Source organism: Variovorax sp. (assembly GCF_965279555.1).
Taxonomy (GTDB): domain Bacteria; phylum Pseudomonadota; class Gammaproteobacteria; order Burkholderiales; family Burkholderiaceae_C; genus Variovorax.
The window spans coordinates 2,057,051-2,114,721 of record NZ_OZ257247.1; the positions used below are offsets into that span (position 1 = coordinate 2,057,051).

At 67.9% G+C, this 57,671-nt stretch carries 45 protein-coding genes (1 of these 45 cut by a window edge); 25 read left to right on the forward strand and 20 right to left on the reverse strand.

The window, feature by feature from the left end; genetic code table 11:
- Positions 1-82 precede the first annotated feature (82 nt).
- Complete coding sequence (locus tag ACQY8B_RS09990; RefSeq protein ID WP_422086553.1) at positions 83-1,441, forward strand: tryptophan 7-halogenase; 1,359 nt, start codon at positions 83-85, stop codon at positions 1,439-1,441.
- Here the strand turns inward: ACQY8B_RS09990 and ACQY8B_RS09995 are convergent.
- Positions 1,428-2,099 carry an Asp/Glu/hydantoin racemase gene (locus ACQY8B_RS09995; protein ID WP_422086554.1) on the reverse strand — a complete coding sequence of 224 codons (672 nt, stop codon included), beginning with the start codon at positions 2,097-2,099 and terminating at the stop codon, positions 1,428-1,430. The two genes, ACQY8B_RS09990 and ACQY8B_RS09995, sit on opposite strands and share 14 nt — an antisense overlap.
- A 4-nt stretch (positions 2,100-2,103) precedes the next feature.
- On the reverse strand, positions 2,104-3,036 hold the full coding sequence (panE, locus tag ACQY8B_RS10000; RefSeq protein WP_422086555.1) for a 2-dehydropantoate 2-reductase: 933 nt from the start codon (positions 3,034-3,036) through the stop codon (positions 2,104-2,106).
- A gap of 207 nt (positions 3,037-3,243) precedes the next feature.
- Here panE and ACQY8B_RS10005 point away from each other — a divergent pair, with 207 nt between their 5' ends.
- Entirely contained in the window at positions 3,244-3,798 is a 555-nt protein-coding gene (locus ACQY8B_RS10005; RefSeq protein ID WP_422086556.1) for an NADPH-dependent FMN reductase, read from the forward strand.
- A gap of 70 nt (positions 3,799-3,868) precedes the next feature.
- Here ACQY8B_RS10005 and ACQY8B_RS10010 read toward each other — a convergent pair whose 3' ends face one another.
- Positions 3,869-4,516, reverse strand: coding sequence for an FMN-dependent NADH-azoreductase (locus ACQY8B_RS10010; protein WP_422086557.1), 648 nt, complete (start codon positions 4,514-4,516; stop codon positions 3,869-3,871).
- A gap of 134 nt (positions 4,517-4,650) precedes the next feature.
- On the opposite strand from ACQY8B_RS10010, the gene ACQY8B_RS10015 reads away from it, so the two are divergent.
- From ACQY8B_RS10015 to ACQY8B_RS10065, 11 genes are all read left to right on the forward strand, one after another.
- A complete protein-coding gene (locus ACQY8B_RS10015; protein ID WP_422086558.1) occupies positions 4,651-5,565 on the forward strand; it encodes a LysR family transcriptional regulator in 915 nt (304 codons plus the stop codon).
- Positions 5,566-5,692: 127 nt separating this feature from the next.
- Entirely contained in the window at positions 5,693-6,334 is a 642-nt protein-coding gene (locus tag ACQY8B_RS10020) for a peroxiredoxin (protein WP_237674402.1), read from the forward strand.
- Between the two features lie 139 nt (positions 6,335-6,473).
- Complete coding sequence (locus tag ACQY8B_RS10025; RefSeq protein ID WP_422086559.1) at positions 6,474-7,049, forward strand: RBBP9/YdeN family alpha/beta hydrolase; 576 nt, start codon at positions 6,474-6,476, stop codon at positions 7,047-7,049.
- Positions 7,046-8,062, forward strand: coding sequence for a sulfate ABC transporter substrate-binding protein (locus ACQY8B_RS10030; protein ID WP_422086560.1), 1,017 nt, complete (start codon positions 7,046-7,048; stop codon positions 8,060-8,062). The genes ACQY8B_RS10025 and ACQY8B_RS10030 overlap by 4 nt, the downstream gene beginning before the upstream one ends.
- Positions 8,063-8,950: a sulfate ABC transporter permease subunit CysT gene (cysT, locus tag ACQY8B_RS10035; protein WP_422086561.1), complete on the forward strand. Its 888-nt coding sequence runs from the start codon at positions 8,063-8,065 to the stop codon at positions 8,948-8,950. It abuts the gene before it with no gap.
- Between the two features lies 1 nt (position 8,951).
- Positions 8,952-9,854 carry a sulfate ABC transporter permease subunit CysW gene (cysW, locus tag ACQY8B_RS10040; RefSeq protein ID WP_422086562.1) on the forward strand — a complete coding sequence of 301 codons (903 nt, stop codon included), beginning with the start codon at positions 8,952-8,954 and terminating at the stop codon, positions 9,852-9,854.
- A 19-nt stretch (positions 9,855-9,873) separates the two neighbouring features.
- The gene (locus tag ACQY8B_RS10045) at positions 9,874-10,971 is read left to right on the forward strand and encodes a sulfate/molybdate ABC transporter ATP-binding protein (protein WP_081269401.1); all 1,098 of its coding nucleotides are present in this window, start codon (positions 9,874-9,876) and stop codon (positions 10,969-10,971) included.
- Positions 10,968-11,471, forward strand: a complete 504-nt coding sequence (locus tag ACQY8B_RS10050) for a disulfide bond formation protein B (RefSeq protein WP_422086563.1) — start codon at positions 10,968-10,970, stop codon at positions 11,469-11,471. The genes ACQY8B_RS10045 and ACQY8B_RS10050 overlap by 4 nt, the downstream gene beginning before the upstream one ends.
- Positions 11,472-11,628: 157 nt before the next feature.
- Positions 11,629-12,783, forward strand: a complete 1,155-nt coding sequence (macA, locus tag ACQY8B_RS10055) for a macrolide transporter subunit MacA (RefSeq protein WP_422086564.1) — start codon at positions 11,629-11,631, stop codon at positions 12,781-12,783.
- Positions 12,780-14,780 carry a macrolide ABC transporter ATP-binding protein/permease MacB gene (macB, locus tag ACQY8B_RS10060; RefSeq protein WP_422086565.1) on the forward strand — a complete coding sequence of 667 codons (2,001 nt, stop codon included), beginning with the start codon at positions 12,780-12,782 and terminating at the stop codon, positions 14,778-14,780. The genes macA and macB overlap by 4 nt, the downstream gene beginning before the upstream one ends.
- Positions 14,773-16,179, forward strand: a complete 1,407-nt coding sequence (locus tag ACQY8B_RS10065; protein ID WP_422086566.1) for an efflux transporter outer membrane subunit — start codon at positions 14,773-14,775, stop codon at positions 16,177-16,179. Before macB ends, ACQY8B_RS10065 begins: the two co-directional genes overlap by 8 nt.
- A gap of 9 nt (positions 16,180-16,188) precedes the next feature.
- Here the strand turns inward: ACQY8B_RS10065 and ACQY8B_RS10070 are convergent, their stop codons facing one another.
- On the reverse strand, positions 16,189-16,881 hold the full coding sequence (locus tag ACQY8B_RS10070; protein WP_081269406.1) for a mobilization protein: 693 nt from the start codon (positions 16,879-16,881) through the stop codon (positions 16,189-16,191).
- An 84-nt stretch (positions 16,882-16,965) separates the two neighbouring features.
- Positions 16,966-17,724, reverse strand: coding sequence for a hypothetical protein (locus ACQY8B_RS10075; RefSeq protein WP_422086567.1), 759 nt, complete (start codon positions 17,722-17,724; stop codon positions 16,966-16,968).
- Positions 17,725-17,838: 114 nt separating this feature from the next.
- Here ACQY8B_RS10075 and smc point away from each other — a divergent pair, with 114 nt between their 5' ends.
- The 5 genes from smc (at position 17,839) to def (ending at position 25,697) form a co-directional block, all read left to right on the forward strand.
- Entirely contained in the window at positions 17,839-21,354 is a 3,516-nt protein-coding gene (smc, locus tag ACQY8B_RS10080) for a chromosome segregation protein SMC (RefSeq protein WP_422086568.1), read from the forward strand.
- Between the two features lie 16 nt (positions 21,355-21,370).
- Entirely contained in the window at positions 21,371-22,474 is a 1,104-nt protein-coding gene (locus ACQY8B_RS10085) for a cell division protein ZipA C-terminal FtsZ-binding domain-containing protein (RefSeq protein ID WP_422086569.1), read from the forward strand.
- Between the two features lie 22 nt (positions 22,475-22,496).
- Complete coding sequence (gene ligA, locus ACQY8B_RS10090) at positions 22,497-24,581, forward strand: NAD-dependent DNA ligase LigA (RefSeq protein WP_422086570.1); 2,085 nt, start codon at positions 22,497-22,499, stop codon at positions 24,579-24,581.
- A gap of 114 nt (positions 24,582-24,695) precedes the next feature.
- Complete coding sequence (locus tag ACQY8B_RS10095) at positions 24,696-25,112, forward strand: hypothetical protein (protein WP_422086571.1); 417 nt, start codon at positions 24,696-24,698, stop codon at positions 25,110-25,112.
- Between the two features lie 45 nt (positions 25,113-25,157).
- The gene (def, locus tag ACQY8B_RS10100) at positions 25,158-25,697 is read left to right on the forward strand and encodes a peptide deformylase (protein ID WP_422086572.1); all 540 of its coding nucleotides are present in this window, start codon (positions 25,158-25,160) and stop codon (positions 25,695-25,697) included.
- Between the two features lie 3 nt (positions 25,698-25,700).
- Here the strand turns inward: def and ACQY8B_RS10105 are convergent, their stop codons facing one another.
- Positions 25,701-26,096, reverse strand: coding sequence for a DoxX family protein (locus ACQY8B_RS10105; RefSeq protein WP_422086573.1), 396 nt, complete (start codon positions 26,094-26,096; stop codon positions 25,701-25,703).
- Positions 26,097-26,248: 152 nt separating this feature from the next.
- Here ACQY8B_RS10105 and ACQY8B_RS10110 point away from each other — a divergent pair, with 152 nt between their 5' ends.
- The 4 genes from ACQY8B_RS10110 to ACQY8B_RS10125 all read left to right on the forward strand — a co-directional run bounded on the left by ACQY8B_RS10110 (position 26,249) and on the right by ACQY8B_RS10125 (position 30,965).
- Positions 26,249-27,283 carry an amino acid ABC transporter substrate-binding protein gene (locus ACQY8B_RS10110; RefSeq protein ID WP_422086574.1) on the forward strand — a complete coding sequence of 345 codons (1,035 nt, stop codon included), beginning with the start codon at positions 26,249-26,251 and terminating at the stop codon, positions 27,281-27,283.
- Positions 27,280-28,278: an amino acid ABC transporter permease gene (locus tag ACQY8B_RS10115; RefSeq protein ID WP_422086575.1), complete on the forward strand. Its 999-nt coding sequence runs from the start codon at positions 27,280-27,282 to the stop codon at positions 28,276-28,278. The genes ACQY8B_RS10110 and ACQY8B_RS10115 overlap by 4 nt, the downstream gene beginning before the upstream one ends.
- A complete protein-coding gene (locus ACQY8B_RS10120) occupies positions 28,275-29,330 on the forward strand; it encodes an amino acid ABC transporter permease (RefSeq protein ID WP_422086576.1) in 1,056 nt (351 codons plus the stop codon). The genes ACQY8B_RS10115 and ACQY8B_RS10120 overlap by 4 nt, the downstream gene beginning before the upstream one ends.
- Before the next feature lie 270 nt (positions 29,331-29,600).
- Entirely contained in the window at positions 29,601-30,965 is a 1,365-nt protein-coding gene (locus ACQY8B_RS10125) for a homoserine dehydrogenase (protein ID WP_422086577.1), read from the forward strand.
- Between the two features lie 9 nt (positions 30,966-30,974).
- Here the strand turns inward: ACQY8B_RS10125 and ACQY8B_RS10130 are convergent, their stop codons facing one another.
- The 3 genes from ACQY8B_RS10130 to ACQY8B_RS10140 are packed head-to-tail and all read right to left on the reverse strand — an operon-like array spanning position 30,975 to position 33,707.
- Positions 30,975-31,373 (reverse strand): PPC domain-containing DNA-binding protein, encoded by a 399-nt coding sequence (locus ACQY8B_RS10130; protein WP_422086578.1) that lies wholly within the window; start codon positions 31,371-31,373, stop codon positions 30,975-30,977.
- A 4-nt stretch (positions 31,374-31,377) separates the two neighbouring features.
- Positions 31,378-33,033 (reverse strand): phosphoglucomutase (alpha-D-glucose-1,6-bisphosphate-dependent), encoded by a 1,656-nt coding sequence (pgm, locus tag ACQY8B_RS10135; RefSeq protein WP_422086579.1) that lies wholly within the window; start codon positions 33,031-33,033, stop codon positions 31,378-31,380.
- Entirely contained in the window at positions 33,030-33,707 is a 678-nt protein-coding gene (locus tag ACQY8B_RS10140; protein ID WP_422086580.1) for an HAD family hydrolase, read from the reverse strand. The genes pgm and ACQY8B_RS10140 overlap by 4 nt, the downstream gene beginning before the upstream one ends.
- A gap of 169 nt (positions 33,708-33,876) precedes the next feature.
- Here ACQY8B_RS10140 and ACQY8B_RS10145 point away from each other — a divergent pair, with 169 nt between their 5' ends.
- Positions 33,877-34,212: a hypothetical protein gene (locus ACQY8B_RS10145; RefSeq protein WP_422086581.1), complete on the forward strand. Its 336-nt coding sequence runs from the start codon at positions 33,877-33,879 to the stop codon at positions 34,210-34,212.
- Positions 34,213-34,347: 135 nt separating this feature from the next.
- The gene (locus ACQY8B_RS10150) at positions 34,348-35,727 is read left to right on the forward strand and encodes a putative bifunctional diguanylate cyclase/phosphodiesterase (RefSeq protein WP_422086582.1); all 1,380 of its coding nucleotides are present in this window, start codon (positions 34,348-34,350) and stop codon (positions 35,725-35,727) included.
- 19 nt (positions 35,728-35,746) lie between these two features.
- Here ACQY8B_RS10150 and ACQY8B_RS10155 read toward each other — a convergent pair whose 3' ends face one another.
- The 11 genes from ACQY8B_RS10155 to map form a co-directional block, all read right to left on the reverse strand.
- Positions 35,747-40,075 (reverse strand): cellulose synthase subunit BcsC-related outer membrane protein, encoded by a 4,329-nt coding sequence (locus ACQY8B_RS10155; protein ID WP_422086583.1) that lies wholly within the window; start codon positions 40,073-40,075, stop codon positions 35,747-35,749.
- Positions 40,051-41,322: a cellulose synthase complex periplasmic endoglucanase BcsZ gene (gene bcsZ / locus ACQY8B_RS10160; RefSeq protein WP_422086584.1), complete on the reverse strand. Its 1,272-nt coding sequence runs from the start codon at positions 41,320-41,322 to the stop codon at positions 40,051-40,053. The genes ACQY8B_RS10155 and bcsZ overlap by 25 nt, the downstream gene beginning before the upstream one ends.
- 6 nt (positions 41,323-41,328) lie before the next feature.
- Entirely contained in the window at positions 41,329-43,653 is a 2,325-nt protein-coding gene (gene bcsB / locus ACQY8B_RS10165; RefSeq protein WP_422086585.1) for a cellulose biosynthesis cyclic di-GMP-binding regulatory protein BcsB, read from the reverse strand.
- Positions 43,650-45,809: a UDP-forming cellulose synthase catalytic subunit gene (gene bcsA / locus ACQY8B_RS10170; protein ID WP_422086586.1), complete on the reverse strand. Its 2,160-nt coding sequence runs from the start codon at positions 45,807-45,809 to the stop codon at positions 43,650-43,652. The genes bcsB and bcsA overlap by 4 nt, the downstream gene beginning before the upstream one ends.
- On the reverse strand, positions 45,806-46,603 hold the full coding sequence (bcsQ, locus tag ACQY8B_RS10175; RefSeq protein WP_422086587.1) for a cellulose biosynthesis protein BcsQ: 798 nt from the start codon (positions 46,601-46,603) through the stop codon (positions 45,806-45,808). Before bcsQ ends, bcsA begins: the two co-directional genes overlap by 4 nt.
- Before the next feature lie 2 nt (positions 46,604-46,605).
- On the reverse strand, positions 46,606-47,097 hold the full coding sequence (gene bcsR, locus ACQY8B_RS10180; protein ID WP_422086588.1) for a BcsR/BcsP family cellulose biosynthesis protein: 492 nt from the start codon (positions 47,095-47,097) through the stop codon (positions 46,606-46,608).
- A complete protein-coding gene (gene bcsD, locus ACQY8B_RS10185) occupies positions 47,094-47,570 on the reverse strand; it encodes a cellulose biosynthesis protein BcsD (RefSeq protein WP_422086589.1) in 477 nt (158 codons plus the stop codon). The genes bcsR and bcsD overlap by 4 nt, the downstream gene beginning before the upstream one ends.
- A 180-nt stretch (positions 47,571-47,750) precedes the next feature.
- Positions 47,751-49,829 carry a diguanylate cyclase gene (locus tag ACQY8B_RS10190; RefSeq protein ID WP_422086590.1) on the reverse strand — a complete coding sequence of 693 codons (2,079 nt, stop codon included), beginning with the start codon at positions 49,827-49,829 and terminating at the stop codon, positions 47,751-47,753.
- Positions 49,830-50,867, reverse strand: coding sequence for a GGDEF domain-containing protein (locus tag ACQY8B_RS10195; RefSeq protein ID WP_422086591.1), 1,038 nt, complete (start codon positions 50,865-50,867; stop codon positions 49,830-49,832).
- Between the two features lie 93 nt (positions 50,868-50,960).
- Positions 50,961-53,567, reverse strand: a complete 2,607-nt coding sequence (locus ACQY8B_RS10200) for a [protein-PII] uridylyltransferase (protein WP_422086592.1) — start codon at positions 53,565-53,567, stop codon at positions 50,961-50,963.
- A 22-nt stretch (positions 53,568-53,589) separates the two neighbouring features.
- Entirely contained in the window at positions 53,590-54,414 is an 825-nt protein-coding gene (gene map / locus ACQY8B_RS10205; protein ID WP_422086593.1) for a type I methionyl aminopeptidase, read from the reverse strand.
- Between the two features lie 155 nt (positions 54,415-54,569).
- On the opposite strand from map, the gene purL reads away from it, so the two are divergent.
- Positions 54,570-57,671 carry the 5' portion of a phosphoribosylformylglycinamidine synthase gene (gene purL / locus ACQY8B_RS10210; protein WP_422086594.1) on the forward strand. 876 nt of this gene lie beyond the right edge of the window, so 3,102 of the gene's 3,978 nt are visible here — the first part of the coding sequence; its start codon is at positions 54,570-54,572; the stop codon falls past the right edge of the window.

Sequence of the window (57,671 nt, forward strand, 5' to 3'; positions counted from 1 at the left end):
AGCCGACTTTGCGCTCTTTGCCGGGTTAACGAATGGCGCGCTATGCTTGGAGATTGTTAACACTCGTGATGCTTGCCACCGCATGTCCCTGCCTCAAGCTTCTTCCCCCACGCCTTCGGCCGCCGACGAATCCTGTGACGTGATGGTTGTCGGCGGTGGCCCCGCCGGCTCGACCATTGCGGCATTGCTGGCCCAGCAGGGCCGCAAGGTGGTGTTGCTCGAGAAAGCGCATCACCCGCGCTTTCACATCGGCGAATCGCTGTTGCCCGGGAATGTCGAGCTGTTCGACAAGCTCGGCGTGCGCGACCAGGTCGAGAAGATCGGCATGCCGAAGTTCGGCATCGAGTTTGTCTCGCCGGAGCATGAGCACCGCAGCTACGTGGACTTTGCCGAGGGCTGGGACAAGTCGCTCGACTCCGCCTGGCAGGTGCGCCGGTCCGAGCTCGACGAGCTGCTGTTCCGCAACGCGGCAACGCGCGGTGCGCAGACGATCGAAGGCTGCAAGGTGCGCGACGTGGCGTTCGATGCAGACGGCGCCACGATCAAGGCGGAGATGGACGACGGCGCGAAGCGCAGCTGGCGAGCGCGCTTCGTGGTCGACGCCACCGGGCGCGACACCCTGCTGGCCAACAAATTCCGCTGCAAGGAAAAGAACCCCGACCACAACAGCACGGCCGTGTTCGGCCACTTCACCAACGCCGAGCGGCTCGAAGGCAAGAAGGAAGGCAACATCAGCATCTGCTGGTTCCCGCACGGCTGGTTCTGGTTCATTCCGCTGGCCGACGGCACCACCAGCGTGGGCGCGGTCTGCTGGCCGTATTACCTGAAGACGCGCGACAAGCCGCTGAAGGACTTCTTCTACGACACCATCGCGCTGTGCCCGGTGCTGCAAGAGCGGCTCAAGAACGCCACGCTGGTCGACGACGCGGTGCATGCCACGGGCAATTTCTCTTACACCAGCACGCACGCCACCGGCGACCGCTACCTGATGCTGGGAGACGCCTTCACCTTCATCGACCCGATGTTCTCGTCGGGCGTCTACCTTGCCATGCACAGCGCCTTCGACGGCGCGAAGCTGGTGGCGACCGCGCTCGACCAGCCGGCCGGGCTGGCGGCGGCGCGCCAGGGCTTCGAGGCCATGATGCGCAAGGGGCCGCGCGAGTATTCGTGGTTCATCTACCGCGTGACCAACCCGACCATCCGCGACATGTTCATGCATCCCGGCAACCCGTTCCGGGTGAAGGAGGCGCTGATGTCGCTGCTGGCCGGCGACATCTACAACGGCACGCCGATGTGGAACGCGCTGCGCATGTTCAAGGTGCTTTATTACGGCATTTCGATTGCGAACTTCCGCCGCACCTGGGCAGGCTGGAAGCGCCACCGCTTCAACACCCGCGACATGGGCATGTTGAAGGGCGAGACCATTCTCAAGTCGGACTAGCTGCTGCGGCAGCTACCGCAGCGACGTGCGCCACGCCCAGCGCAGGGCTGCTGAGCACGTCGATGCCAAGGTCCGCGAGCAGCGCGGTGGCGGGCGCCATCGAGGCCTGGGCCAGCACCACCACGTCGGCCGAGGCGGCTGCCTTGCGAATGGCGACTGCCAGCGTTTCGGCATAGCGGGCGATGTCGCCGGCTTCGAAATGCGGCCATGCGCCGGCGATGAGCAATTGCCCGGGCTCGACAAGCACACCCGCGTTCGAGGCTGCCGATAGCACCAGGTCCACGGTCGGCGCGAGCGTGCTCTGAAGCGCGGCGGCCACCAGCACGCGCGGGCCGGTGCGCACTGCGCGGTCGGCCATGGCGCGGTCGATGCGCAGGGCCTTGAATCGGCCTTCCGTCGGCGTGTGTTCGGCGATGCCGCCGATGGTCGAGCAGGTGCAGGCCACGACCTTGGCACCGCCTGAAGCCGCCTCTTGCATGGCGGCGTGAACGCGAGCCACCAGCGCCGCGTCGGAAACACCGACGACGCGTGCATCGGCGAGCAGGTCGTCGCGCACCACATGGCGTGCCGGCAGGCCCGGCGCGGCTTCGCCGAGCAGCCGCTCGAAGGTTGGCACATGGGCCTGCGCCGTGTGCAGGAAGGCGATGGCGTGTTGCACCGCGTCAGCCCGCGGTGCGGGCGCGCTGGGCTTCGTAGGCCTTGAGGTGGACGTAGGCCGTGCGCAGCACCGAAGGCGTCGTCGCATGGCCCGGCGCCGTGCGGCTCAGCAGGTCGCCGACGATATGGTCGGCCTCTACCGGCGCGCCGCGCACGATGTCCTTGTACATCGATGCCGTCATCGGCGAGCCGGCTGCGGTCATGATGGCCCGGCCGCGCTGCACGGCCGCCGGGCGCGGCGCGAAGCCGTTGTGTGCGGCGATGGCGCAGCATTCGCCGAAGATCGACAGCGCCACGTCTTCGCCGCCGGCCGCCATGATGTCGCCGATGGACGCGCGCATCAGGCTGGTGAGGCCCGCCGCCGATGCGATGAACACCCACTTCTCCCACATGTCCTGCGAGATGGTCTCGCTGGCGTTGCCGTCGAACTTTGCGCCGGCGAACTGCGCCGCGATGGCGTCGACGCGGGCCGAGCGACCACCGGCGCGCTCGCCGTAGCTCAGGCCGTGCGTGTCGTTGAGGTGCAGCACGCGGCCTTCGTCATCCAGAGTGGCGGAGATCATGCACAGGCCACCCAGCACCTTGTCTTCGCCGAAGCGCGTGACGAGGCTGTCGATGTGCTTCATGCCGTTGAGCAGCGGAAGAATCACAGTGTTCGGCCCCACCGCTGGAGCGAACGAGTCCATCGTCGATTCGAGGTCGTAGGCCTTGCTGCCGGCGATGACCACGTCGTAGTGCCCGTCGATGCCATCCGCCAGTACATGCCTGGGCGCTGGAAGCTGCAGGTTGCCGAACGTGCTCTGCACCACCAGCCCGGTCTTCGCGAGCTGCGCCGCGCGGCGCGGTCGCAGCAGGAAGGTGACGTCGCGTCCAGCTTCCAGCAGACGACCGCCGAAATAACCACCGAGTGCGCCGGCACCCACCACCAGAAATCTCATCGCGTGTCGCTCCTGAATCAGTCGAACCAAAAAGATCGACGGCGATGATGCCCGGGATTGCGGCGGGCTGCTTCAGGCCGGTGATTTCTCCGGCAGTCTTCAGGAGTCGGCGCGGCGCGATGGGCTTTTTAAGATAGGGTCATGGAGGGTTCGCATAATCGCGTCGGTCATTCCGACTCTGACTCTTCCATTCAAGGAGTTCCATTCATGGCACAGATCCGCATCGCCGTTCTCGTCGGCAGCCTTCGCAAGGATTCGTACAACCAGAAGCTGGCCCTAGCGCTGGCCCATCTCGCCCCGGCCGATGTCACCTTCGAGCATCTGCGCATCGACGACCTGCCGGCCTATAACCAGGACGACGACGGCAATCAGGCCGCCCCGGTGAAGCGCCTGAAGACCGAGATTGCAGCGGCCCAGGGCCTGCTGTTCGTCACACCCGAATACAACCGCTCGATTCCCGGCGTGCTGAAGAACGCCATCGACCATGCGTCGCGCCCCTATGGCCAGAGCGCCTGGGCCGGCAAGCCCGCGGGCGTGGTGGGTGTGTCGGTCGGCGCCATCGGCACCGCGCTGGCGCAGCAGCATCTGCGCAACATCCTGGCCTACCTCGACGTGCCGACGCTGGGTGCGCCCGAAGTGTTCCTGCAGGCCAAGGAAGACCTGTTCGACGACAAGGGCCACATCGGCAACGAAGGCACGAAGAAGTTCCTGCAGGGCTGGATGGACAAGTACGTGGCCTGGGTCAAGACCCACTCGGCCTGAGCGCAGCGCGCGCCAACGAAAAAGCCGCCCGTGAAAGCGGCTTTTTTTCATGGCGCGGGGCCAGTCAGGGTCAGGCGACTTGCGCCACGTCCTTCTGGTTGGCGGCTTCGCCGGTTGCCACCAGCATGTCGGCGCGGGCCGAAGCCAGCGCGGTGGCCCTGGCGTCGTCGCCCATGGCCACGCCTTCGGCGCGCACGATGCGCACGTCCGTGATGCCGAAGAAGCCGAAGACCGCCTTCAGGTAGCTTTCCTGGTGTTCCATAGCCTGGCCGCCTTCGCTGGTCGAATAGACGCCGCCGCGCGAAGAGGCCACGATGACGGTCTTGCCGCCTGCCAGGCCGACGGGGCCCTTCTCGGTGTACTTGAAGGTGCGGCCGACTTGCCCCAGGCGGTCGATCCAGGCCTTGAGTTGCGTCGGGATGGAGAAGTTGTAGAACGGCGTGCCGATGACGACCACGTCCGCGGCCAGGAACTGGCTCACGAGCTTTTCCGACAGCTCGTTTTCACGCTTTTGCGCTTCGGTCGGCTGGGCCTGCACGCCGGTCTTGATGCCGAGCGAGTCGGCGCTGAAATGCGCGGGAGCGTCGATGGCCAGGTCGAGGTATTCGACGGTGGTGTCGGGGTGGGCGGCGCGCCAGGCGGCCACGGTCTCGGCCGAGAGCAGGCGCGAGGTGGAGTTGGCGGCGAGGATGCTGGAGTCGATGTGGAGCAGCTTCATGATCAGTCAATCACTTTCTTGGGGCTGTCGGCACTCAAGTTGGCCGGCAATATGAGAATTCTATTTTTGGATGCAGTGGCCGATAAGTAGCCAAAATTGGCCTAGTTTGTTCTGTTTGCAGGACAATGAGCGGCATGCAGGACCTCAACGACATGGTTTTCTTCGCCGAAGTGGCCGAGCGGGGCGGCTTTGCCGCCGCCAGCCGGGCCCTGGGCATTCCCAAGTCGCGCCTGTCGCGCCGCGTGGCCGACCTGGAAGAGCGGCTGGGCGTACAGCTGATGCAGCGCAGCACGCGGCGGCTTTCGCTCACGCCGGCCGGCGAGATCTACCTGCGCCACGCCTCCGCCATGCGCGACGCGGCGCAGGCCGCTGCCGAGGCGGTTGCGCAGGTGCAGACCGAGCCCAGCGGACTGGTGCGGCTGAGTTGCCCCGTGACCATCGCGCACAGCGGGCTCGCACGGCTGATGCCGGTCTTCATGGCGCTCTATCCGGCGGTGCGCATCGATATGCGCGTGATCAACCGGCCGGTCGACCTTATAGAGGAGGGCATCGACATCGCGCTGCGCGTGCGCCCCGTCATCGAGAACAGCACCGTGCTGGTGGCCAAGACCTTCGGCTACAGCCGGGGCGTGCTGATCGCCAGCCCTGAGCTGCTGGCGCGCCACGGGCCGGTGAACACGCCGGCCGACCTGGCGAGGCTGCCGACCGCGGCCATGTCGGTCAACGGGGACGGGCGCAGCGACTGGCGGCTGGAAGGCCCGAACGGCCAGAGCTGGGTGCATTCGCACATTCCGCGCTATGTGGCGGACGACCTGGCGACGCTGCAGGTAGGCGCGCTGGGCGGTGTGGGCGCCATCATGCTGCCCGACTACATGTGCCGGGCCGATGTCGACGCCGGCAGGCTGGTGCGGGTGCTGCCGGACTGGGGGCCGTCGCCGGTGGTGGCGCACATGGTGTTTCCGGCGCGGCGGGCGCTTGTGCCGGCGGTGCGGCGGCTGATCGACTTCCTGACGGAGCACCTGCAGAGCGTCGATATGCGGATGTTCTGAGCCCAAACCAAAGGGCAAAGGGGCGGTCGTTATGCGAAAAACGTCATATCCAAACAAGCAGATATTCGTTTGGCATTGAAGCGATGGTTCGCACAATCCGAGGCTTCCATCCAATCCAGGAGCGATCATGGCAACTTTGCGACTCGGCGACACCGCCCCCAATTTCACCCAGGACTCCAGCGAAGGCCCCATCGACTTCTACCAGTGGGCCGGCGATTCCTGGGTCGTGTTCTTCTCGCACCCTGCCGACTTCACGCCCGTGTGCACCACCGAACTCGGCAAGACGGCGGCGCTGTCGGGCGAGTTCGCCAAGCGCGGCGTCAAGCCCATCGCACTGAGCGTCGACCCTGCAACCAAGCACAAGGAATGGATCGGCGACATCAACGAGACGCAGAACACCACGGTCAACTTTCCCATCATCGCGGACGCCGACCGCAAGGTGGCCGACCTGTACGACCTGATCCACCCGAATGCCTCGACAACGGCCACGGTGCGCAGCGTCTACATCATCGATCCGAAGAAGATCATCCGCACGACCATCACCTACCCGGCGTCGACCGGCCGCAATTTCGACGAGATCCTGCGTGTGATCGACTCCCTGCAGCTCACGGACAGCCACAAGGTGGCCACGCCCGTGAACTGGAAGGACGGCGACGACGTGGTCATCGTGCCGAGCATCCAGGACCCGGCCGAACTCGCCGAGCGCTTTCCCAAGGGCTTCAAGGCCGTCAAGCCTTACCTGCGCATCACGCCGCAACCCAACAAGTAAGCAAGCGAGAGCCGCCAGTGAAAGCTTCGACCCTCCTCCCAGGAACACCGCGGAACCGGCTTTGCCGGGCCGCTGGTGTTGCCCCCGGCGAGGGGCGTGGAGAAGCGACACGAAGTGCGCGAAGCCTGGGGGAGTGCTCATGAATACTCGCGTTGTCATCGTGCCCGGCTGGCGCGACTCCGGGCCCGGCCACTGGCAGAGCCTGTGGGAAGAGCGCATTCCGGGCGCGGCGCGGGTGGTGCAGGACGACTGGGCATCGCCCAAGCGCGACGCCTGGGTGCCGGCGCTCGCCAAGCTGGTGCTCGAGCAGCCCGGCCCGGTGGTGATCGCCGCGCACAGCCTCGGCTGCATCGCCACGGCGCACCTGCCGCCAGAGGCGGCGGCCCGCATCCAGGGTGCGCTGCTGGTGGCTCCGGCCGACCCCGAGCGCCGCGCCGTGCTCTCCGACTTCGCGCCCGTGCCGTATGCGGCGCTGCCGTACCGCAGCATCGTGGTGGCCAGCAGCAATGACCCTTTTTGCCCGATCCGCCTGGCTGGTGCATATTCGCGCGCCTGGGGAAGCGAGTTCGTCCGCATGCAGAATGCGGGCCACATCAACATCGACTCGGGACACGGGGACTGGCCGCTGGGCCTCGCCTTGCTCCAGTCCTTGACCGACGAGCCCGCCGCCTGGTCGGCGGGCCGTGAATTTTCAGAAACTTTGGCAATCACATGACTTCCAGAATAAAGACCTTCATCGCCGTGCTCGCGCTTGCGTCCTCCGCACTCGCCGGCGGCAACGCCTTCGCCCAGGGCACGTCGCTGCTGAACGCCTCGTACGACGTGGCCCGCGAGTTCTACAAGGACTACAACGCGGCCTTCGTGGCGCACTACAAGAAGGCCACCGGCAAGGACGTCAAGATCGACCAGTCGCACGGCGGCTCCAGCGCGCAGGCCCGCGCGGTGGCCGACGGCCTCGATGCCGACGTGGTGACCATGAACACCTCGACCGACATCGACTTCCTGGCCAACGCCGGCGTGGTCGCCAAGGACTGGACCAGGAAATTCCCCGAGAACGCATCGCCGACCACGTCGACCATGCTGTTCCTGGTGCGCAACGGCAACCCCAAGGGCATCAAGGACTGGGACGACCTGGTCAAGCCGGGTGTGCAGGTCGTGATCGTCAACCCCAAGACTGGCGGCAACGGCCGCTACGCCTACCTGGCAGCCTGGGGATACATCAAGAAGAAGGGCGGCACCGACGCCCAGGCCGCCGAGTTCGTCGGCAAGCTGTTCAAGAACGTGCCGGTGCTGGCGCGCGGCGGCCGCGATGCCACCACCGCCTTCCTGCAACGCAACATCGGCGACGCGCTGATCACCTTCGAATCGGAAGTGGTGTCGATCGACCGCGAGTTCGGTACCGGCAAGGTCGATTCGGTCTACCCGTCGATCAGCATCGTGGCCGAGAACCCGGTGGCCGTGGTCGAGCGCACCGTCAACAAGAAGGGCACCGGCGAGCTCGCCAAGGCCTACCTCGACTGGCTCTACTCAGAAGAAGCACAGGAAATCGCCGCCAAGCATGCGCTGCGTCCGCGCTCGCAAACCGTGCTCAAGAAGTACGCCTCGACCTTCAAGCCGCTGCAGCTGTTCACGGTGCAGGAACTGTTCGGCAGCCTCGGCGAAGCGCAGAAGGTGCACTTCAACGACGGCGGCCAGTTCGACAAGCTGTATACCCCTGGCGCGAAGTAAATGAGCGGCGCTGTTCCTTCGGCGCTCCCGTCCGCGGGAGCGCCTTTTTCGCGTGCCAACCGGGCAGGGGGCGCCAAGCGCGTGCTGCCGGGTTTCCACATCACGCTCGGCTTCTCGATCCTGTATCTGAGCCTGATCGTGCTGATCCCGTTGTCGGCGCTGGTCTTCAAGACCTTCACGCTGACCTGGGACCAGTTCTGGGTGGCCGTGACCGCCCCGCGCGTGATGGCCTCGTACCGGCTGACCTTCGGCGCCTCGCTGTTCGCTGCCATCGTGAATGCGGTGTTCGGCCTGCTGGTGGCCTGGGTGCTGGTGCGCTACAAGTTTCCGGGCAAGCGCATCGTCGATGCGCTGGTCGACCTGCCGTTCGCGCTGCCGACGGCGGTGGCAGGCATTTCGCTGACCGCGCTGCTCGCGGGCAACGGCTGGGTCGGGCAACTGCTGGAGCCGCACGGCATCAAGCTGGCGTTCACGCCGGCGGGCATCGTGATTGCGCTGATCTTCATCGGGCTGCCCTTCGTGGTGCGCACGGTGCAGCCGGTGCTCGAAGACGCCGAGAAAGAACTGGAAGAAGCCGCTACCTCGCTCGGCGCGACGCGGCTGCAGACTTTCACCAAGGTGATCTTCCCGTCGATCGCGCCGGCGCTGCTCACGGGCTTTGCGATGGCCTTCGCGCGCGCCATCGGCGAATACGGCTCGGTGATCTTCATCGCCGGCAACATGCCGATGATCTCGGAGATCACGCCGCTCATCATCATCGGCAAGCTGGAGCAGTACGACTACGCGGGTGCCACGGCGGTCGCGCTGGTGATGCTCGTTATTTCCTTCGTGCTGCTGCTGGTCATCAACGCCCTGCAAGCCTGGCAGCGTCGCAGGGCTGGAGCCTGACATGAGCGCACCTTCCAAAGTCATTCGCCGCGCGCAGGCCGGCACTACCGAATCCGCCTGGGTGCGCTGGACGCTGATCGGCATTGCGCTCGGGTTCATGTTCCTGTTCCTCGTGCTGCCGCTGGCGGCCGTGGCGACCGAGGCGCTGCGCAAGGGCCTCAATGCCTACCTCGAAGCGCTGAAGGAGCCCGACGCCTGGAGCGCCATCCGCCTCACACTGATCACGGCCGCCATCGCGGTGCCGATGAACCTCGTGTTCGGCGTGGCCGCTGCCTGGGCCGTGGCCAAGTTCGAGTTCCGCGGCAAGGCTTTTCTCACCACGCTGATCGACCTGCCGTTCGCGGTGTCGCCGGTGGTGGCGGGCCTGATCTACGTGCTGGTGTTCGGTGCCCAGGGCTGGCTGGGTCCGTGGCTGTCGGAGCACGACATCAAGATCATCTTTGCCGTGCCCGGCATCGTGCTGGCCACCGTGTTCGTGACCTTTCCGTTCATCGCGCGCGAACTCATTCCGCTGATGCAGGCGCAGGGCACCGACGAGGAGCAGGCCGCCATCGTGCTCGGCGCGACCGGCTGGCAGACCTTCTGGCGCGTGACGCTGCCCAACATCAAGTGGGGCCTGCTGTATGGCGTGATCCTGTGCAACGCGCGCGCCATGGGCGAGTTCGGCGCGGTGTCGGTGGTGTCGGGCCACATCCGGGGCCAGACCAACACCATGCCGCTGCACGTGGAAGTGCTCTACAACGAATACCAGTCGGTGGCCGCGTTCGCCGTGGCCTCGCTGCTGGCCATCCTGGCGCTGGTCACGCTGGTGATCAAGTCGGTCATCGAATGGCGCCACGAGCGCGAGATGAAAGCCATTGCCGAGCTGCCCCCGGAACGGCCCCCTGAAACCACGGCGGCCTGAGCCTGAGAGAGAAGAAATCATGAGCATCGAAATCCGCAACATCAGCAAGCAGTTCGGCGACTTCCGCGCGCTGCGCGACGTGAACCTCGACGTCGAATCGGGCGAACTCGTCGCGCTGCTCGGCCCCTCCGGCTGCGGCAAGACCACGCTGCTGCGCATCATCGCGGGGCTGGAGACGGCCGACACCGGCAGCATCCTCTTTTCGGGCGAGGACACCACCGACGTGCACGTGCGCGAACGGCAGGTGGGCTTCGTGTTCCAGCACTACGCGCTGTTCCGCCACATGACCGTTTTCGAGAACGTGGCCTTCGGCCTGCGCGTGAAGCCGCGCAAGGAGCGTCCGAGCGACGCGCAGATCAAGGCCAAGGTGACCGACCTGCTCAAGCTGGTGCAGCTCGACTGGCTGGCCGACCGCTATCCGTCGCAGCTCTCGGGCGGCCAGCGCCAGCGTATTGCGCTGGCCCGCGCGCTGGCCGTGGAGCCCAAGGTGCTGCTGCTCGACGAGCCCTTCGGCGCGCTCGACGCCAAGGTGCGCAAGGAGCTGCGCCGCTGGCTGCGCCGGCTGCACGACGAGCTGCACGTCACCTCGATCTTCGTCACGCACGACCAGGAAGAAGCACTCGAAGTGGCCGACCGCGTGGTGGTCATCAACAAGGGGCAGATCGAGCAGGTCGGCTCGCCGCAGGAAGTGTGGGACCAGCCGGCCAGCCCGTTCGTCTACGGCTTCCTGGGCGACGTGAACCTGTTCCACGGCCGTGCCGACAACGGCGCGGTGCAGCTCGACGGCATGCGCCTGGACTCGCCCGAGCACAGCGGCGCGCGCGACGCCAAGGCCCGTGCCTATGTGCGTCCGCATGACATCGATGTGACACGCTATGTGGCCGGCGCTTCCGGCATCGTCGCCACGCTGGCGCGCGCCATCGTCGTCGGCCCCATCGCGCGGCTGGAACTTGAGCCCACCGAATCGAATCCAGATAATCCGGGCTCCGGAACCATCATCGAAGCGCAACTCCCTGCGCAACAGTTCCGTGACCTGGGCTTGAAGGAAGGCGACACCGTCGTCGCCAACCCGCGCAAGGCCAGGGTGTTCGTAGAAGAAGATTGGGTATCTCCTTGATCGATTGGTACTTCGGCGCGCCGCGCCGCGCGTATGGGCTGATCTGCCTGGCCTGCGTCCTCATGCTGGCCTTCGGGCTCTATCTGCAGCACGTGGTGGGCCTCGAGCCCTGTCCCATGTGCATCGTGCAGCGGTATGCACTGGTGCTGGTGGCGCTCTTCACCGGCCTGGCCGGGGTGTTCCGCCACGTCGGCCTTCGCTTCGTGGGCGGGCTGCTCGCGTTGGTGGCTGCAATCGGCGGCGCCTACACGGCAGCCTCGCAAAGCTGGCTGCAGTGGTATCCGCCCGAAGTCGTGTCCTGCGGTCGCGACCTCTACGGGATGATCGAGACCTTCCCGCTGAAGCGCGCGCTGCCGATGATCTTCCGCGGCGGCGGCGACTGCTCGAAGATCGACTGGTCGCTGTTCGGCCTGACGCTGGCGAACTGGTCGTTCATTGCGTTCACGGTTCTCTCGCTGCTGCTGATCGTGCTGCTGGTGCGCTCGCGCCGCGCACGCTGAGACCCATCGCATCGGGCGCAATGCCCCGATGCGGCCCCGGCTTTAGGGGCGCTTAAGGAACCGCAGATAGGATGCAGTTGCAGCCTCCCCCGGTGCCCATCACGCGGTCATCCTGGCCCGCGCGGGCCGGCGGAGCGTTTCACTTCATCCTCATTGCATGCAAAACACTCCCAAGCGGCGCTCGCGCAAGCTCGTCTACGGCATCGTTGCCCTTGTGGTCCTGGGCCTGCTGTCTCTGTTCTGGCTCAGTCCGCCCAAGAAGCCCGAGTACCTCACCGCCGCGGTGCAGCGCACCGACCTCGAGAACGCGGTGCTCGCCACCGGCGTGCTGCAGGCGCTGAAGCAGGTAGAAGTGGGCGCGCAGGTCAGCGGCCAGCTCAAGTCGCTGAAGGTGGTGTTGGGGCAGACGGTGAAGAAGGGCGACTGGCTCGCCGAAATCGACCCCGTCATCTCGCAGAACACGCTGGCGCAGGAGCAGGCCAAGCTCGACAACCTGCAGGCGCAGAAGCTGGCGAAAGAAGTGCGCATCAGGCAGGCCCAGCTCAGCTGGGCGCGCCAGCAGGAAATGCTCGCCCAGGACGCCGCCGCCAGGCAGGACATGGAAAGCGCCGACGCCGAGCTGCGCGCGCTGCGTGCCGACGGCGTATCGCTCGATGCGCAGATCCGCCAGCAGCGGCTGGCGCTGGCCTCGGCGCAGACCAACCTTTCATACACGCGCATCGTGGCGCCCATCGACGGCGACGTGGTGTCCATCAGCACGCTCGAAGGCCAGACCGTGGTGGCCTCGTTCCAGGTGCCCACGCTGATGAAGCTGGCCGACCTGTCGACCATGACGGTCAAGGCCCAGGTGTCCGAAGCCGACGTGGTGCGCGTGAAGGCGGGCCAGCCGGTGTACTTCACCATCCTGGGCGACCCCGACAAGCGCTATTACGGCACGCTGCGCGCCGTGCAGCCTTCGCCCGAGAAGATCAATAACGCCGTGTTCTTCAACGCGCTGTTCGACGTGCCCAACCCCGATCGCACGCTGCGCGTCGACATGACGGCGCAGGTCGCGATCATGCTGGGCGAGGCAAAACAGGCGCTGGTGGTGCCCCTGACGGCGCTCGGCGCGCGCGACAAGGACGGCCGCCAGGAAGTGCGCGTGCTGAAGGCCGATCAGAGCGTCGAAAAGCGCATGGTGCGCGTGGGCATCAGCAACAACTTCCAGGCGCAGGTGCTGGAAGGCCTGAAAGAGGGCGACAACGTCATCACCGGCGACGCATCGGCCGTGGCCGACAAGCCCGATGGCGGCCCGCGGGGCAAGTCTCAGTGACGCAGCAGGCCGAACAGCCGCTGCTGAGCCTGCGCGGCATCGGCCGCAGCTTTCCCTCGGGCGAGCAGGAAGTGCAGGTGCTGAAAGATGTCGACCTGGACATCGGCAGCGGGGAAATGCTGGCCATCGTCGGCGCCTCGGGCTCGGGCAAGTCGACGCTGATGAACATCCTGGGCTGCCTCGACCGGCCGAGCACGGGTACCTACATGGTGTCGGGCAAGGACGTGGGCACGCTCGACAGCGACGCGCTGGCCGAGCTGCGGCGCGAGCACTTCGGCTTCATCTTCCAGCGCTACCACCTGATGCAGCACCTCACGGCCGCCGGCAACGTCGAGGTGCCCGCGGTGTACGCCGGCACCGACGGCGAGGCGCGCGACAAGCGCGCGCGCCAGTTGCTGGCGCGGCTGGGCCTTGGCGACCGCACCGAGCACCGGCCGAGCCAGCTCTCGGGCGGCCAGCAGCAGCGCGTGAGCATCGCGCGCGCGCTCATGAACGGCGGGCATGTGATCCTGGCCGACGAGCCTACCGGCGCGCTCGACAGCAAGAGCGGGCAAGAGGTGATCGCCATCCTGCGCGAGCTGCATGCGCAGGGCCACACCGTCATCATCGTGACGCACGACATGCAGGTGGCGAGCTGCACCGAACGCATCATCGAGATCGCCGACGGCGTGATCGTGCGCGACCGGCCGAACGTGCCCACGGTCGCGGCGCCCGAACAGTCCGCACAGGCAGACGACTCCACGGTACCGGGCGGTGCGATGACCCGGCCCAAGCTCGGCATCGCGCGCTTCAGCACCGGATGGGCGCGCTTTGCCGAAGCCTTCCGCATGGCCTGGCGCTCGATGATGGCGCACCGCATGCGCACGGCGCTGACCATGCTGGGCATCATCATCGGCATCACTTCGGTGGTGTCGATCGTGGCCATCGGGGAGGGCGCCAAGCGCTTCGTGCTGTCGGACATCAGGGCCATCGGCACCAACACGCTCGACGTGTACCCGGGGCGCGATTTCGGCGACGACAAGGCCTCGAGCATCCGAACGCTGACGCCGCCCGACCTCGACGCGCTGGCGGCGCAGCCCTACGTGCACAGCGTGACGCCTTCCACCTCGCGCAGCCTGCGGCTGCGCTACCGCAGCGTGGACATCAACGGCATGGTGAACGGCGTCAGCGACAGCTTCTTCCGCGTGCGCGACATCCAGATGGCGAGCGGCGCGGCCTTCACGGCCAGCGACGTGCGGCACCAGTCGCAGGTGGTGGTGATCGACCAGAACACGCGGCGCAAGCTGTTTCCCGAGGGCACCGATCCGCTGGGCAAGATCATCCTGGTGGGCAACCTGCCGTGCACGGTGATCGGTGTGTCGCAGGAGAAGAAGAACATGTTCGGCGAGAACAAGTCGCTCAACATCTGGCTGCCCTACAGCACGGGCGCGAGCCGGATCTTCGGGCAGCAGCACTTCGACAGCATCACCGTGCGCATCCGCGACGACCAGCCGACCAAGGCGGCGGAGGACAGCATCGTCAAGCTGCTCACCATGCGCCACGGCAGCAAGGATTTCTTCACCTTCAACATGGACAGCATCGTGAAGACGGCCGAGCGCACGAGCCAGTCGCTCACGCTGCTGCTGTCGCTCATTGCCGTGATCTCGCTGGTGGTGGGCGGCATCGGCGTGATGAACATCATGCTGGTGTCGGTCACCGAGCGCACCCGCGAGATCGGCATCCGCATGGCCGTGGGCGCGCGCCAGAGCGACGTGCTGCAGCAGTTCCTGACCGAAGCGGTTCTGGTGTGCCTGGTGGGTGGCCTGATCGGCGTGACGTTGTCTTACGGCATCAGCTTTCTGTTTTCGCTTTTCGTCAAGCAATGGCAAATGATCTTTTCGATGGGGGCCGTGGTGTCGGCGTTTCTGTGCGCCTCGTTGATCGGCGTGCTGTTCGGCTACCTGCCGGCGCGCAACGCTGCGCGGCTGGACCCGATAGAGGCGCTGGCTCGTGAGTAGCGCGCGTTCTTTTCTTCGGTGCACCGTGGCAGCAGCCGCGGCATTGGCGCTCGGCGGATGCACCCTGTTCCAGCCCGAGGCACGCGAGCAGCGGCCGTTGAGCGTGCCGTCTGCTTGGCTGCAGCAGCCAACGTCGGTCGCTGCATCGAATGCAGCCGCAATGCCCACCGAGCAATGGTGGACCGCATTCCGAGATCCGCACCTGGATACGCTGATCGACAACGTGCTGCGCACCAACAACGATCTGGCCGCGGCGGGCATCCGCGTGCGGCGCGCGCAATTGCAGGCCGGTCTTGCAAACACCAACCTCACGCCAAGCGTGGCGGGGCAGCTCAACACGAGCCGCGGCTATGACCTCAAGCGCGGCGGCGTGGCGGGCTCGACCTCCAGTTCGCTGGTCACGCTGAGCTACGAACTCGATTTGTGGGGGCGCCTCGCGGCACTGCGCGGCGCCGCCGACTGGGAGTCGAAGGCTACCGTGGCCGACCGCCAGGCCGCTGCGCTCGCGCTGGTCGGCACGACGGCGGGGCTCTACTGGCAGACCGGCTACCTGAACCAGCGCATTGCCCTGAGCGAGGCCGGCATCGAGGACGGCCGGCGCATCCTGGCGCTGGTGCGCACCAAGTACGCGGCAGGCGCGGTGTCTGGGCTGGACGTGGCGCAGGCCGGCCAGAACCTTGCGACGCAGGAAGCGGCGCACACGCAGTTGCTGCAGCAGCGTGTCGAGGCGCGCAATGCGCTCGCGATCCTGTTCGACCTGCCGCCGGAGCCGCTTGCGGGCGAGCCTGTGCGGCTGCCGGATGCCGACCTGCCAGTCATCGAAGCCGGCGTGCCGGCCAGCCTGCTGGGCCGGCGGCCCGATCTGCGTGCCGCGGAACTGCGCTTGCGCGGCGCGCTGGCGAATGTCGACGCGACGCGCACCGGTTTCTATCCCACGCTGAGCTTGACGGGCTCGCTCGGCACCTCGAGCACGGCGCTGGGCGATCTGCTGAAGAACCCGGTGGCCACCCTGGGTGCCGGGCTGGCGCTGCCGTTCCTGCAATGGAACACCGCGCGGCTGACAGTCGGTGTGTCGCAGACGCAGTATGAGGAGGCGGTGGTGGGCTTCAGGCAGTCGCTCTACACGGCGCTGTCCGAGGTCGAGAACGCGCTGTCGTCGCGAACGCAACTGCGTGATGAAAGCGTCAAGCTGATGCTGGCCTTGCAGGAGGCTCAGCGTGCGGAGAACCTGTCAGAGGTGCGGTACAGGGCTGGAGCGACCGCGCTGCAGCCGGTTCTGGATGCCAAGGACCGGCGCCGAACCGCCGAGGTATCGCTCGCGCTGAACCGCTTGAACCAGTTCAACGCGACGATGACGCTCTACAAGGCCCTGGGGGGCGGGGCGGTGGTCGCGCCCTAGCGCGCCGGCTCAGAGCGGCAGCGTATCGAAGGCCGCGTAGACCGTGGCCAGCCACGACTTCACGCGTTGCCGCTCCAGCAGGCCCAGCGCATGCGGGCCTTCGCGGTCGTTCACGGCCTTCCAGAAGCTGGTGTTCTGCGCATCGATCTTGCGCATGCTCGCCTCGTGCAGGCGGGGCAGCGCGATCACGCGCGCGCCGTTGGCCGTGGCCTTGGAGAGCGACTGCGAGGCAAGCAGCATCCCGAAGTCGCTGCCGCGCCCGTAGTTCTGCACCACGATGTAGTTGGGCCGGTTGCCGAAGGTGTCGATCAGGCTGCCGAGCAGGTCGGTCGAGTCCTTGCCGTCGTCGAGCACGTGCCAGAAGTTGACCGTGACGCCGATTTCGGCGAACACGTCGAACAGGTCCGACTCCTTGATCCAGCGCGACAGCGGCGCCAGCGTCTGGGCGGCGAGGTCGACGATCACGCTTTGCTGCGGATTGGTCTCGAAGCCGTTCACCACGGTGTCCAGGCCCTCGAAGCTGTCGACCACCACTGGCGACGCGAAGCCTTCGTAGAAGCGGGTGAACGAGCTGTGCGAGCGGTCGGTGTCGAAGCCGGTGAAGGGCCGGCTGTGGTCGATGAAGTACTGCGCAAGCACACGTGCCGTGACCGACTTGCCGACACCGCCTTTTTCGCCGCCGATGAAATTGATGGAGCTCATGTACTGCTGCTGCCTCTGAAGGGTTGAGGGGGTAAGGGCGATTTCATTCTAGGGGCCTCGCCTTGCGGTTATGCGTCTGCCGGCCTACTTGGGAACCAGCGTGAAGAAGGGCATGACCACGCCCATGATCCAGTTCTGGCCGAAGTCGAGCGCGGCCCGGCGGTATTTCTCGTCGGCCTGCGCGGCCAGCAGGTCGAGCCGGGCCACCACCTTCGACAGCTCGCGGTCGGCCACGAGGTTGCGGCCGCGCTCGCTGATCTCGGTGGCCAGCAGCAGCGGCTGGCCGTCGGGGCCGGTCTTGGAGGAGATCAGCCAGAGCGAGATCTCGAAGTTGCGCGCGGCCCGGAAGCTGTTTTCGGCGTTGACGCCGTCGATCATGGTCTGGTCCCAGGTGTCGCCGTTGGCCTGCTTGAGCATGGTTGCCCAGCCGTACACCAGTGCCGCCACGCGGTCGCCCTGGTAGCCCTGCGGCCCGGTGTCGAAGGCCATGCGGATCGCGTCGATGCCTGTGGCGCCCTTCAGTTCGGGCAGGGGCGGGCCCTTGAGCACGGCGTCCCAGGCGCGCTGGGTGGCTTCTTCCATGCTGGGCGCCGACTTGCGCCATTCGCGCGGGTTGCGCTTGTAGAGGGTGGACTGCACCCGCCGTATCGACTGGAGGTTGTCGCGCAGCGACAGGTTGGCAATGCGGTTGGCGCCGGACTGCATCCATTCCTGGTTGGCGTAGGGTTCGGCGCGCTCGGTGGAACGGACCGACGAGCAGCCCGCCACGCCGAACAGGATGGCTGTGCCCGCCAGCAGGCAGGCGCCTCGCGCCGCGAGGGTTGAAACCGGGGAATCGCTCATGCCCTGACGTTATCATCCACGGCTGGGGCGGCGGCCTGCTGCAAGCTGCAGGCCCGTTCAATTTTCCTTACAAATCAATACCTTGGCGCTATAACCAAGGCAGGCCGACAAGTCGTGCGTCTTAATTCCATCAAGCTCTCGGGCTTCAAGTCGTTCGCCGAACCCACCAACTTCCTGCTGCCGGGCCAACTGGTCGGCGTGGTCGGGCCCAACGGGTGCGGCAAGTCGAACATCATGGATGCGGTGCGCTGGGTGCTCGGCGAGTCGCGTGCGTCGGAGTTGCGCGGCGAGTCGATGCAGGACGTGATCTTCAACGGCACGACCACCCGCAAGCAGGCCAGCCGCTCCAGCGTGGAGCTGGTGTTCGACAACGCCGACCACCGCGCCGGCGGCCAATGGAACCAGTTCGGCGAAATCGCGGTGCGCCGAGTGCTCACGCGCGACGGCACCAGCAGCTACTACATCAACAACCAGCCGGTGCGCCGCCGCGACGTGCAGGACGTGTTCCTGGGCACCGGCCTGGGCCCGCGCGCCTACGCCATCATCGGACAGGGCACGATCAGCCGGATCATCGAATCCAAGCCCGAGGAACTGCGCCTGTTCCTCGAAGAGGCAGCCGGCGTCTCCAAGTACAAGGAGCGCCGCCGCGAGACCGAGAACCGCCTGGGCGACACGCGCGAGAACCTCACGCGCGTGGAAGACATCCTGCGTGAACTCAACGCCAACCTCGAGAAGCTGGAGAAGCAGGCCGAGGTGGCCGCGCGCTACAACATGCTGCAGGGCGACGCCACGAAGAAGCAGCATCAGCTGTGGTTCCTCAAGCGCAGCGAAAGCAACGCCGACCAGGCCAGGATCAAGGCCGATTCAGAGAAGGCGATCAACGACCTCGAATCGCGCACCGCCGACCTGCGCCGCATCGAGTCCGAGCTGGAGACCGTGCGCCAGGCCCACTACGGTGCCGGCGACCTGGTCAACCAGGCCCAGGGCAAGCTCTACGAGGCCAGCGCCGAAGTCGGCCGGCTCGAAGGCGAGATCCGCTTCGTGGTCGAAGGCCGCCAGCGCGTTGAGCAGCGCCTGGTGCAGCTGCGCGAGCAGATGGGCCAGTGGGGCCGCCGTCGCGAAGAGGCCGAGGCCGAGATCGAAACGCTGGCCGGCGCGGGTGTCGATGCCGAAGAGCAGGCCATCCTGCTGGCCGCCCAGCTCGAAGAACATGACGCGCGCATGCCGGAGCTCGAAGAAGCCGTGCAGCGCGCGCAAGACCAGGCCAACGCCCAGCGCACGACCGTGTCGCAGGTGCAGCAGCAGATCCAGGTGCTGGCCGCCGACCAGCGCAACATCGAAGAGCAAAGCCGCCAGCTCACGCAGCGCAGCGAACGCCTTCGTGCCGACCAGAACGCGCTGGCCGCGCCCGACGAAGCCCGCCTGCTCGACATGCAGGAGCAGCATGCCGCCGCGCAGGAAGCCGCGAGCGAGGCCGACGCGCGCCTGCAGGAACTGCAGGAATCGGTGCCGCAGCTCGACGACGATCGCCGCGCCAAGCAGCAGGCGGTCAACACCGAGGGCGCCCGCCACGCCGAGTTCTCGGCCCGCCTCGATGCGCTGCGCGCGCTGCAGGAGAAGGTCAAGACCGACGGCAAGCTCGCCCCCTGGCTCGCCAAGCACGGCCTCGACGGGCTGCAGGGCCTGTGGAGCCGCATCCACATCGAGCAGGGCTGGGAAAGCGCGCTCGAAGCCGCGCTGCGCGAGCGCCTGGGCGCGCTCGAAGTCAGCCGCCTGGACATGGTGCGCGCCTTCGGCAACGACGCGCCGCCCGCCAAGCTCGCCTTCTACAGCCCGCCCGCCGCCGGCGTGCCGGAAGCCGCCGCCGCGCTGCCGCGCCTTTCGAGCCTGCTGCGCCTGAACGACGCCGGCCAGCAAGCCCTGCTGACCGACTGGCTGCACGGCTGCTACACCGCCGAGAGCTTCGAGGAGGCGCTGGCCCAGCGCGCAACGCTGCAGGCCGGCGAAGTGATCTACGTGAAGAGCGGCCACGCCGTGTCTTCGCACAGCGTCAACTTCTACGCGCCCGATTCCGAGCAGGCCGGCCTGCTGGCCCGCCAGCAGGAAATGGAAAACCTGGAGCGCCAGCTGCGCGCCCAGACGCTCATCAACGAAGAAGCGCGCACCGCCCTGGTCCGCGCCGAGGCGGCCTATGCCGACGCCGCGCAGCGCCTCGTGACCGCCCGGCGCGAAGCCGCCGAGACCCAGTCGCGTGCGCACGAGCTGCAGGTCGAGACCCTGCGCATGACGCAGCTGGCCGAGCAGACCCGCGCCCGCAGCCAGCAGCTGGCCGCCGACCTCGGCGAAGTCGATGCGCAGCTCGAGGAGCTGCAGGAGCGCCGCATCGCCGCCGAAGGCCGTTTCGAAGAGCTCGACATGCAGCTGGCCGACAGCCAGGAGCGCCACGCGGAGCTCGACGAGCGCGTGATCGAGGCTGGCCGCGCACTGAACGCCAGCCGCGAGCAGCACCGCAGCCTCGAGCGCCAGGCGCAGGAAGCCACCTTCTCGCAACGCACTCTCGAAGCCCGCCGCGCCGAACTCAACCGCTCCATCGAAACCGCTGCGCAGCAGGTCGTGGCGCTGACCGACGAAGACGAGCGCGCCCGCGCCGAGCTGAGCCGCCTGTCCGACGCCGCCGCGCAAGCCGGCCTGCAGGACGCGCTGTCGCTCAAGCTCGAGCGCGAGGCCGCGCTGGGCTCGGCGCGCAGCCAGTACGACGACCTCACGCTCAAGCTGCGCGCCAGCGACGAGCGCCGCCTGCAGCTCGAGCGCGAACTCGAGCCGCTGCGCCAGCGCATCACCGAATTCCAGCTCAAGGAACAGGCCGCGCGCCTGGGCGTCGAGCAGTACCAGCAACTGCTGGACGATGCCGGCGCCGACCTCGAAGCCATCGAGCAGTCGATCGAGACCGACAAGGTGAAGCTCACCGGACTGCAGAGCGAAATCGATCGCCTCAACCGCGAAGTTGTCGCGCTCGGCGCGGTGAACCTGGCCGCGCTCGACGAACTGGCTGTCGCCAGCGAGCGCAAGACTTTCCTCGACGCCCAGTCGACCGACCTGAACGAGGCCATCGGCACGCTCGAAGACGCCATCCGCAAGATCGACGCCGAAACGCGCGACCTGCTCGGCGGCACTTTCAAGATCGTCAACGAGCACTTCAGCCGCATGTTCCCCGAGCTGTTCGGCGGCGGCAACGCCAAGCTCATGATGACCGGCGACGAAATCCTCGACTCGGGCGTGCAGGTGATGGCGCAGCCTCCGGGCAAGAAGAACCAGACCATCCATCTGCTCTCGGGCGGCGAGAAGGCGCTCACGGCCATCGCGCTGGTGTTCGCCATCTTCCAGCTCAACCCGGCGCCTTTCTGCCTGCTGGACGAAGTGGACGCGCCGCTGGACGACGCCAACACCGAGCGCTATGCCAAACTCGTCTCCGCCATGAGCCGTGAAACCCAGTTCCTCTTCATCAGCCACAACAAGATCGCCATGGAAATGGCCGAACAGCTGATCGGGGTGACGATGCAGGAGCAGGGCGTGTCGCGCATCGTGGCGGTCGACATGGAGGCTGCCGCCTCCATGGTGGCGGCAGCCTGAGCCGGGCGGCACACCGATGAGCAGCCTCACTCTCGCCCTGACCATCCTCGGCGGCCTCGTCCTCGCGGCCGTCGTTGCCTACAACACGCTGATGTCGCGCCGCAACGCGCCGCGCCAGCCCGACGCGGTCGACATCGCGCTGGCCGACGCCGAGCGCGCGATGTCCGCCTCGGCCGATGGCCTGGAGCCGACGCTTCACGTCGACCCCAACCAGGTGCCGGGCAGCGACCGCCATGAGCCCCTGTTCGACCCCGACCTGCCGGCGCCCAGCGGCGTTCCCGTGCCGACCGGCGAGCGCCGTGGCGGGCTCGACCCGCTGATCGACGTGATCGCGCCGATCTCGCTCGACGGCCTGGCCTCGGGCGACGCCGCCATTGCCGCCATGCCGCCCACGCGGCGCGCGGGCAGCAAGCCGGTGGCCATCGAGGGCCTCAACGAACACAGCGGCCAGTGGGAACCACCGGTGCCGGGGCAGCGCTACAGCGCGTTCCAGGTCGGCGTGCAACTGGCCAACCGCACGGGTGCGCTCAACGAGATCGAGTACTCCGAATTCGTGGTCAAGGCGCAGGCCTTCGCCGATGCCGTCAACGGTTCGCCCGAGTTTCCCGAAATGCTCGATGAAGTGGCGCGCGCCCGCGAGCTCGACCAGTTCGCCAGCGCGCACGACGCGCAACTGGGCTTCGTGCTGCGCGCGCTGCATGCCGCCTGGAGCCCCGGCTACGTGCAGCAGAACGCGGCGCGGCTGGGCTTCGTGCCCGGCATCATCCCGGGGCGCATGGTGCTGCCGACGGGAGAAGTCGGGCTGCCGCCGATCCTCGGGCTCGCTTTCGACACGCAGGCAGCGCTGGCCGACGACCCGGCCCAGTCGGCCATCCGCGAATTGAGCCTGAGCCTGGACGTACCACAGGTCGATCGCGCCGAAGAGCCGTTCCGCCGCATGCGCGAAGCCGCCGCCACGCTCGCGCGCGAGATGGACGGCGTGGTGACCGACAGCGACGGCCAACTGCTGCGCGACGAGACGATGGACGTGATCGGCAACGACCTCGAGCAGCTCTACGACACGCTCGACGGGCGCGACCTCGCGGCGGGATCGCCACTGGCGCGCCGCCTCTTCAGCTAATTCGGACTTTCCGGAGACACCCATGACATCGCGCGACGAAGCGGCACGCGAAGCCGCCGCACTGAGCGAACAGCTCCACCGGCACGCCCATCTCTACTACGTGCTCGATACGCCCGAACTGCCGGACGCCGAGTACGACAAGCTGTTCCAGCGCCTGCAGGCCATCGAGGCCGAGTACCCCGACCTGCGCACGCCCGACTCGCCCACCCAGCGCGTGGGCGGCAAGGTGCTAGACGGCTTCACCAAGGTGCGCCACAGGGTGCCTATGCTGTCGATCCGCACCGAGACCGACATCACCCCCGCAGGCGCCAGCGCCTTCGATGCGCGGGTGCGCAAGGAACTCGGCCTGGCCGAGGACGGGCCGCAGGTGGCATATGTGTGCGAACTCAAGTTCGACGGCCTGGCCATGAACCTGCGCTACGAGAACGGCGTGCTGGTGCAGGCCGCGACGCGCGGCGACGGCGAGGTCGGCGAAGAAGTCACGCAGAACATCCGCACCGTGCGCGAGATTCCGCTGCGCCTGAACGGCAAGGCGCCGCCGGTGGTCGAGGTGCGCGGCGAGGTCTACATGAAGCGCGCCGATTTCGACGCGCTCAACGAGCGCCAGCGCGAGAAGATCGCGGCCGGGCAGAAAAACGAAAAGGTCTTCGTCAACCCGCGCAACGCGGCTGCCGGCGCGGTGCGCCAGCTCGACCCGGCCATTGCCGCAGCGCGCCCGCTGAGCTTCTTTGCCTACGGGCTGGGCGAGGTAACGCCTGCGAGCGAAGGCGGCCCCGATTGCCCGACCCAGTTCGACTGGCTGGCGCAGTTCAGCGCCTGGGGCTTTCCCGTTGCCAAGCAGACGGCACGAGCGACCGGCGCCATCGAGCTGATCGCCTTCCACGAGAACATCGGCCGCCAGCGCGACGCCTTGCCCTACGACATCGATGGCGTGGTCTACAAGGTCGACAGCATCGAGCTGCAGCGCCAGCTGGGCTTCGTCACGCGGGAGCCGCGCTGGGCCGTGGCGCACAAGTACCCGGCGCAGGAGCAGTTGACCGAGGTGCTCGGCATCGAAATCCAGGTCGGGCGCACCGGCAAGCTCACGCCGGTGGCCAAGCTGGCGCCGGTGTTCGTCGGCGGCGTGACAGTGACCAACGCCACGCTGCACAACGAGGACGAGGCCCGCCGCAAGGACGTGCGCGTGGGCGACACCGTCATCGTGCGCCGCGCCGGCGACGTGATTCCTGAAGTGGTAGGCGTGGTGCCAGAGAGCCTTGCCAAGCCCGACGATCAGCGCGGCCCGCTGTTCACCATGCCGCACAAGTGCCCGGTGTGCGATTCGGAGGCCGTGCGCGAGGAAGGCGAAGTCGACTACCGCTGCACCGGCGGCCTGTTCTGCGCGGCACAGCGCAAGGAAGCCATCCTGCATTTCGCGGCTCGGCGCGCGGTCGACGTCGACGGTCTGGGCGACAAGCTGGTGGAGCAACTGGTCGACGCGAACCTGATCCGCACCTTGCCCGATCTCTACAAGCTCGGCTTTACCACGCTGGCCGGGCTGGACCGCATGGCCGAGAAGTCGGCCAAGAACCTGGTTGATGCGCTCGAGGCATCGAAGAAGACCACGCTGCCGCGTTTCCTGTTCGGCCTCGGCATTCGCCATGTGGGCGAGAGCACGGCGAAGGATCTGGCCAAGCACTTCGGCAAGCTCGACGGCATCATGGACGCGACCGAAGAGCAACTGCTCGAGGTGAACGACGTGGGGCCGGTGGTGGCGCAAAGCCTGCGCACCTTCTTCGACCAGCCGCACAACCGCGAGGTGGTCGAGCAGCTTCGCGCCTGCGGCCTGACGTGGGAAGAGGGCGAGCCGGCGGCTCGTGCGCCCAAGCCTTTGGCGGGCCTTACCTTCGTCATCACCGGTACCCTTCCTACGCTGAGCAGGGACGATGCGAAGGATAAATTGGAGGCAGCCGGAGCCAAGGTGGCCGGCTCCGTCAGCAAGAAAACCCACTACCTCGTTGCGGGCGAAGAGGCCGGCAGCAAGCTCGACAAAGCCAGGGAAATCGGGGTCGAGGTGATCGACGAGGCGCGCATGCTGGAGATCCTGGAAAAGGGCGCGCCGAAGTAAGGATCGCGCCCGGGCGCTCCTTACCGGTCGTTACCTGACTTCATCCGAGCGCAGTCAACAGGGGCTACAACCTGACGTTGAAAGAAAACCGAAAGGCCACAAGGAGAGTCCCTCATGCAAAAAATTCGTGTTCTTGGTGCCTGCGTTGCACTCGGCGGCGTCGCGCTGCTGAGCGGCTGCGTAGGCGTGCCGGCCGACCCCTATTACGGGGGCGGCTACTCTTCGGGGCCTTACTACAGCGAACCTTCGCCCGTGGTAGTGGCGCCGGCGCCGGTCTACATCAATGGCGGCGCCTACTACGACGGCCGCCGCCCTTACTACCGCGATCGCCCCTACTACAACCGCCCGGCCTATCCGGCGGGACGTCCGGGTTATCCCTATCCCGGCGCTGGCCGCCCTTCGCCGCCTGCGTGGGGTGGTGGCCGTCCGGGCGTGGTGCCGCCCGCAGTGCTGCCGCCAGGCGCCAACCGGCCGAACCCCAACGCCCGCCTGTGGACATCGCCAGACCAGAAGGGCACCACGCCTCCGTGATCCCGCGGCAGGCGAAGGTCGCGGGGCTGTCGCGATAATCCCGCCATGGCCATCCGCGAAATCCTGAAAATGGGCGACCCCCGGCTGCTGCGTATCGCGCAGCCGGTCACCGCCTTCGATACCGACGAGCTGCACCTGCTGGTGCGCGACATGTTCGAGACCATGCATGCCGTCAACGGCGCTGGTCTCGCGGCGCCGCAGATCGGCGTCGACCAGCAGTTGGTGATCTTTGGCACCGACATCGTCAACCCCCGCTATCCCGATGCGCCGCCCGTCCCCCGCACGGTGTTGGTGAACCCCGTCATCACGCCGCTGAACGACGAGGAAGAGGAAGGCTGGGAAGGGTGCCTTTCGGTGCCGGGCCTGCGCGGCGTGGTGCCGCGCTTTGCCAACATCCGCTATACCGGCTTCGATCCGTACGGAGACCCGATCAACCGCGTTGCCACGGGTTTTCATGCGCGCGTGGTGCAACATGAAGTCGACCACCTGCTGGGCAAGCTTTATCCGATGCGGGTGCGCGATTTCTCGCGCTTCGGCTACACCGAGGTCCTGTTTCCAGGCCTCGATGCCAACGATGACGATTGAAGCCTAGTTGTATTTGCTGCTCAGGGCGAAGCGACCGCCGCCCATGAAGGCGAGGGCGAGTGCCGCAAACAGGAACATGCCTTGCAGTTCCAGCGCCCAGCCGCCGTGTTTGCCGAATGCGGTCAGGTCCTTCACGTGGACCAGCGCAAGGGCCACCAGCATGTTGATGGCCACGATCCACGCCGCCGGACGGGTGTAGAGGCCGATGATCAGCAGCACCGGCGCCACCACTTCACCAATGTAGACCAGGTAGGCCAGCGCGCCGGGAAGCCCGTGCTGGGCCAGCATGCCCGAGATGGAGCCGACGCCGCCCTGCAGCTTGGCAATGCCGTGCAGCAGGATCAGGACGCCGAGCGAAACGCGCAGGATGAACTTGCCGGTGTCGTCGGATTTGACCATTTGAGTAGATTCCAGTTGAAAGTGATTCGAGCGCCGTATGGTAGTGAGCCTTTGTTGCTACTCGATACATACGCATACAACCCGGGAGTGCTTTGGCAGAGTCCGGCGACGCCTCGTACACTGCCTTTTGCTTACTGTTGAGGAGAACACCAATGAACGATCGCTTCCGCCCGGCGCTGCTTGCCGCCGCCTCCGTCATCGCTTTCGCGGCCGCTGCGCCGGCCTTTGCCGGCAAGACGCTCGACGCGGTCAAGCAGCGCGGCACCGTCAAGTGCGGCGTGACCAACGGGGTGGCGGGCTTCTCGGCACCGGACACGCAGGGCAACTGGTCGGGCCTGGATGTAGACACCTGCCGAGCCATTGCCGCGGCCGTGCTCGGCGACGGCAAGAAAGTCGACTTCGTGCCGCTCAATTCGCAGCAGCGCTTCTCGGCCCTGCAGGCCGGCGAAATCGACATCCTTGCGCGCAACACCACCTGGACGCTCACGCGCGACGCCTCGCTGGGCTTCAACTTCACCACCATCACCTACTACGACGGCCAGGGCTTCCTGGTGCCGAAGAAGCTCAAGGTGACGAGCGCCAGGCAGCTCAAGAACGCCACCATCTGCACCCAGTCGGGCACCACCAACGAGAAGAACGTGTCGGACTATTTCCGCGCGCAGGGCATCCCGGTCAAGACCGTGGTGTTCGAGAGCTTCGAGGCCTCGTTCAAGGCCTTCTTCTCCGGCCGTTGCCAGGCCTTCACGACCGACGCCTCGGCGCTGGCCGGCCTGCGCAACAAGGAAGCGCCGAACCCCGACGACTACGTCATCCTGCCCGAGCTGATCTCCAAGGAACCGCTGGCACCGCTGGTGCGCCGCGGCGACGACGAGTGGTTCGCCATCGTCAAGTGGGTGCCCAATGCGCTCATCGAAGCAGAGGAGGCCGGTGTCACCCAGGCCAATGCCGACGAGCTCAAGTCCAGCAGCAAGGACCCGGCGCAGCAGCGCCTGGTCGGCACGGGTGAAGACCTCGGCAAGCTGCTGGGCCTGGACAAGGACTGGTCGTTCCGCGCCATCAAGGCCGTGGGCAACTACGGCGAGATGTTCGAGCGCAATGTCGGGCCGAAGTCGGTGCTGAAGCTGCCGCGCGGCTCCAACAATCTCTGGAGCAAAGGCGGCCTGATCTACGCACCTCCTGTTCGATGAACGGCGGGACGTCGCGCCGCGGCGTCTGGCTGGCCTGGGCGGTGCAGGCGGCGCTGGTGCTGGCCGTGGCGGCCGGTGCCGTCTGGGTGGTGCACCACGCGCTGGAGGTGCTCCGCGCGCGCGGTGTTCGCTCGGGCTTCGACTTCCTGGGCGAACCGGCCGGCTTTTCCATCAGCGAGGGCTGGCTCGACTTCGATGCGAGCCAGCCGTTCTGGCGCGCCTTTCTCGCGGGGTTGATCAACACGGTGCGCGCGGCGGTGCCGGCGGCAATCTTCTCGGTGGTGCTCGGCACGCTGATCGGCATCGGCCGGCTCGCGCCGCACGTGCTGCTGCGCGGCATCTGCACCGCCTATGTGGAGCTGCTGCGCAACGTGCCGCTGCTGGTGCAGTTGCTGATGCTGGCCTTCGCGATGGCGAACCTGCTGCCCGACCCGACCGAGCCTGTGCGCCTGATGCCCGGCGTGTGGCTCAGCAAGGGTGGCCTCAGCGTGCCCTGGCCCGTGGCGGCCGAAGGCGGCTGGTGGCCGACGCATTTCGAGTGGCCGCAGCGCGGTGACTTCGGCGTGAGCGGCGGTGCCGCGCTGAGCCCCGAGTACGTGACCATCGTGGCCGGCCTGACTTTCTATTCGGCGGCATTCGTGGCGGAAATCGTGCGCGCCGGCATCCTCTCGGTTTCGCAGGGGCAGGTGCTGGCGGGGCAGGCGCTGGGCCTGTCTTCCGGGCAGCAGCTGCGCATCGTGATCCTGCCGCAGGCGCTTCGGGTGATCGTGCCCTCGCTGACCAACCAGCTGCTGAGCCTGACCAAGAACTCGTCGCTCGCGGTGGCCGTGGGTTATCCGGAGCTGGTGTCGGTGGCCAACACCACCATTGGCTCGAACGGCCGGGCCTTCGAGTGCATCGCGATCATCATGGCGGTCTACCTGCTGCTGTCGCTGCTGATTTCCTTCGGCATGAACCGCTACAACGCGCGCGTCGCATTGCGAGGCTGGCGATGAGGAACGTCGCGCAGGGGCCCATCGCATGGCGCACCGAACTCTGGGGTTCGCCGATGCGCGCGCTGGCGACGGTGCTGCTGCTCGCGCTGCTGGGGTGGGGCGGCTTTCATGTCGTCGAATGGGGCATCGTGCATGCGGTGTTCCGGCCCGATGCCGAGGCCTGCCGCGCGGTGCAGCACGGTGCCTGCTGGGGCGTGGTGGCCGAGAAGTGGCGGCCGATGCTGTTCGGGCGCTTTCCGTATCAAGAGCAATGGCGCCCGGCGATCGCGGTGGTCGTGCTGTCCGCTGTCACCGTGCTCAGCGCGTGGCCGCGCAGCTGGCGCTGGTGGCTGGCGCCGCTGTGGCTGGTTGCGCTGTTGCTGTTCGTGCTGCTGATGCGTGGCGGCGTGCTGGGGCTGAGCGGCGTGCCGACCAGCCGCTGGGGCGGACTGCCGCTGACCATCGGGCTGGCGGTGGTCGGGCTGGCACTGGCCTTTCCGCTTGCGCTGCTGCTGGCATTGGGGCGACGTTCGGGCTGGCCGGTGGTACGCACGTTGAGCGCGAGCTACATCGAGCTGGTGCGTGGCGTGCCGCTGATCTCGGTGCTGTTCATGGCCTCGTTCCTGCTGCCATTGCTGTGGCCGGCGGGCTGGCAGCCGGACGTGCTGGTGCGCGTGCTCGCGGGTCTCACGCTGTTCGTCGCGGCGTACCTGGCCGAGATCATCCGTGGCGGCCTGCAGGCGGTGCCGCGCGAGCAGACCGAAGTCGCGATGGCGCTGGGCTTCGGCCGCTGGCCGGTGCAGCGCGACATCGTGCTGCCACAGGCGCTGCGCCTGGTGGTGCCGGCGCTGACCAACAGCGTTGTCGGCACATTGAAAGACACCTCGCTGGTCACCGTGGTCGGCCTGTTCGAGCTGACCGGCGCGCTGGGCCTGGCGCTGGGCGGCGACCCGACCTGGCGGCCTTTCTACCTCGAGGGCTACCTCTTCATAGCGGCGGTGTACTGGGTGCTGTGCTTCGGTCTCTCGCGCTACAGCGTGTGGCTCGAAAAGCGCCTGTCGGCCGCGTCCTGAGCCGGGCGCCGGCGAGCTGCGGTACACTCCGGCCCTTCATGCCGAGCCACAACTTCATCCCCGCATCCAGCGCAGCTCTGATGGCTCGCATGATGCCGCCTGCCTCCGCGCAGGCGATGGTTGTTGCTCGAATGATTACCACCATTACCACCGCGGTCACCTGACACGCGCAGGTGGCCGTTCCGGCAGCCACCTGGTGTATCGCTCTCTCCCCGAACGAATGAACCCAGCTCTGGCAGCTGGGTTTTGTTTTTTCGTCTGGAGATGTCCATGTACCGCGATCCCGTTGAATCCCTCGAGCCCTTGCACGACAGCCGCCTTGCTGTCACCCGTACCCTGCGCGTGGGGATGATCGGTATCGGCACCGTGGGCTCGGGCACCTTCCGGGTGCTGGCCCGCAACCAGGCGGAGATCGCGGCGCGCGCCGGCCGGGCGATCGAGCTGGTGATCGTCGCGGCGCGCAATCTCGAGCGCGCCGCGAACATCTTGGGCGGGAGCGTTCCACTCACGGCCGACCCGATGCAGGTCGCCACACATCCCGAAGTCGACGTGGTCGTCGAAGTGGCCGGCGGCACCGGTCCGGCGCTCGACTGGGTGCTGGCCGCCATCGCCCACGGCAAGCACGTGGTCACCGCCAACAAGGCGCTGCTGGCGGTGCACGGCGCCCGCATCTTCGCGGCCGCGCGCGAGCAGGGCGTGGTGGTGGCCTACGAAGGCGCGGTGGCCGTGAGCATCCCGATCGTCAAGGCACTGCGCGAGGGGCTGGCGGCCAATCGCATCGAATGGGTGGCGGGCATCATCAACGGAACCACCAACTTCATCCTGAGCAAGATGCGCGACGAGGGCCTGGATTTTGCCGCCGCGCTCGCGCAGGCACAGGCACTGGGCTATGCGGAGGCCGACCCGACCTTCGACATCGAGGGCATCGACGCCGCCCACAAGCTCACGCTGCTCGCCGCCAACGCCTTCGGCATGCCGCTGCGGTTTGCCGATGCGCAGGTCGAAGGCATCAGCGGCCTGCAGGGCATCGACGTGGCCTGCGCCGAGCAGCTCGGCTTTCGCATCAAACTGCTGGGCGTCGCGCGCCGGCGTGCCGCCGGTGTCGAGCTGCGCGTGCAGCCCGCGCTCGTTCCCGCGGACCACCTGATGGCGCAGGTGAAGGGCTCGATGAACGCCGTCATGGTGAAGAGCGACGCGGCCGGCCTCACGATGTACTACGGCGCGGGCGCGGGCTCCGAGCAGACTGCATCGGCCGTGATCGCCGACCTCGTGGACGTGGCGCGGCTCGACGGCGTCGATGCCGCGCAGCACGTGCCGCACCTGGGCTTCCACGCGCACGCGACGAATGCCCTGCAGGTGCTGCCGCGCGCCGCCGTCGACACCTGGCACTACCTGCGCGTGCCGGTGCGGGGCGTGAGCCAGATCCAGGCGGTCACGGCCTGTCTCGGCGAGCAGAAGGTGCCGGTGCGGCAGGTGGCGCTGGCGGCCGAGCGGCCCGGGCAGGGGCCGCAGGTGCTGGTGTTGACCGGGCTGGTGGCGCAGGGCACCGTGGACCTCGCGGTGCATGCGCTGCAGGAACACGCGGCCGTGGCCGGCGCGGTGACGACGCTGCGGGTTGAAGAGCTCGCCGGTTGAGCCTGGCGTTCAGGCCTTGGGGCGTGGCGCGAGTTCGGCGTAGCCCGTCGCCGCATCGTGCGTGCGGGCGAAGTGCCATTGCGGCAACCACGCGACCAGTATCTCGGCGGTCGTGCGCACTGTGCAGCCCGGTGCGGCATGTCCGCCGAAGACGCGTCCCGCGGCATCCGACACGCTGATGTGCAGGTGCGAGCCGTCTGGCGAGAGGCTGCCCGCCAGCGTGAGGATTTCCAGATCGCCATCGATGCGCGCGGCGTTCTCCGCACCCGCAAAGCGGATGCTCGCCCCGCTCAGGCTGCCGATGCCCGAGACCACGAACGCCGCCTCGCCGCCGCCTTGCTTCAACGCGAGATCGAGCGACGCGCGCAAGTCGTCGCCGGGGTTCAGCCGCAACACCAGCGTCTGCACGCCCTCAGCCCCCCGACAGCGCCCCGTCGACCACCTGCTGCGCCTCTTCGAGAATGCGCGCCAGGTGCTCTGCGCCCTTGAAGCTCTCGCCGTAGATCTTGTAGATGTTCTCGGTGCCCGAAGGCCGCGCCGCGAACCAGCCGTTCGCGGTCACCACCTTCACGCCGCCGATGGCCGCGCCATTGCCGGGTGCGTGGCTCAACACGTCGACGATCTTGTCGCCCGCCAGTTCGGTCGACTTGATCTGCGCAGGCGAGAGGCTGGACAGCCGCTTCTTCTGCTCGACCGTGGCCGCCGCATCCACGCGGTCGGACACCGGCTGGCCCAGCGCCTGCGTCAGCTCGGCATAGCGCTCGCCGGGGTCTCGTCCGGTACGCGCGGCGATCTCGGCGGAGAGCAGGGCGGGCACCATGCCGTCCTTGTCGGTGGTCCACACCGAGCCGTCCTTGCGAAGGAAGGTCGCGCCCGCGCTTTCCTCGCCGCCGAAGGCCAGCGACGCATCGACCAGCCCGTCGACGAACCACTTGAAGCCCACGGGCACTTCGTACAGCTTGCGCCCGAGCCGCGCGGTGACGCGGTCGATCATCTGGCTGCTCACCACCGTCTTGCCGACGGCGGCCTGAGCAGGCCATTGCGGACGGTGCGTGTAGAGGTAGTCGATCATCACCGCGAGGTAGCTGTTCGGCTGCATCAGCCCGGTGCTGCCGGAGACGACGCCGTGGCGGTCGTGGTCGGTGTCGCAGGCAAAGGCGATGCCGAAGCGGTCTTTGAGCGCAATCAGCTTGTGCATCGCGTCGGGCGATGACGGGTCCATGCGGATGCGGCCGTCCCAGTCGAGCGACATGAAGCGGAAGGTGGGGTCGACCTCCTGGCTCAGCACGTTCAGGCGGGACAGCTTGTAGCGCTGCGCAATCGCCGGCCAGTAGTGCACGCCCGCGCCGCCCAGCGGATCGACGCCGAGGTCGATGTCGACGCCGCGGATGGCGTCCATGTCGAGCACCTGCGCCAGGTCTTCGACGTAGGTGTTCAGGTAGTCGTGCCGGTGCGTGGTGGCTGCGCGCAGGGCCTGCGCGAGCGGCAGGCGCTTCACGCCTTCGAGGTTTTTCGCCAGCATCTTGTTGGCCGCAGCCTCGACGGCCGTGGTGATGTCGGTGCCGGCCGGTCCGCCGTTGGGCGGGTTGTACTTGAAGCCGCCACTCTCGGGCGGGTTGTGCGAGGGCGTGATGACGATGCCGTCGGCGAGCCCTTCGGTGCGCCCGCGGTTGTAGACCAGGATGGCGTGCGATACGGCTGGCGTGGGCGTGTACTCGTCGTCCTTCGAGATCATCAGCTCGACGCCATTGGCCGCCAGCACTTCCACCGCGCTGTTGAACGCCGGCGTCGACAGCGCATGCGTGTCGATGCCCAGGAACAGCGGACCATCGATGCCTTTCTGCTTGCGGTAGTCGCAGATTGCCTGGCTGATGGCCAGCACGTGCCATTCGTTGAAAGCGTTGTCGAAGGACGAGCCGCGATGGCCCGAGGTGCCGAAGGCCACGCGCTGGGCCGGCACGGACGGGTCGGGCCGACCGGTGTAGTAGGCCGAGATCAGGCGCGGCACATTGACCAGCAGGTCGAGCGGTGCGGGCTTGCCCGCGAGGGGATTGGTGGCTTGGCTCATGTCGATGGAAAGTCGAAGTTGATCAGGTCGCCGATGCGTTCGATGGTGATGTCGGCGGGAGCGTAGGCGGCAATGGCCTGCGCATCCAGCGCATAGTGCCCTTGCCGCACGAAGACCGTCGTCAGACGGGGCCCCCAGACGGCCTTCATGGCCCAGAGAATGCGCAGCTTGTCGTCGATCATCACGTAGTGCCTGGCGGGGTGGCTCTGCGCGACGGCGTCGAGCATTTCTTCTTTATGCACGTAGATGAGCACGCGGCCCTCGGTGGCGTCCCACAGCCCCGAGCGCTGCACCTTGCGCGGCTGGAACACCACGTCGCCGTCGGACAGTATCACCGTCGGGCCGTGCCGGCGCAGGTGCTTCAGCGCGTCGAGCGCGCCGGGGTAGAGGCGGTCGGCGAACGGGTAGTCGATCAGGAAGCCGGACATCAGCAGCAGCCGCGAGTCGCTCATGCCGCGGCGGCTTTCCTCGGCGCGGTAGCGCTGCAGCGCGCCCAGGTAGTCGACGTAGCCGAGCTCGTGGCGCAGGGCCTCCAGGGCGTCCCAGTAGCGTGCGGAGCTTTCGGCGCCGAAGTTTTCCTCGAGATGGGCATGCAGGTCGGCGATGACACGGTCGTTGTCGAGCAGGGTGTTGTCGACGTCGATGAGGAAAACAGTGGCGGGAGGCTGTGTCATGAGGTGTGCGGCCGGTGGCCGGGGCTGCGCGCGTCGCGTGCAGCATACGCCTGGCGGCCAAGGCCCGGCGATGGCCGTGCGAATTAGTTGATGCCTTGCGGCCGGCTGGCTTAACCTCTGCCGCGGAACAAGCTCTCGCCTCGATTCCCGGAGTTCCTGGAGGAAATGAATGCATATGACCAACGGCCGGTGCCTCGCCCTGGCCACCCTCGTGCTCGCGCTTGCCGGATGCCAGTCGCCCCCGGCAGACCGGCCGCTGACCTCCGAAGTGCCCGAGCCGCCCGGCTTCGCGCCGCCGCCCGAGACCTGCCAGGCCGCCGCCGCGCGCTTCGGCCTCGGGCTGCGCGTATCGCCGTTGCTGGTCGAGGAAATGCGCCAGCGTGCAGGCGCCCGAATGGCCCGAACCGTGCTGCCCGCCGACTCCCCCGGTCCCGCACAGGACGCCACTCGGCTCAACATCCAGGTAGAGCCGGGCGGTCGCGTGGCGGGTGCTTATTGCGGTTAGGCGCGAAGATACAGCCCTTTTTTGCATGCACATGTGTTGTGCGCACACAGCGGCTGTCACAAATCCACGCTCCAACGCGCCGAATGGACAGAATTGGGAGAACAATAGCCCGCGACTTTCCGGAGCCACAGTCTTTTGTCGATCAAGCAACCCACCGTCTCCCTGCCGTCGCATTACGACGGCTCGGCACGCCTTCCGCCAGATGAAGTGCTGCGTCCCCTGATGGACGATTGGGCACGTGCGGGCAAGCGCCTCGCGGCCGTCTGCTATCTCGACGTCGATCGCTTCGCCGAACTCAACGACCGCCTCGGCATGGTTGCCGGCAATGCGGCGCTCGAAGAGGTCGCGCGCCGCATCAAGGCGCAGCTGCCGCGCGAGAGCGTCATGGCGCGCGTGGGCGGCGACGAGTTCGCGGCCGTGTTCGCCGGCCTGGGCACCTCGCAATGCGCGCAGGTGCTCGAACGCATCCAGAACGCGCTGGCCGAACCCTGGATCTGGCGCGACCAGACGGCAAGCATCGACGCCAGCATCGGCGCGATGATGCTCGACAGCAACGGGCCGCCCCCCGAGATCGCCTTGCGCCAGGCGCAGCATGCGGCCTTCTTCGCCAAGCGCGCGGCCGACGGCAAGGTGCACTACTTCGACGCCCCCCAGGCGCGCGCCGATGAGCAGGTGGTGCGCGAGCGCCAGCGCATTCAAGAGGGGCTGCTGCAGGGCGAGTTCTTCCTGGTCTACCAGCCGAAGGTCGACATGCGCCGCGGCGAGGTGGTCGGCGTCGAGGCGCTCATCCGCTGGCAACACCCCGAGCGCGGCCTGCTGCCGCCGATCCAGTTCGTGCCGCTCATCGAAGACGACGCGCTGGTCGAGCAGGTCGGCGACTGGGCCATCGCCACCGCGCTGTGGCAGGCGCACCAGTGGCGCCTGGCGGGCCTGCAGGTGTCGGTCAGCGTGAACGTGGCACCGCGCCACATGATGCGCTGGGACTTCGTCGACCGCCTCGCGCGCCACCTCTCGCAGTTTCCCAAGCTGGGTGCGGGCATGCTCGAACTGGAGATCCTCGAGACCACGGCCATCAGCCAGTTCGCCAACGTGGCGCTGTTCGTGGAGGCCTGCAAGGCGCTGGGCGTGGGCGTGACCATCGACGACTTCGGCACCGGCTATTCGTCGCTGACCTACCTGCGCCAGCTGCCGGTGTCGGCCGTGAAGATCGACCAGTCCTTCGTGCGCGGCATGCTCGACAACGCACAGGACCGGGCCATCGTGCAGGGCATCCTGGCGCTGCTGCATGCGTTGGGGCTCACGGCAGTGGCAGAGGGCGTGGAAACCGTGAAGCAGGGCGAAGCGCTGCTCGCCATGGGCTGCACGCTGGCCCAGGGCTACGGCATCGCCATGCCGATGGCCGCCAAGGACATCGTGAAATGGGTCGCCGCCTACGAGAGCGCGCCCCTGTGGGGCCGCGACACGACACCGGACGAACCGGTGCCCGCGCCGCTCGCGGAACCGCCCGCGGCCTGAGCCGCGGGCTTTCTTCTTCCTACAGCAGCGGCGTGTAGGGCGAGACCATCGGGCTCAGCGAAGTTCCGCCGCCGAGGCTCGGCACGCCCATGTTGCTGGAACCGCCGAACACATAGCGCAGGTACATGCTGCCGGTGAACTGGCGGTAGTTCTGCGCGTTGTTGAAGCCCAGCGCACCGCCCAGGAACATCTTCGGCGCCAGCTGGTACTCGAGCACTGCGCCGAAGTTGTAGGCTAGGCCGGTCTTCGAACTCTTCGGGTACATGTTGTTGTACACCGTGCTGTTGAAGCCCAGCTGCGTGGCCAGGTTCGCCACGTAGGCCGCGTCGGCGTTGCGCGCCGGGTCCGTGGGGAAGTAGGGCGACGATTTCTGGGTGAACGACTGCACGCCCAGCGACGCGTTCACGCGCCAGGCAAGCCGGTTCGCGCGCCCGGTCCAGTCGACGGGGAACGCGATGCTCACGAAGCTCTGCGGGCTGAAGTACCCGCCTTGCCCGAAGGTGTAGTAGCTCAGGTTCTTCTCGTAGCTCATGAGCCCGAGGTTCATGCCGAGCGTGAGCTTGGAACTCGCACTGTCGAGCAGGTGCAGGTAGGCACCGCCGCCGGTCTCGAACCGCGAGTTGCTCGCCACGTTCTTGCCGGTCAGGCCGTGCGCCGACAGGTAGCTGTAGATGCCGTAGGTACCGTCGTCGTAGCCGATGTCGCCGCGCACGCCGGTGGCCACCACGCCGCCCCATCGGTCGTCGTTGCGGTTGTCCTTCGCGCCGGCGAACGACAGCACGCTGTCGGTCATCGCACGGCGGGAGATGTCGGCCTTGTAGTTCCACGAGTCGCCGAAGCTGCCCTTGAACGTGACGTTGCCGACCACGTTGGTGGTGGGGAAGCCCAGTGGCGTGGTGCCGATGCCGGCCTCGAAGTTCTTGCCTTCGTAGCCCACGTTGAGGCCCACGCCGGAAGCGTTCTGCTGGCCAGGCTCGTTGAGGTTGACCAGCGACCTCGCCACGGCAGTGGGGCCGCCGCCAAAGCGGCTCTGCGCCGAATAGGTCAATGCTGGCGAGCCTGCGTCAACCACCGTCGGCGTCACGCCGACGACGATCTTGCCCTCGCCCACCGGGAAGCGCGCCTGGATCGGCAGCTGGAAGTCGGACAGACGGCTCAGGCCGGCCTCGCCCGCGCGGCTGCGGTAGACGGTGCCGGCGGTGATGGTTACCGCGCGCTGCGCTTCCAGGTCCTGCAGTTCCGACTGCAGCGAGTTGGCCGGCGCCGGTGCCGCGCGCAGCGGCGCGTTCCAGCTCGGCTCGCTGCGGGGCTGCGGCGTGTTGGCTTGCGCATAGGCCGCGTTGGCCGACGGATAGGCGGCCGGCGGATAGCCCGGCGCGGGATAGCCGGCCTGCTGCTGCGGATAGCCGGCAGGCTGCGCCTGGGGAATGTAGACCTGCTGCCCGCCCGGCTGCGCCATGTAGGCGGAAGCCTGCGGCGTGTTGTTGGCGGCCTTGCTGTTGCGTGCGGTGCGCGTGGTGGCGGCGCGGCCCTTGGTGTTCGATGTTGCGGCGGGCGCGGCGCCCCAGGGCAGCGCGCCAGGCGCCGCCGCCATGGGGGCTGCCGGGTAGGCGGCGGGATAGGCACCGGCAGGGTAGCTCGCCGCAGGGTAGGCGGGGTAAGCCGCATTCGCCGCGACCGGGTAGGAGACTGGCTGCGAGCGTGCCTGCGCGAAGGGATTGCCACCAGCCGCCGGATACGCAGCCGGCACGGCCGCGCCCGGCCCGCCGCCGGTCATGCCCGCGAAAGGGTTGGCGGGCGGCATCTGTGAAGGTGCGCCGCCCGGTCCCGCGAAGCCGGTCGAGGCGACCTGCCGTTCGGCTTCGACCGCGGCGCGCAGGTACTGCTCGGCCTTGCGGCTTTCGCCTGCGTTGCGGTAGACGCGGCCGGCGGCGGCCAGCACACGCGACTGGTCGGGCGCCTGCTTCAGCGCGGCCATCACGTAGTTCTCGGCCTCGCCGTGCTCGCGCTGCGCGCTGGCGCTGGCGGCGGCTGCCAGCAGCGTGTCGAGGTCGGTCGGGTTGCGCTGCAGGATGCGCTGGTACAGCGCCAGTGCCTGGCCTTCGTCGCGCGCCGCTGAGTACAGGCGGGCCAGCGCGGCCATCGCCTGCGGGTCGTTCGGGCGCTCGGCCAGCACCGGGGCCATCGCGTTGTAGGCTGCCTCGAGGTTGCCGGCTTCGCGCAGGGCGTCGGTCTGGCGCAGCGCGAAGGCGATGCGCAGGCTGTCGAAGTCGTTGCGCTGGCTGGCCGTCATGTTGACGCCGGCAAGCTGGCGCAGCACGGCGGACAGCTCGATGTCCTGCTTCGTCTTGAGCAGCACCGACGCATACAGCAGCCGGTCGCCGATGCTCGGCGTGGGCGAACGAGCGAGCAGCTGGCGGCTCATGGCCAGTGCGCGGGGCGCGTCGCCGATTTCGGCATAGGCGCCTGCGAGCTGGCCCCACAGTTCGGCCGGCATGTCGGCGCTCAGCGCCGATTCGGCCTGGGCCAGCACGCCGCGCGCGGCGTCGACCTGGCCTTGCCGCGCGAGCGCCTGCGCCCGGGCGGCCTGCGACTGCGCCCAAAGGCGGCGTTGCAGCGTCGCCATGTCGCGGGTGCGCGAGCCGGCGGGAATGCGTTCGAGGTACTGGATGCCCGCGGCCGAATCGCCGGTTTCGGAGGCGAGCAGGGCGCTGGCGTACAGCGCGTCGGGCATGTCGGGCTGCGACATCAGCAGCCCTTCCATCACGCCGCGGGCTTCGGAGACCATGCCCTGCTTGCGGTAGATGTTCGCGAGGTCGAGCCGCACCCAGGGGCTGTCGGGCGCCGCGAGCATCGCGTCTTCGAGCGTGCGCTGGGCGCCGGCCGCGTCGCCGGCATCTGCCTGCTGGCGGGCGCGGTTGCGCGCTTGCTCGACCTGTATGTCGCGCAGGCTGCCCATCTGCGTGGCCTGCTCGGGCGTGAGGCGGCGCGAAAGCGCCAGTGCCTCGTCGGGACGGCCGGTCTGGCCGTACACCGAAATCAGCCCGCGCAGCGCCTGCGTGTTCTGCGGCCTGCTCTCGAGCACGCGCTTGTAGCCCTGCTCGGCCTGCGCGAAGTCGCCGGCGGCGGCGCGCAGGTCGGCCAATGCGTTCTGGCCCACGGGTTCGCGCGGGTCGATGCGCACCGCGCGTTCGTACAGCGACTGCGCACCGCGCAGGTCGTTCTTGCCCTGGGCGGCGCGAGCCTGCCCGACCAGCACCCAGTAGTTGGCGCTTTGCAGCGCCGAGTTCCACTTGGTGGCGCCGCCGCGCACGGCGCGCTCCAGCAGCTCCTGTGCTTCGGCAAAGCGCTCCTGGCGCATCCGCACCAGGCCCAGGCCGCCGAGTGCCTCGGTGTCGTCGGCCTTGGTGCGCAGCGCCTGCTGGAAGCGCTGCTCGGCCGTGGCCGGGTCGCCGCGTTCCAGCGCCTTGAAGCCTTCGCCCACCGGCACGTCGGGCGCGTTTGCCGCGGCGGTCTTGGCGGTGGTGAGGGTTTCAAGCCGGGCGGACACGGCGGCATCGGCCGGGTTGTTGCTCAGGTAGTCCTGGTAGAGCGGGATGTCGGGCGCCCTTGCGTCGAGCCAGATCAGCGCCTGCCGCCAGGCGGCGCGCGCGGCGGTGGCCACGGCGGGCTGCTTGGTCAGCTCGACCAGTTCGCGGATGCCCGCGCGGCGCGTCGGTTCGCTGTAGGTCTTCTGCTGCGCTAGCGCGAGCCGATAGTTGGCGTTTTCCGGATGGTCCTTCACCAGTTGCTCGAGGCCCTTGCGGCCTTCGTCGACACCTTGCGGCGTGCTTGCCAGCGCCTGGTAGTACTCCAGGGCCACGGCCTCCGGCGGCGGCCGGTTGTCGAACAGGCTGCGATACAGCTCGACCGCCTCGGCGGAGCGTCCGGCGCGCGCGGCGGCGCGGGCGCGCTGCAGCGTGCCGCCTTGCTGGCCGGGCTGCTGGGCCTGCTGCTGCAGGCGAGCGACGCGGGGATCGTTGGGATGCGCGGCGCGCAGGCGGTTGGTCCAGGTGCGCACCTGCTCTGCGTTGTTGCGCGACAGCTCGACCTGCGCCATGCCGTACATCGCGTCGGCGGATTGCGGGTTGACGCTCAGCAACTTCTTCCAGCTCTCTTCGGCCAGGTCGGCTCGGCCCTGGGCCTGCCAGTAGTTGCCTTGCTCGATGAGGGCAGCGTTGGCATCGGCCTGCGCGAAGGCCTGGCCGCATGTGCCCAGCGCCGCGAGCATGCCGATGCAGGCCAGCCATTGCTGGGTTCGGAAGGAAGGGGGACGCTTCGGCTTCACGCCGGTCGATTGGGACGGCATAGCGTTCTCCATGATGTTTGCAGCTGGCCGTTGCGGCCGAATTCATAGCGACCGTCGAGCCAAGCCTGGCCGAACAGTAACAGCACCTGCTCGTAATAGGGTAGGGGCGCCGGGGCTGCGGCGCCGGAGGTCGTCGCAGCCTGCGGCAGGGCGGCGCGCCCGCCCGGCACGCGGGCGACCTGCGTGGCCAGCGCGTCGGTTTCGTCCAGTGCCTTGAGGTAGGGCAGCATCGCGCCGGAAAAGCCCAGCGGTGCCATGCCGCGCACGGCACCGGTCACGGTGTCGACGTATTCGGGCACCGGCTGCTTGTCGGCCAGCAGGAGCCGGGGGCCGCGCAGTTGCGCCAGCAGCATCTTGCGGGCCGGGTCCTTGTCGGACAGCATGCCCGCCCAGAGGTAGACGCGAATGGCGTCGTAGCTGCCGGTGACGCCCTTCTGAGGGTCGGCCACGAAGGCGCGCGCATCCTGCGACCAGGCGCACCAGTCGGGCGCGAAACCCTTGGGCGTGACGCTGCCGAACATGCGCAGCGTGTTGTCGGTGACTTCCTGCCAGGGGCCGGTCGGGTCTGCCTGCTGGAAGTAGCGCAGCAGCTGCAGCGGCATGTAGCTCGGGTTGAGCCGCCAGAGCGGCCCGCTCGCTACCGACTTGGGCCAGGGCAGCAGCATGCGGCCGAGCCCGGGCAGCGAGATCACATCGTCGCGTACCGCCAGGGCGAGCAGGCTGCGCCCGAGCGTGCGGTAGCGGTTGTCGTTCCAGAGGCGGCCGGCCTCCATCAGCGCATAGGCGATCCAGAGGTCGGAGTCCGAGGCGGCATTCGGGTCGAGCACGCCCCAGCCGCCCTCGGGCTTGCGGCCCCATTGCCAGGCCGGCAGCTGCCTGGCGAGGCTGCCGCCGGCGAGGTTGGCTTCGGTCCAGGCCAGCACGCGGGCGAAGATGTCGCGGTCGTTGTGCACGAGCGCGAAGAACAGCGCGTACGACTGCCCTTCGGAGGTGGACTGCTGCTGCGCGGTGTTGAAGTCGATCACCCGGCCGTCGGGCTGGATGTGGCGCGCAGCGAAGGCGGCCCAGTCTGTTGCCGGGTGGCAGGTGGCAGCCGCATTCGATGCAGGTGCCGGCGCCGGGGCGGGCGCGGGCGCCTGTGCACTCGCCAACTTCGGCAACGCAAGCGCGAGCCCGGCCGCGGCCAGCAGGTTGCGGCGGCTCGCCAGGGGGGGGGCAGGAGGGCGGGAAGTCGGCAGGCGTCGCATGGGTGATTATTTGGCCTTGTTGACCGACAGGCGGCGGCGCGCCCGGATCTGCAGGCCCGCATACGACACCGCCGCGCCCAGCAGGGCCAGCAGGATGACCAGTGCCGCCAGTCCCAGCGGACTGCGCGACAGATGCCACTGCAGCCACGTCAGCGGCGGCAGGCGGCCGACGTAATACGTGTCGCCGCCCAGCACGCTGTTGACCTGCGTGTCGCGCACGATGGTCATGCTGCCCTGCACGCGCTTGAGCAGGTCGGGCGTCATCAGCGCGTTCAGCAGCGCTTCCTTCGAGTCGGGGTTGGTGATGGCGGCGATCACGCTGCGGCCGCTGCGCAGCGGCGACTCGAAGCCCGCCAGCACCGCATCGCGGCCATCGTCGCTCACCGCGATCTGCATGCTGCCCGGCAAGTCTTCGCGGGTGCGCGCGCCGATCACCAGGTCGATGGCGTTGTCGATCCAGCTGTTGAGCTTGAGTTCGGGTGCGTTGCCGTTGCGCTTGAGCGGCATCTTGTCGGCCCACTGCGTGAACAGCGGCTGGCTCTGCAGGTTGCCGATCACCAGCAGGTCCTTGTCGGCCCACTGCCCGGCCTCGGCCGAGCGGCCCACCTTCACGCGCAGCGCGGGATAGCCGGTGGAGCGGCCGATCTGGCCCAAAAGACCGAGATAGGTTTCGGTGTCGGCGTCGTTGGGCTGGTCCGGCAGGATGACCGCGGTGTCCGACAGGTCGGCCATGCGCGAGAACGGGAAGCCGCCGTTGGCGTAGGCCGCGAGTTCGGGCATGGCGATGAAGTGCGCGAAGCCGGACACGTCGATCTTCGAGGTCGGATCGATCGAGCCGCGCACGTTGTCCAGCTGCGGCACGCAGCGCCCGCCCACGGGCTCGAAGTAGTAGTGCAGGCGCAGCTGGCTGCGCGGGCCCATGGCCAGCGGCGGCAGGATGACTTCCTTGCGCTCTGCCAGCGTGCCGTCGGGCATCAGCTTCACGGCCAGCGGGTTCCACCAGCGGTCGCCGGCCGGATTGGCCGAGCGCAGCGGCAGGCCGCCCACGAAGTTGTCGTTGACGTTGATATTCAGCGTTGACTGGTCGGGCCGCACGCGCGGCGTGTAGCGGTATTGCAGGTCGAGCGGAATTCCGCGGCTGCGCCAGGTGAACAGGTCGGGCGGCAGCTGCAGGTTCACGCGGACCACGTCGGGGTTGTAGCCCGTCACCGACAGGTCTGCGGCCGTGGCCAGCTCGCCCAGTTGCAGCGCACGGTCGCTCGGCACCCAGCGCGGCGCGTCATAAGGCTTGCGCACCGGCGGTTCCTGGAAGGCGGTGACGCCGGCCTGAGCGCCCGCGAAGGCCTTGCTGTTCAGCGCCAGCGCCGCGGCGGCGGTGCGCACGTCGGCCGGGGTGCGGCCCATCACCAGCAGCAGCTTGCCGGAGGCGTCCTGCGGGTTGTCGACCACGGCCAGGCCGGGGCCCTGGATGGAAGGCAGCGTGAGGCCGGGAATGGTCGACTCCGGCGTGACGAACACCACCGCATGGCCCGCCGGCAGCTCGCCGTGCGACACCGGGAAGGTGGCGCCGCGGTAGTCGGCCAGCGCGCCGAACCACGAAGACAGCACGCCGGCGGCCTCGAGCATCGGCGCCGTGTCGGTGCCGCCGAAGACGAAGGGAATGCGGGCGCGCCGCACGTCGCGGCGATCGAAGAAGGGCTGCGGCAGGGCCGCGAGGTCGTTCGTGAGCTTGAGCGGCGAGACCGTGAGCTTCAGCGTGCTGGTGGCGTCCACGCGTGCCCACAGGCTGGTGTGCGCCGGGTCTTCGCACTCGCGCGTGTAGTGGCCGATCAGCTCGACGTTGATGCGGTTGAACTCGGTGATGAGGCGCCGGTCGATCGGAATGTCGGCCGTCTGCGGCTTGCCCGCTTCGGCATGGCTCACCGGCAGCGTGGCCACCAGCACGTCGTTGACCGTCACCTTCAGGTGCGAGAGCTCGGGAATGAGCGAGGGCGAATAGGCGTAGTTCAGCCTGAACGACGCGGCCGTCACCAGCTCGTCGGCGCGCACGTTGAACGGGATGCCGACGGTGCCGCTGATGCCGCGCAGCTGGATGGCGTAGTCGATGCCGAGCTGCGTGAGGTTGAGTTCGCGCACCGCGCCGGCGATCGGCGTGGTGTTGGCGGAGGTTGCCGTCGCGGCGGTCGCTGGCGCTGCCGGCAGCACGGGGGGCGGGACCACGGCGGGCCGGGGTTGCGCGGACGTCCCGTCGGCGAGGGACACGGCGGCAAGCGCGATCGCCAGCATGGCGCAGGGCACGACGCGACGATGCGCGAAACGGGGGGGCGTCACGTGGATTCCTTCGTTTTGACGGGGCGCAGCCTTGAAATGGCCGAACGGTAGTAATGGCTGAACATGTCTCTGAAGCCGGTGCCGCTGATGCTGATGAGGTGGCCCAGCACGCGGTGGATGGGCACGCGCGGGTGGTTGCCCCAGCGGGCAGCCCAGATGTCGGCGCGCGCGGTCGTGCACTGCACCAGCGCGCGCTCCTGCGCGAAGCTCATCGGCGCGAAGCGCAGGCCCAGGCGCCTGCCGCTGCTGAAGCGCACCGTGGAGGCGAAGCGCGATTCCTGGTCGTTGCGGTACAGCGCCACCTCGACCGGGGTCTCCAGGTCGAGCTTGAGGTCGCTGGGCAGCTCCACGCCCAGGCCGCCGCTGGAGAAGTCGAAGGTGTTGCAGCGCAGCGAGCGGCCATCGGCAAAGTACAGCGTGGCCGGCAGGTTGAGTTCCACGCGGTGCGCGCCGCGCAGCTGGCGCGACTCGTTGGCCGCGGCCACGCAGGCGCCCAGGATCATCAGGTTGTAGACGGTCCAGGCCAGGTTCAGCCACACGGTGGCGATGTTCTGCGGGTCGACCCAGGTCAGGCGCCACAGGCCCAGGCACACGCCCACGAAGTTGAACGCCAGCAGCACCAGGCTCGCCTTGGCGATGGTGCTGTCGAAGTACTCCTTCTGGATCAGGCCGCCCTTGGCCGTCACGTTGAAGCTGCCGAGCTTGGGGTTGATGAGCGCCACCAGCGTCGGGCGGAAGATGTACCAGGCCAGCACCGCCTCGTACACCTCGTTCCACAGCAGGTAGCGAAAGCGTCCCTGGATGCGGCTGTTGGTCAGGTTGGCGTGCAGGATGTGCGGCAGCGCGAAGGCGAAGATCATCGACGCCGACGCATGGATCACGCTCGCGCCGAAGTACAGGTACGCCAGCGGCGCCGTCAGGTAGATGAGGCGCGGCAGGCCGTACAGGAAGTGCAGCATCGCGTTCACGTAGCACAGGCGCTGGGCCCAGTGCAGGCCGCGGCCGAACAGCGGGTTGTCGATGCGGAAGATCTGCGCCATGCCGCGCGCCCAGCGGATCCGCTGGCCCACGTGGCCCGACAGGCTTTCGGTCGCCAGGCCGGCGGCCTGAGGCAGCGCCAGGTAGGCGGTGCTGTAGCCGCGGCGGTGCATCTTCAGCGCGGTGTGGGCGTCCTCGGTCACGGTTTCGACCGCGATGCCGCCCACTTCCTCGACGATGGTGCGGCGCAGGACCGCGCACGAGCCGCAGAAGAAGGTGGCGTTCCAGAGGTCGTTGCCGTCCTGGATCAGGCCGTAGAACAGTTCGCCTTCGTTCGGCACCGTGCCGAAGGTGTCGAGGTTGCGCTCGAAGGGGTCGGCCGAGAAGAAATAGTGGGGCAGCTGCACCATGCCCAGCTTCGGGTCGCGCCCGAACCAGCCCATGGCGATCTGCATGAACGAGCGCGTGGGGATGTGGTCGCAGTCGAAGATGGCGACGAACTCGGCGGTGGTGTTCTTCAGCGCGGCATTGATGTTGCCGGCCTTGGCATGGCGGTTGTTGTCGCGCGTGACGTGGGTCACGCCCACGTCTTCGCAGAAAACGCGGAATTCCTCGCGCCTGCCGTCGTCGAGCACGAAGATCTTGATCTTGTCGCGCGGCCAGTCGATCGACTGCGCGGCCAGCACGGTGGAGCGCACCACCGACAGCGCCTCGTTGTACGTGGGAATGAACAGGTCGATGGTGGGCCACTCGGCCGGGTCTTCCGGCAGCGGCACCGGTTTGCGCTCCAGCGGCCAGGCGGTCTGCACATAGCCCAGCAGCAGCACCACGAAGGCGTACAGCTCCGCCATCAGCAGCCCGGTGCCCAGCACCAGGTCGACCAGGTTGTCCATGAACATGGTCTCGGTCACGCGCCAGTAGGTGTAGCGCGAGGACACGACGACCGACATGAAGATCAGCACCAGGCTCGCAAAGCGGCCCTTGATGCGGTTGGTGATCAGCGCGGCCACGAAGATGCCCACCGACAGCACGATCTGCTGCTCGAAGGTCATCGGCGTGATGATCAGCGCGGGCAGGATCGCCAGCGCGACCAGCCAGCCGGCAATGCGCACCGGCAGCAGGCGCAGGAGGGCGGGGGCCTGCCGGGGCGGCGGCGTGGACGTGGGGGCGCTGTTCATCGTGTGGATTCCATGGAGCTGGGCGCCTGCCGTGCAGCGGCGATGCGCTCGAGCAGACGCTCGGCGCAGGAAGCAATGTCTTGTGTCGCCTGGCTCATGGGCGCATAGCGGTGCACCGGCACTGCCGAGGCCAGCGCCTCGGGCACCGACTGGTCGAGGTGCAGTACGCCGAGCAGTTCGGGCCGCAGCCGCTGGCGCATCATTTCGAAGACGTCGTGGTTCAGCCGCTTGCCGGGGTCGACCTGGTTGACCACGTAGGCGCTGCCGGCGTAGTCGGGGCGCGGGCGGCAGTACTTGTCGACCATGCGCTCGATGATCGGCAGCGTCGCGAACGAGCCGGCATCGGCCAGCGCCGGAATCACGCACAGGTTGGCGGCGCGCAGCACCTGCTGCAGGTAGACCGTGGGGCCGGGCGGGGTGTCGAGCAGCACCAGCATGCCGTCGGGCAGCGCGAAGCGCGCCAGCGTCTCGGCCAGCCACGTCGGATGGCGGGCCAGCTGTTGTTCGAAGACGATCTGCCGCTCGTCATCGACGTCGCCGAAAGGCAGCAGCATGACGCCCCCGTGCGCGGGGCGGATCGCGCTGGCCCACGGTATCTGGCCGGTGGCGGCATCGACCAGCCCGGTGTCGCAGGCATGCGGGTCGTTGGCGATGTGAAAGCGCAGGGCGTTCTGCGGGTCGAGATCGATCGCGAACACCTGCTGCCCGCGGGCGGCGAGCGCGGTGCACAGGTTGGCTGCGACGGTGGTCTTGCCGACTCCACCCTTGGATGAGATGACTGGGATGACGACCATCGTCACGTCGGCCTTCGCCAGCGCGACATGGGGCCCGGCGGGGGAGCGGGCGGCTGCGGCGCTGCCAGTCGTTCGAACAACTGGGAAAGCGGCGTCGGCGTGGGTTCGCTGGCGGTGGCGGGCTGTGGTGCCGCCGGAGTCTGAGGTTGTTGCGCCGCGGCAGGCGGACGCGCGAAAAGGGGCACCGGCGCCGGCGCCGGTGCGGGTGCAGGGACGGGCGCGGGCACTGGCAGCGGGCGCAGTACCGGCTCTACCCTGGGCTGCGGCGCGGCGGCGAACGGCAGCGGCTGCGCGGGCTCGATCAAGGGCGCGGCAGGCGTGCGTGCGGCGGGTGCGAGCGGGCGCTCGATCTTCTCGCCCGTCAGCAGCGGCCAGACGCGCGGCGCTTCCTCTTCCGTTTCCGGCGGAGCGAATTCCTTGTAGTCGTGGGCATCCCCGCCGAACTTGCGGAACAGGCCCGCGATGTCTTCCGGGGTCGGATCGTCCTGGCTCATGCTTGCGCCTTCGACAGACGCAGGTCGATGCGGTGGCCGGCCTGCGCGGCATCGGGCGGGAACGCCTGCACTCGCAGGGACGACGGCATGCGCTGCGAATCGAACCAGGCCTGGTAGATGCCCTCGAAGAAGCCGACGCTCCAGTCCGTGGCCTCGGGGCCGAAGGCCGTGGCGATGGGGCTGCAGGCGTGGGTGATGTAGACGCAGTCGGTGTCTTCGCTCAGGGTGCTGAAGCCCCAGTCGATGCTTTCCCAGCGCGCGTTGAACTGGGCTTCGAGGTCGCCGAGCGTGTTACACGGGGAAATGGGCATGGCATGCGCAAGACGTTGGCCGATGCGAAAAAACAGCTGCCGCAGATCTTCCGGAGGCAGGCCGGCACTCAACTCCGCAGCCATGCCGCGGTTGAATTCCAGCCACTGCGAACTGCATGAATTTCTCTCGTAGTACTGAATGAACGGCGCGGCTGTTTCCATGTCCGAGCATTCTCTGGGATCGATTAACGCTTGACAACAAATGTGAACTTTTCGGCACACGATCAACCGCGAACTGTCTGAATTCGGGGACGGGCTGACCAAGCGAACCGAAACGAACGCACGAACCCGTGCATCGGCGCCCAGTCGATACGACGCAGGGCGCGTACCGGATTCAACTGGTCAGTCTTCGATGCTGTCCGGCGTTGGCGCAGCTGCGGGCATGGCCCGAGCCCTGGTGTCCCGAGGCGCCTGCGGCAAGCGCGGCGGACGCCCCGCGCGCACCACGCCGCGTCCGGCGGCCTTGGCGGCATAGCAGGCGGCGTCGGCCGCATCGACCCAGGCGTCGACCGAGCCGATTTCCTGCGACAGGCTGGCCACGCCGATGCTGGCGCCGACGTGCAGGCTGCCCGACAGCCAGGGCAGCGCGATCGCGGAGATCGACGCCACGATGTCTTCCGCCACGCGCACGGCAGCCTCGTGCGTGCACTGCTCGAGCAGCAGCGCGAACTCGTCGCCGCCGATGCGTGCCGCCAGGTCGCCGGAGCGCACCCGCGACATGATGGCCGCGGCAGCCGCGCGCAGCATGGCGTCGCCCGACAGGTGGCCGCCGGTGTCGTTCACCTGCTTGAAGTGGTCCAGGTCGATGAACACCAGCGCCGCCGGCAGCGAGCCCGGCCGGCCCTCGATCAGCCGCTGCGCCTGCTGGTCGAAGCGCTGGCGGTTGGCCAGGCCGGTCAGGCCGTCGTGGGCGGCAGACCATTCGAGCGCCTTGCGCGCATTGCGCTGTTCCTCGATGTTGAGCACCGTCCAGATCGAGCCGAAATCGGTGTGCTCCGGGTCGACCGGCCGGCTGCGCAACCGGGCCCAGAAGCGCGAGCCGTCGCCGCGCTGCATGCGGGATTCGCCAACGTACGAATTGCTGCTGGCAAAAGCTTCCTTCTCCAGCGCGGCGAGGGCGGGCTGGTCTTCCTCGGGCACGACGATCAGGTCAACCGGCTTGCCCAGCAGCTCGTCCTCGCGGTAGGACAGCAGGCGGCACAGTTCGTCGCTCACCAGCTCGAAGCGCCGGTCGCGGATGAAGGCAATGCCGATGGGCGCCGCGCGCATCACCGAGCGCAGCTTGCTGAACATCTCGCCGTTCAGCCGCTCCAGCTCGGCGCGCTGCACGCCGACGCGGCGCAGCACCTGGCCGAGCTGGCCTATTTCGCCGTCGCCCGTGGGCCAGCCGTCTTCGGGGCGCATGGCGTCGTCGAACATGTGCTGTGCGCGCCGCTCCAGCATGCTCAGCGGGCGCAGCAGCAGCCAGAGGCTCATGAAAATGCCGGCCGACAGCACCGCCACCAGCGTGAAGGCCCAGACCAGCGCCAGCCGGCGCGCGGCCTTCACTGGCGCCAGCACCTCGGCTTCGGGCCGCACGCGCCACACGACCCAGTCGGGGCCGGGTACGCCGGCGACGCTGGCGATCTCGTGGGCCTGGGGCAGCAGCAGGCCCAGCGGCTCGACCGGGCTGCCCGCGGCCTGCCACGCCTTGAGGGCCTCGGCCAGCCGGGGTTCTTCGGCAATCGAGTGCAGCAGCCGCTTGCCGTCGGGGTGCGCCAGCACCCGGCCCTGCATGTCGGTCAGGACGACCAGCGCGCCAGCATCGCTTTCCTGGGGGTCGACCAGTCCGTCGAGCAGGTCGCGGCTCGACAGGCGCAGCGTGCCGCCCAGCACGGCGTAGATGCCGTTGGCGCCGCGCACCGGCTGGTTGATGGCGACGATGGGTTCGCCGGTCAGCGAGCCGATCAAAGCCTCGGACACTATGGGCCGCCCTTCGGCCAGCAACTGACGGAAATAGGGGCGGTCGCGTATGTTCACCACCGGCTGCGAAACGCCGTTTTCGTCGCGCATCACGCGCACGTTGCCGTCGGGCGTGGCGATGTAGATGTTGGCGAAGAAGTTGCGCATCACCGGCTTGCCCTGCATGAACGCCTTCAGCGCCGCCGGGTCCTGCAGCGTCGCTTCGTCGAGCACATCGGCCACCGACTCGAGCATCCGCTGCAGCTGGATCACGTTATGGCCCAGCAGGGCGGCGGTGCGCACCGACTCGTTCAGCTCGCGCTGGCGCTGCGATTCCAGCAGGTCGTGCTCGGTCCGCCCCACGATGACGGTCGTGATCAGGCCGATGCCGAGCACCAGCGCCAAAATCCCCCCCATCGTGATCCGGGCCTTGAGCGAACCCAGGGCCTTTTCGAGGCGTACCAGCCGGTCAGTGTTCATTCAGTCGAGCTGCGTTTCCCTGGTGGGCGCGGTGGCCCGGCGCTCCCGTTTGACGTTGTACATGGCGCTGTCCGCCTGCTTCAGTGCCTCTTCCGCGGTGGTGGCGCGCGGGTCGACGGCCACCACGCCGACGCTCGCGCCGCCGTACTCGATGGTGGTCTTGCCGTTCAGCCGCAGGTCGCCGATGGTACTTTCGCCCAGGCGGTCGGCCAGAGCGCGCGCCGCGGTGCGCGGAGATTCGTCGAAAGTGGGGCCCGCGCCGATCACCACGAACTCGTCGCCGCCGAAGCGCGCCAGCATGTCGCTGGCCCGCAGCGAAGCCGACAGCCTGCCGGCCATGGTCGACAGGAAATCGTCCCCGACGTCGTGGCCGTGCGTGTCGTTGATTTTCTTGAAGCCGTCCATGTCGATGAACCCGACCAGCGTGCTGCGGCCTTCGCGCTCGCACTGGGCGAGCAGCCGGCGCAATGCGTCGATCAGCGTGCGGCGGTTGGGCAGGCCGGTGAGGCCGTCGGTCGAGGCGCAGGCGGCCAGCTCGGCGTTGGCCCGCTTGAGCTTGACCAGGAGCATCTCGCGCTCGACCTGCTGGGCAAGCAGTTTCGCGAAGAGCCGAAGCACCGGTGCCGCATGGGGCGACAGCGGCAGCTTGTCCGCGCTGGCACCGCACAGGGTGCCGAAGAGGCCGCCGCCGTCGGTCTTGATCGGCGTGCTCACATAGGTCTGGATGCCGAGCTGGCGGGCGGCGTCGGAGTCGCCCCAGCGGCTGGCGACGTCGTCGGCGAAGGTGCGGTCTTCTTCGAGGGCGCGGCGGCAGAGGGTGTCGGACCAGGGGACGGAAAGGCCCTCGGGGATGGTCATCTCCTTGGCGTTCCGGGCGAAAAGAATGCTCTGCAGGCCCTTTTCGAGATCGATGGTCGTGAGGTAGGTCGATTCCAGCCCCGTGACCACTTCGAGCATTTCGAGCATGGGGCGAGCCAGGTCCTCGAGCGTCTTGGCCGAGGAGACCGAGTCTGAAAGCTGTTCAATCAGTGAGTCCATAGCCCACATTTTGACGGCGATGCGCCAAGGCTTCAGGCTTTCGTTGTACGAAAGTAGCGCCAGACCGGCCGCAGCGCCCGAAAAACCTGCGGCTCAGGACGCCAGCGCTTCCATCAGCTCGGTCTCGATGGCCAGCTGGGTTTTCTGTCCCTGCAGCTCGGGGCCGCTGATGAGGAAGGTGTCTTCCACCCGTTCGCCGAGCGTCGTCACCTTGGCGAGCTGCAGGTTCAGGTGGTGGCGCGCCAGCACCCGGGCCACCGAGTAAAGCAGGCCGGCCCGGTCGCTGGCCGAGATGTTGAGCAGCCAGCGCTGGGCCTTGTCGTCGGGCAGCAGGCTGATGCGCGGCTTGATCGGGAAGCTGCGCACCCGGCGCGACACCCGGCCCATGCTGGGCGGCGGCAGGGCGCCGGCCTCGGTGAGCGTCTGCGCCAGGCCCGACTCGACCATGCTGATCAGGTCGCGGTAGTGGTCGGGCAGGAAGGTGGTCACCACCTGGAAGGTGTCGAGCGCGTAGCCGTTGCTCGTGGTGTGCACCTTGGCATCCAGGATGCTGAACGACGATTGATCGAAATAGCCGCAGATGCGCGCAAAAAGATCGGGCTGGTCGGGCGTGTAGACGACCACCTGCAGGCCTTCGCCCACTGGCGACAGGTGCGCGCGCACGATGGGCGGCGCCTTCGGGTCGATCGGCACGCCCTTGGGCGGCACGAAGCGGGAGAGCTGCTTGGCGTGCCAGGCGATCTCGGTGGCGTCGTGGCGCATGAAGTAGCCGACGTCGAGCGTGTCCCACAGCGCCTTGTGCGCCTCGAAGCGCTGGGCATGCAGGGCCAGCTGCACCAGCGCCTCGCGCTTGCGCGACTCGACCTCGGCGTCCGGGTCCGGCATGCGGCCGCCGAGCGCGCGCAGCGTGTAGCGGTACAGGTCTTCGAGCAGCTTGCCTTTCCATGCATTCCATACGCGCGGCGAGGTGCCGCGGATGTCGGCGATGGTCAGCAGGTAGAGGGCCGTGAGGTAGCGCTCGTTGCCTACGCGCTTGGCGAAGGCGCTGATGACTTCGGGGTCGCTCAGGTCCTGCTTCTGGGCAACCTGGCTCATCACCAGGTGCTCGGCGACGAGGAATTCGATGAGCCTGGCGTCTTCGCGGGCGATGCCGTGCTGCTTGCAGAAGCGCTGCACGTCGCGCGCGCCCAGCGTGGAGTGGTCGCCGCCGCGGCCCTTGGCAATGTCGTGGAAGAGGGCCGCCACGTACAGGATCCAGGGCTTGTCCCAGCCGGCCGCGAGCTGCGAGCAGAACGGGTATTCGTGCGCATGCTCGGCAATGAAGAAGCGCCGCACGTTGCGCAGCACCATCAGGATGTGCTGGTCGACCGTGTACACATGGAACAGGTCGTGCTGCATCTGGCCCACGATGCTGCGGAACACCCGCAGGTAGCGTCCCAGCACCGAGGTCTGGTTCATCAGCCTGAAGGCATGCGTGATGCCGTAGGGCTGCAGCAGGATCCGCATGAAGGTCTCGTGGTTGACCGGGTCGTTGCGGAACTTGCTGTCCATCACGTGGCGCGCGTTGTAGAGCGCGCGCAGCGTGCGCGCCGACAGGCCCTTCACGCCGATGGTCTTCTGGTAGAGCAGGAAGGTCTCGAGCACCGCGTGCGGCTCGCGCTCGTACAGGTCGTCGCTGGCGATCTCGATCAGGCCGGCGCGCTCGTAGAAGCGCTCGTTGATCGGCGTGTGATGCTCGTCGCTGGGCTGCAGGCGCTCCGAGATATTGAGCAGCAGGATCTGGTTGAGCTGCGACACCGCCTTGGCGGCCCAGTAGTAGCGGCGCATCAGCGCCTCGCTCGACTTGCGCTGCGACTCGCTTTCATAGCCGAAGCTGGCCGCCACGGCGGTCTGAAGGTCGAACACCAGCCGGTCTTCGCGGCGGTTGGCGATCACGTGGAGCCGGGCGCGGATGAGCGAGAGCAGGGCCTCGTTGCGCTTGATCTGCTGGGCCTCGAAGGAGGTGGCCAGTCCGTTCTTGGCCAGGTCGTCCCAGCGGCTGCCGTAGCCGGCGGCCTTGGTCATCCACAGGATGGTCTGCAGGTCGCGCAGGCCGCCTGGCGATTCCTTGCAGTTCGGCTCCAGCGCATAAGGCGTGTTGTCGAACTTCTGGTGGCGGTGCCGCATTTCCTGCGACTTGGCCACGAAGAAAGCCTGGGGGTCGATGGCGCGGGCAAAACGGCGGCGAAAGGCGGTGAAGAGCTTCTTGTCGCCGGCGATCAGCCGCGCCTCGAGCAGCGAGGTCTGGACGGTGACGTCTTTCTCGGCCTCGGCCAGGCACTCGTCGACTGTGCGCACGCTGGAGCCGATCTCGAGGCCGGCGTCCCAGCAATGGCCGATGAAGGCCTCGATGCGGGCCGGGTCGACGCTACCGGCTTCGCCCTCGGGCGGCAGCAGCAGGAGCACGTCGACGTCGGAATACGGGAACAGCTCGCCGCGCCCGAAACCGCCCACGGCGGCCAGCGAGAGCGCGTCGCCGAAATCGGCCTCGCGCCACAGGGTGCACAACGTTTCGTCGGCCAGCGCCGAGAGTTGGCGCAGCACCGTGTGCACGCTGCGCGTGGGCGCGCGGGCAAAGCGCAGGGTGTCGAAAAGCGCGAGCTTCTTCGCGCGATAGGCTTCGCGCAGCGTCGCCACGTCGATCTTGGCTGCTTCGATCACGGCCGGGGAACGCGTGCGCGCGTCAGGTTTTGGTCGAGGTGACGAAGGAGGGCAGCGGGGGGCTGCCGGCGGAGAGCGTCAGCACCTCGTAGCCGGTCTCGGTGACCAGCACCGTGTGCTCCCATTGGGCAGACAGCGAATGGTCGCGCGTGACGATGGTCCAGCCGTCGTACTGGCCGCCCTTGAAGTCTTCCTTCACGTCGCGCTTGCCGGCGTTGATCATCGGCTCGATGGTGAAGATCATGCCGGGCTTGAGTTCTTCCATGGTGCCCGGGCGGCCGTAGTGCAGCACCTGGGGTTCTTCATGGAAGCGCTGGCCCACGCCGTGGCCGCAGAACTCGCGCACCACCGAGAAGCCCTGGCCTTCGGCGAATTTCTGGATCGCGTGGCCCACGTCGCCCAGGTGCGCGCCGGGGCGTACCTGCAGGATGCCGTGCCACATGGCCTCGAAGGTGATGCTGCACAGGCGCTTGGCTGCGATGGAGGCGTCGCCGATCACGTACATGCGGCTGTTGTCGCCGAACCAGCCGTCCTTGATGACGGTCACGTCGACATTCATGATGTCGCCCTTCTTCAGGGGCTTGTCGTTGGGAATGCCGTGGCACACCACGTGGTTCACCGAGGTGCACAGCGACTTCGGGAACGGGACGCTGCTGGCGCCCATGTAGCCCACCGTGGCCGAGGTGGTGCCCTGCTTGATCATGTATTCGGCGGCCAGGCGATCGACATCGTTGGTCGTGATGCCGGGCTTGATGAAGGACGTGAGGTAGTCCAGCACCTCGGAGGCCAGGCGGCAGGCGACCCGCATGGCTTCGATGCCCGCAGCGTCTTTGTAGTTAATGCTCATCCCCGAATTATCCCATCGGCGCGGCTAAAATCCCGGGTTAACGCGGATGACCCCAGTCAGCGGTCATTCGCCTTTATTCCTTGATTCCCAACGCGGCCCCCGAGGCCCCATCGACCGTGACGCAGCCCGCACCTCAAGCCCTTCCTGTCGTAACCATGTTCGAGGGCGGCAGCGCACTCAGCGACTTCCGCGCACGCCAGCTGCTGCCGAAGCTGCAGGCCATCGAGCCGCGCATCGAGGGCATTTCGGCCCGTTTCGTGCACCTGGTCGTGACCGATGCGGCGCTCGGCACGGATGACCGCGAGCGCTTTGCCGCGCTGCTGACCTACGGCGAACCGTTCGAGGCGCCGGCCAAGGCGGGCACTTCGGTGGTGGTCACGCCGCGCCTGGGCACCGTGTCGCCCTGGGCTTCCAAGGCCACCGACATCGCCCACAACTGCGGCCTGGCGCTGCGCCGGGTCGAGCGCGTCACCCAGTACCACCTCAAGCTCAAGGCCCCGCTGATCGGCAAGGCCCCCGTGCTCGAAGGCGACCAGCTGGCCGCCGCGGCCGGTCCGCTGCACGACCGCATGACCGAATCGGTGCTGGCCACGGTCGAGCAGGCGGCCAGCCTGTTCAGCGAATTGCCGGCCCAGCCGATGGCGCAGGTGGACGTGCTGGCCGGAGGCCGCACGGCGCTGGTCGCGGCCAACACCGGCTTCGGCCTGGCGCTGGCCGAGGACGAAATCGACTACCTGGTGGACGCCTTCACCCGCCTGGGCCGCAACCCCAGCGACGTCGAGCTGATGATGTTCGCGCAGGCCAACAGCGAGCACTGCCGCCACAAGATCTTCAACGCCGACTTCACCATCGACGGCAAGCCCCAGCCGCAGAGCCTGTTCTCGATGATCCGCCACACCGAGAAGCAGAACCCGCAGCACACGGTCATCGCCTATGCCGACAACGCCTCGGTGATGGAAGGCGCGACCATCGAGCGCTTCATCCCCGCCAACGGCTCGCAGAGCTATCAAAAAGATAGCGCCCTGAGCCACGTGCTGATGAAGGTCGAGACGCACAACCACCCGACCGCCATTTCGCCTTTCCCCGGAGCATCGACCGGCGCTGGCGGCGAGATTCGCGACGAAGGCGCCACCGGCCGCGGCTCCAAGCCCAAGGCGGGCCTGACCGGCTTCACCGTGTCCAAGCTCTGGCCTGAAGACGGCCACTACGGCAAGCCCGAGCACATCGCCAGCCCGCTGCAGATCATGACCGAGGGCCCGCTGGGCGGCGCCGCGTTCAACAACGAGTTCGGCCGTCCCAACCTGCTGGGCTACTTCCGCGAATATGAGCAGACGGTGGCAAGCGACCTCGACACCGTGCAGCGCGGCTACCACAAGCCCATCATGATCGCGGGCGGCCTCGGCAGCATCGACGCCAGCCAGACCAAGAAGATCCGCTTTCCGGCCGGCTCGCTGCTGATCCAGCTCGGCGGCCCCGGCATGCGCATCGGCATGGGCGGCAGCGCCGCCAGCTCGATGGCCACCGGCGCCAACGCGGCCGAGCTCGACTTCGACTCGGTGCAGCGCGGCAACCCCGAAATCGAGCGCCGTGCGCAGGAGGTCATCAACCATTGCTGGCAGCAGGGCGCGGCCAACCCGATCCTGGCGATCCACGACGTGGGCGCCGGCGGCCTGAGCAACGCCTTCCCCGAACTCACCAACGACGCCGGCCGCGGTGCGCGCTTCGACCTGCGCGCCGTGCCGCTCGAAGAATCTGGCATGGCGCCGAAGGAAATCTGGTGCAACGAAAGCCAGGAGCGCTACGTGCTGGCCATCGCGCCGAAGTCGCTCGAGCAGTTCAAGGCCTTCTGCGAGCGTGAGCGCTGCCCGTTCTCGGTGGTCGGCGTGGCGACCGAAGAGCGCCAGCTGCTGGTGGCCGACGAGGGCGCCGAAGTGCAGCCGGTCGACATGCCGATGGACGTGCTGCTCGGCAAGCCGCCCAAGATGCACCGCGACGTGAAGACCGTGGCGCGCACCTTCAAGCCGCTCGACCTGACCGGCGTCGACCTGCAGAAGGCCGCCATCGACGTACTCGCGCATCCGACCGTGGCGTCGAAGCGCTTCCTCATCACCATCGGCGACCGCACCGTGGGCGGGCTGAGCCATCGCGACCAGATGGTCGGACCTTGGCAGGTCCCCGTGGCCGATTGCGCCGTGACGCTGGCCGACTACAAGGGCTTCGCCGGCGAAGCCATGAGCATGGGCGAGCGCACGCCGCTGGCCGCGCTGGACGCACCGGCCTCGGGCCGCATGGCCGTGGCCGAGGCCATCACCAACCTGCTGGCCGCGCCGATCGAACTCTCGCGCGTCAAGCTGTCGGCCAACTGGATGGCCGCCTGTGGCGAGCCCGGCGAAGACGCCGCGCTGTACGAGACCGTCAAGGCCGTAGGCCTGGAGCTGTGCCCGGCGCTGGGCGTGTCGATTCCGGTCGGCAAGGATTCGCTGTCGATGCGCACGCAGTGGAAAGACGGCGCCGAAGCCAAGAAGGTCACGTCGCCCGTGAGCCTGATCGTCACCGCCTTCGCCTCGCTGGCCGACGTGCGCGGCACGCTCACGCCGCAGCTCGACGCCGAAGAAGCCGACACCACGCTGGTGCTTATCGACCTGGGCCAGGGCAAGCACCGCATGGCCGGCAGCATCCTGGCGCAGACGCTGGGCCAAAGCGGCGACACGGTGCCCGACCTCGACGACCCGGCGCAGCTGGTGGCGCTGGTCAACGCCGTGAACGCGCTGCGCGCCGACGGCAAGATCCTCGCGATGCACGACCGCAGCGACGGCGGCCTGTTCGCCACCGCCTGCGAAATGGCCTTTGCGGGCCACGTCGGCGTGGCGCTGAACGTCGACATGCTGGTCACCGAAGGCGACGGCATTTCCGACAGCCGCATGGAAACCGGCGACGCCAAGAACTGGGCACAGCAGGTCAGCGCGCGGCGCGAAGAGCTCACGCTGAAGGCGCTGTTCAACGAAGAGCTGGGCATGGTGCTGCAGGTGCGCACCGCCGAGCGCAACGACGTCATGCAGGTGCTGCGCGCCCACGGCCTCAGCACGCACAGCCACTTCGTCGGCAAGACGCGTCCCGCCAGCTCGCCAATTGATGCGGGCAAGGGCAAGGTCGAAGTCTGGCGCGACGCCAAGTCGGTGTTCAGCGCCAGCCTGCACGACCTGCAGCAGGTGTGGGACTCGGTCAGCTGGAAGATCGCCCGCGAGCGCGACAACCCC

Excerpts from the sequence above, each read along its gene's own strand:
- ACQY8B_RS09990 (WP_422086553.1), top strand. The coding sequence starts at position 83 with ATGTCCCTGCCTCAAGCTTCTTCCCCCACGCCTTCGGCCGCCGACGAA.
- panE (WP_422086555.1), bottom strand. The coding sequence starts at position 3,036 with ATGAGATTTCTGGTGGTGGGTGCCGGCGCACTCGGTGGTTATTTCGGC.
- ACQY8B_RS10005 (WP_422086556.1), top strand. The coding sequence starts at position 3,244 with ATGGCACAGATCCGCATCGCCGTTCTCGTCGGCAGCCTTCGCAAGGAT.
- ACQY8B_RS10010 (WP_422086557.1), bottom strand. The coding sequence starts at position 4,516 with ATGAAGCTGCTCCACATCGACTCCAGCATCCTCGCCGCCAACTCCACC.
- ACQY8B_RS10015 (WP_422086558.1), top strand. The coding sequence starts at position 4,651 with ATGCAGGACCTCAACGACATGGTTTTCTTCGCCGAAGTGGCCGAGCGG.
- ACQY8B_RS10020 (WP_237674402.1), top strand. The coding sequence starts at position 5,693 with ATGGCAACTTTGCGACTCGGCGACACCGCCCCCAATTTCACCCAGGAC.
- ACQY8B_RS10025 (WP_422086559.1), top strand. The coding sequence starts at position 6,474 with ATGAATACTCGCGTTGTCATCGTGCCCGGCTGGCGCGACTCCGGGCCC.
- ACQY8B_RS10030 (WP_422086560.1), top strand. The coding sequence starts at position 7,046 with ATGACTTCCAGAATAAAGACCTTCATCGCCGTGCTCGCGCTTGCGTCC.
- cysT (WP_422086561.1), top strand. The coding sequence starts at position 8,063 with ATGAGCGGCGCTGTTCCTTCGGCGCTCCCGTCCGCGGGAGCGCCTTTT.
- cysW (WP_422086562.1), top strand. The coding sequence starts at position 8,952 with ATGAGCGCACCTTCCAAAGTCATTCGCCGCGCGCAGGCCGGCACTACC.
- ACQY8B_RS10045 (WP_081269401.1), top strand. The coding sequence starts at position 9,874 with ATGAGCATCGAAATCCGCAACATCAGCAAGCAGTTCGGCGACTTCCGC.
- macA (WP_422086564.1), top strand. The coding sequence starts at position 11,629 with ATGCAAAACACTCCCAAGCGGCGCTCGCGCAAGCTCGTCTACGGCATC.
- ACQY8B_RS10070 (WP_081269406.1), bottom strand. The coding sequence starts at position 16,881 with ATGAGCTCCATCAATTTCATCGGCGGCGAAAAAGGCGGTGTCGGCAAG.
- ACQY8B_RS10075 (WP_422086567.1), bottom strand. The coding sequence starts at position 17,724 with ATGAGCGATTCCCCGGTTTCAACCCTCGCGGCGCGAGGCGCCTGCCTG.
- ACQY8B_RS10085 (WP_422086569.1), top strand. The coding sequence starts at position 21,371 with ATGAGCAGCCTCACTCTCGCCCTGACCATCCTCGGCGGCCTCGTCCTC.
- ligA (WP_422086570.1), top strand. The coding sequence starts at position 22,497 with ATGACATCGCGCGACGAAGCGGCACGCGAAGCCGCCGCACTGAGCGAA.
- ACQY8B_RS10095 (WP_422086571.1), top strand. The coding sequence starts at position 24,696 with ATGCAAAAAATTCGTGTTCTTGGTGCCTGCGTTGCACTCGGCGGCGTC.
- def (WP_422086572.1), top strand. The coding sequence starts at position 25,158 with ATGGCCATCCGCGAAATCCTGAAAATGGGCGACCCCCGGCTGCTGCGT.
- ACQY8B_RS10105 (WP_422086573.1), bottom strand. The coding sequence starts at position 26,096 with ATGGTCAAATCCGACGACACCGGCAAGTTCATCCTGCGCGTTTCGCTC.
- ACQY8B_RS10110 (WP_422086574.1), top strand. The coding sequence starts at position 26,249 with ATGAACGATCGCTTCCGCCCGGCGCTGCTTGCCGCCGCCTCCGTCATC.
- ACQY8B_RS10115 (WP_422086575.1), top strand. The coding sequence starts at position 27,280 with ATGAACGGCGGGACGTCGCGCCGCGGCGTCTGGCTGGCCTGGGCGGTG.
- ACQY8B_RS10120 (WP_422086576.1), top strand. The coding sequence starts at position 28,275 with ATGAGGAACGTCGCGCAGGGGCCCATCGCATGGCGCACCGAACTCTGG.
- ACQY8B_RS10125 (WP_422086577.1), top strand. The coding sequence starts at position 29,601 with ATGTACCGCGATCCCGTTGAATCCCTCGAGCCCTTGCACGACAGCCGC.
- pgm (WP_422086579.1), bottom strand. The coding sequence starts at position 33,033 with ATGAGCCAAGCCACCAATCCCCTCGCGGGCAAGCCCGCACCGCTCGAC.
- ACQY8B_RS10140 (WP_422086580.1), bottom strand. The coding sequence starts at position 33,707 with ATGACACAGCCTCCCGCCACTGTTTTCCTCATCGACGTCGACAACACC.
- ACQY8B_RS10145 (WP_422086581.1), top strand. The coding sequence starts at position 33,877 with ATGCATATGACCAACGGCCGGTGCCTCGCCCTGGCCACCCTCGTGCTC.
- ACQY8B_RS10155 (WP_422086583.1), bottom strand. The coding sequence starts at position 40,075 with ATGCCGTCCCAATCGACCGGCGTGAAGCCGAAGCGTCCCCCTTCCTTC.
- bcsZ (WP_422086584.1), bottom strand. The coding sequence starts at position 41,322 with ATGCGACGCCTGCCGACTTCCCGCCCTCCTGCCCCCCCCCTGGCGAGC.
- bcsA (WP_422086586.1), bottom strand. The coding sequence starts at position 45,809 with ATGAACAGCGCCCCCACGTCCACGCCGCCGCCCCGGCAGGCCCCCGCC.
- bcsQ (WP_422086587.1), bottom strand. The coding sequence starts at position 46,603 with ATGGTCGTCATCCCAGTCATCTCATCCAAGGGTGGAGTCGGCAAGACC.
- bcsR (WP_422086588.1), bottom strand. The coding sequence starts at position 47,097 with ATGAGCCAGGACGATCCGACCCCGGAAGACATCGCGGGCCTGTTCCGC.
- bcsD (WP_422086589.1), bottom strand. The coding sequence starts at position 47,570 with ATGGAAACAGCCGCGCCGTTCATTCAGTACTACGAGAGAAATTCATGC.
- ACQY8B_RS10190 (WP_422086590.1), bottom strand. The coding sequence starts at position 49,829 with ATGAACACTGACCGGCTGGTACGCCTCGAAAAGGCCCTGGGTTCGCTC.
- ACQY8B_RS10195 (WP_422086591.1), bottom strand. The coding sequence starts at position 50,867 with ATGGACTCACTGATTGAACAGCTTTCAGACTCGGTCTCCTCGGCCAAG.
- map (WP_422086593.1), bottom strand. The coding sequence starts at position 54,414 with ATGAGCATTAACTACAAAGACGCTGCGGGCATCGAAGCCATGCGGGTC.